Below are 49,201 nucleotides of genomic sequence, written 5' to 3'. Positions count from 1 at the left end.
GGTGAAAGAGCCGGAACCAAATAAAACATTTGGCACTGACATTCATCGACACACTATTGAGTTCTCAAAGAACACACGCACACACATCCAACCCGGCCTGAACCGAACCTTCTGTGAGGCAACTTTCCCAGTCTAAGCAAGCAGCCCACCGAAGTCAAGACTATCGGATGATCCACATTGCACTGAGCTACCAGGCGCTCCTCGTACTACCTCGTTTCCCGGTCCTGCTCGGCGTCTCCGCCTCGCTTCGGCTCCGGGTCGGTGTCCGTGTCGCTCTGACTTGGATAAAGTTACGCGGCGGAAAACGCTACGTCAAATCGCCTGTCCAGCGCGTCTTTTCGCAGGTCAGGGATGCGCCGGTGGGCGTGCGACCGGCGGAATGACACAAATGTGATTCAGGCCACGACAAGATCGTTTCGATGCTCGATCTCGATTGGACCGCACCACGACCATGCCCGCGTCGTTCTGGGTGATGAGGACATCGGTGATGTGGTGTCCGACCGGATTCGCGTCGCCGAGCGCGAGCGCCGCTTCTCGGAGGGCGGTTACGCCGCGTACTGCCACTCATCGCGGGACGGCAGCCGCACGAAGCAATTTCGCGCCGAGGGCGGCGAGGAGATCTCGCATCTCGGCGGGTTCGACGACCTCGAAGTCCAGGTCCAGGTGGGCGATGCGCAGTGCGGTCCACTCCAGGGAATCGGCCGAGGTGCGCAGCAGGCAGGTGTGCGCATCCAGCGGTTCGATCTCCTCCGCGCGCACGCGGAACGCGTCGGCGAGGGTCTCGGCGCCCGCGTGCACGCGCAGGACCACGCGGCGGACCGGCCTGGTGCGGGCCAATTGGCTGGTGACGAAGGTCGCCGCGTCCTCGGCGGGCAGCGCGCGGACCGCGCACCGTATTCCGGTGGGCTGCGGAGACGTCAGCCGATCCACCCGGAAGGTGCGCCAATCCGCGCGATCGACGTCCCATGCGACCAGGTACCAGCGGCGGCCGGCGGAGACCAGACTGTGCGGTTCGGTGAGGCGGCCGGTTTCCGCGTCGGCCTTGTCCCGGTAGCGGAAGCGGATCCGTTCGCTGTCGCGCGCGGCGGCGGCCAAGGCGACGAGCACCTCGGGATCGACCATCGGACCGGCCGGGGGCCCGCCGAGCGAGACGGTGGTGGTGTCTATCGCGTCGACCCGGCGGCGCAATCGCGACGGCAGCACCTGCTGCAGCTTCACCAGGGCGCGGGCAGCCGATTCCTCGATACCCACGATCGCGCCCTGCGCCGCGCCACGCAGCCCGAGGGTGATCGCGACCGCCTCCTCGTCGTCGAGCAGCAGCGGCGGCAGCGCGGCGCCCGCTTCCAGGCGGTATCCGCCTATCGCGCCGAGGCAGGCGACCACGGGATATTCCAGCTCGCGCAGGCGCTCCACATCCCGGCGCACCGTCCGCACGGTGACCCCGAGCCGCGCGGCCAGCTCCGGACCGCTCCATTCGCGGCGGGTTTGCAGCAGCGACAGCAGCTGGAGCAGGCGCGCGGCGGTCTGGGTCACAGGTTCCAGTATGGCCGAGAAGGAGGACAGAACCTGACCTCATCAGCTCCTAGCGTGAGGCTCGTGCATGCTCATCGAGACACCATCAGGATCGTCGGGGCCAGGGAGAACAACCTCCGGGACGTGTCGCTGACGATCCCCAAGGGCAAGATCGTGGTCTTCACCGGCGTCTCCGGTTCGGGTAAGTCGTCGCTCGTCTTCGGGACCGTGGCGGTCGAATCGCAGCGGCAGCTCAACGAGACCTTCACCTGGTTCATTCGCAACCGGCTGCCCAAGTACGAGCGGCCGGAGGCGGACGCGATCGACAATCTCGCGCCCGCCGTCGTCGTCGATCAGAAGCCGATCGGCGGCAATTCCCGTTCCACCGTGGGGACCATGACGGATATCCAGTCGATCATCCGCGTGCTGTTCTCCCGGCACAGCGTGCCGAGCGCGGGCGAGGCGACGCGCTATTCGTTCAACGACCCGCTGGGCATGTGCCCCGCGTGCGGCGGTCTGGGCCATGTGGTGCGCCCCGATCTGGGCAAGCTCATCGATACCGGCAAATCGCTGAACGAGGGAGCCATCACCTTCGGTCCGTTCGCGGTCGGAACCTTCCAATGGCAGCTCTACGCCGAGTCGGGACTGTTCGACCCGGACAAGCCACTGCGGGACTTCTCCACGCAGGAGTGGCAGTTGTTCCTGCACGGCAAGGGGTTCCGGGTGCCGCGCAAGAACCGGAACGGATCTGCGGGGAACAACGCCTACGAGGGTCTGCTGGAGCGGTTCGACCGCCTCTACGTCAAGCGCGATCTCACCGCGTTGTCGGACAGGAATCGCGCGGCCGCCCGCGCCGTGGTCACCGAGGAGATCTGCCCGGACTGCGTGGGCGCCCGGCTCAACGCCGACGCGCTGGCGAGCCGGATCGATGGCCTCGGCATCGCCGACTACGGCAGGCTGGAAATCACCGATCTCATCGAGGTGCTCGCGCGGCTGGACGATCCGGTGGCTCGGCCGATCGCGCGGGCGGCTATCGGGCGGTTGCGCAGGATCGAGGAGGTCGGGCTCGGCTACCTGTCGCTCGATCGGGAAACCGCGACCCTCTCCGGCGGCGAGGCGCAGCGCCTGAAGGTGGTCCGGCATCTGGGCTCCAGCCTCACCGGTATGACCTACATCTTCGACGAGCCCAGCGTCGGCATGCATCCGCGCGACGTGGGGCGGCTGAACACTCTGCTGAGCCGGCTGCGCGACAAGGGGAACACCGTCCTGGTGGTGGAGCACTCCCCCGACGTCATCGACGTCGCCGACCATGTGGTCGACATGGGGCCGGGGGCCGGTTCGCGCGGCGGGCGGGTCGTGTTCCAAGGCACGGTCGATCAGCTCCGGACCGCGCCGACGGCGACCGGCGCGGGATTGCGCCGGGCGCGGCGGGTGAAGGACGACGTCCGCGAGCCGACGGGATGGCTGACCGTCACCGATGCCGACGCCTACAACCTGAAGAGCCTCACCGCGCGGTTTCCGACGGGCGTGCTCACGGCGGTGACCGGCGTGGCGGGTTCCGGGAAGAGCACGCTGGTTTCCGGCGCGTTCGTCGCCGCGCATCCGAAGGTCATCGCGGTGGACCAAGCGGCGATCGCCGCCTCCCGGCGCTCCAGCCCGGCCACCTATCTCGGTATCATGGACCCGCTGCGTCAGCTCTTCGCCAAGCGGCACGGTGTGCGGCCCGGCTTGTTCAGTTTCAACTCCGACGGCGCCTGCGGCGAATGCGACGGCGCGGGAGTGATCTTCACCGACCTGGCGTACATGGATCCGGTCACCACGGTGTGCCGGGCCTGCCACGGACGCAGGTATCGCCCGGAAGCGCTCGCCTACGAGATTCGCGGGGCGTCGATCGCCGACGTCCTGGAGATGCCCGCCGAGGAGGCGCTGGAGTTCTGGTCCGGAGACGGAGACCGGCGCGTGCTCACGCCGTTGCGGGCGCTGCTCGACGTCGGTCTCGGCTATCTCACCCTCGGCCGCGCGCTGACGTCGCTGTCCGGCGGCGAGCGCCAGCGCATCAAGCTGGCCGATCATCTCCAGCGGCGCACCGGATCCGGTATCTATGTGCTCGACGAGCCGACCACCGGACTGCACATGGCCGACGTCGACACGCTGGTCGGGCTGCTGGACCGGCTGGTCGACGCGGGCAACACGGTGATCGTCATCGAACACGATCTCGACGTCGTCGCCCGGGCCGACTGGGTGATCGATCTCGGACCGGACGGCGGAAAGCACGGCGGCGAAATAGTTTTCGCCGGCACCCCAGCGGCCCTGCTGGCGGACGACCGGTCGCTGACCGCGGAATACCTGCGGCGCAGCGTCGGCGTCAGCGCCTGACCGCCCCGCGGGAAAGTCATAGCGTCATCGCACGGATCTCGGCTGCCGAAGCATCGAGCAGCCGAGTTCCATCGGACCGATACCGCACAGGGACGTCTACCGCGGCGGCATCATGAACCTATGACGACACGGGAGGTGGTCCGGGCGGGAGCTTTCGCGCGGATCTACGACCCGGGCGTCGGCGAACCGGAAGCCTGGTACATCAACGATCACACGATCGTCCGCGACGACGCCGGGCGCTGGCACCTCTTCGGCATCACCCACCCGGAGCCCGCCGACCCGTTCGACGAGACCGAGTTCGCCCACGCCACCGCGGACCGGCTGCACGGGCCCTGGACCACGCGCGAGCGTGCGTTGCTGGTGGATCGGAACTACGGCGAAACGCATCTGTGGGCGCCTTACGTGGTCGGCGCCCACGAGCGGTACTACATGTTCTACGCGGCGGGCGGAGCCGACCGCACCGCCGCGGCGATGAACCTGGCGACGTCGCGCGATCTCTTCCGATGGACCCGCTCGCCCGCGGGCCCGCTGTTCCGCGACGGATACGACGCTCGCGACCCGATGGTGGTGCGCGTGGGCGACCAATGGGTGATGTATTACTGCGCGACCAGCGCCCCGACGGGCGGTCATCACGTCGTCGCCTATCGCACCAGTACCGACCTCGTGCACTGGGGTGAGCGCCACATCGCGTACACGGACCCGACCAAAGGCACCGAGGCGGGCAACACCGAATCGCCTTACGTCCTGCGGCACGACGGATGGTGGTACCTGTTCATCGGCCCGCGCCCGCATTACATCGGCACCGACGTCTTCCGCAGCGACAGTCCTTTCCGCTTCCGCATCGGAGACAAGGTCGGCCACATCGCGGCGCACGCCGCGGAAGTGATCGGCGCGGACGGCCGCTGGTGGATCACCAGTGCGGGCTGGGGCCGGGGCGGCGTCCATCTGGCGCCGCTCGACTTTCCGCAGTCGCGCGTGGTCAAAACGGTTCCGCGCTAAGCGGTCCGAAGCACGGGGCCGAGCGCGAATTCGGCGAAAGGCGTCTCCGGGCTCGGTCGCGGCTGGTATCTGTTGATCGAGTCGAACTCTCCGATCACCCCACCTACGGGAGGGACCGGCATGGCCCGTATCGGCGTTATCAGTGTTTCCGATGGCCGCGACTATGTGCATGCGGGCATCGCCGATTTCATCGCCTCCACCGAGGATCGGCTGGTGGCCGCGCTGGCGGCGGCCGGACACGATGTGGTCCGCGGCGCGGCGCCGATCAGCGACAACGCGCTGGCTACGTCGGTGGCGCGCACCGTCGCGGCGGCGGGCGTCGATCTGACCGTCCTGCACTATGCCGTCTGGGCGTTCCCGCATTTCACCATGCTCGCGGCGGGCGCCATCCCCGGGCCGCTGCTGCTGCTGTCGAATATCGACCCGGTGCAGCCCGGGATGGTCGGCATGCTCGCCGCGGGCGGCGCACTGGATCAGATCGGGCGCGGGCACAGCAGGCTGTGGGGTGATCCGTCCGATCCCGAGCTCGTCGAGGCCATCGGCGTGCGGGCGCGGGCCGCGGCCGCCGTATCGGGCTTGCGCGGTTCGACATTCGGGCGCTTCGGCGGGCGGCCGATGGGCATGAACACCGCGGTCGCCAATACCGATCAGTGGCAGCGGCAGTTCGGCATCGACGTCGAGGAAATCGATCAGTGGGAGATCGTGCGGCGCGCCGAACTGGCCGACGCGGGCGAGGCGCGGGCCGCACGTGAGTGGCTGGAGCGGCACACCGCGGGCGTGCACTACGACGGGGCGAAGCTCACCCCGCAATTACTGGAACGCCAGATCCGGTCCTATCTGGCGGTACGCGAATTGATCGCCGAATGGCGGCTGGACTTCTCGGGAATCAAGGGGCAGCCCGAACTCACCCAGTATTTCGCCACCATGGACGTCACCGAGGCGTTCCTCAACGATCCCTACGACTGGAACGGCCCGAAGGAACCGCACGTCTGCGCCACCGAGGCGGACATGGACGGCGCGCTGACCATGCAACTGCTCAAGCGGATCGCGGGCACCCCGGTGCTGTTCGCCGACGTCCGGCACTATCACGCCGATCGCGACATCTGGGACCTCTGCAATTCCGGCCAGCACGCCACCTGGTTCGCCGCGCGCAGCGCCGATCCCGCCGAGAACCTGGCGAAAGTGCACCTGTATCCGGAGGTCTTCTTCTTTCCCGCCGGCGGCGCATCGGTGCACCATCTGGCCGCCCCGGGCCGGATGACCCTCGCGCGGCTGACCCGGCTCGACGGCGACTACCGCATGCAGCTGATGCTCGGCGAGTTCGAGCACTACGACCAGCAGACCAACGAGGCGCTGATGAAGCAGTCGACCCGGGAGTGGCCACACGCGTTCGCCCGGCTGGACGCGCGCGCCGAGGACTTCCTGAACCGCTTCGGGGCCAACCACATCCACGCGGTGCCCGGCGACCACCGGGCGGCCGTCCGCGCGACGTGCGAGTTGCTCGACGTCACGGTGGACGAGTTCACGCGGTGACGATGTTCCTCGGCATCGACATCGGGACCGCGAGTTCCAAAGGCGTGCTCACCGATGCCCGCGGCACGATTCTCGCCAGGGCCGAGCGGGCGCACGAGGTTTCCATGCCGCACCCCGGATGGGTCGAGCACGACGCGGAGACGGTGTGGTGGGCCGACTTCGTCGCACTCGCCCGTGACCTGGTGGCGGCGGCCGACGGCGCCACGCTCGACGGTCTGGCGGTATCCGGCATCGGTCCGTGCCTGCTGCCCGCCGACGCCCAGGGCAGGCCGCTGCGCCCCGCCATCCTCTACGGGGTCGACACCAGGGCCGGGGCCGAGATCGACGAGCTGAACGAGGAATTCGGCGCGCGGGCCGTGCTCGACCGCGCCGGATCGCCACTGACCAGCCAGGCCGTCGGCCCGAAGGCGCGGTGGCTGGCCCGGCACGAGCCGGACGTCGCCGCACGCACCGAGCTGCTGCTGATGGCGAGCTCTTTCCTGGTGTACCGGCTCACCGGCCGGTACGTCTTGGACCACCAATCGGCCAGTCAGTGCGTACCGCTGTACGACCTGCGCGAACGCGCGTGGGCGACGGACTGGGCCGAGCGGATCGTGCCGGGCTGGACCCTGCCGGAGCTGGCCTGGCCCACCGAGATCGTGGGCCGGGTGAGCGCGGACGCGGCGGCCGCGACGGGCCTTCCGGCCGGGCTGCCGGTCACCACCGGGACCATCGACGCCTGGGCCGAGGCGGCCAGCGTCGGCGTCCGCGCCCCGGGCGACGCGATGATCATGTACGGCACCACGATGTTCCTGGTGCAGGTGCTCACCGACCCGCGTCCGCATCCCGGTCTCTGGGGCACCTGCGGCACCTGGCCGGACACATACACCCTCGCCGCGGGTATGGCCACCTCCGGCGCGGTCACCGACTGGCTGCGCAAACTCGTGGGCGGCGAGTTCGCCGACCTGGTCGTCGCGGCCGCGGACGTGCCGGCGGGCAGCAGAGGGCTGCTCGTGCTGCCCTATTTCGCCGGTGAGCGCACTCCCCTGTTCGACCCGGACGCGCGTGGCATCGTCGCGGGACTCACCCTCGGGCACGGCCGGGCCGAGCTCTACCGCGCAGTACTGGAGGGCATCGCCTACGGCGTGCGGCACAATCTCGAGGCCATGACCGAAGCCGGTGGGCGGGCGGCGCGCTTGGTCGCCGTGGGCGGTGGCACCAAAGGCGGGCTGTGGACCCGGATCGTCTCCGATGTCACCGGGCTGCCCCAGCAGCTGCCCGCCGAGACCGTCGGCGCGAGCCTCGGTGACGCTCTGCTCGCCGCCGAGGCCGCCGGAGTCGACACCTCCGCGTGGAATCCGGTCGTCGACACGGTGCTGCCTCGTCCCGAACGCGTCGCGAAATACGAGAAGTACTACCGGCATTACCGGGATCTCTACGATCGCACGACGGATATCGCGCATTTCCTCGCGGCCGAACAGCGCCGTGCGGGTGCGTCTTCCTGAACGCCCGTACGACGATGCCGAGTCGGTTCGCGGAACGATACGAGGATTTCATGCCCACGATCACTCTGACCCAGGACAATTTCGACTCCGTCGTCGCATCACATTCCATCGTGCTCGTGGATTGGTGGGCCGGATGGTGCGGGCCGTGCCGGCATTTCGCTCCGATGTACGAGTCGTCGGCGCGGCGGCATCCGCAGATCGTGCACGGCAAGGTCGACACCGAAGCGGAAGCGGCCTTGACCGCCACCGCGCGGGTGACCCGGTATCCGACGTTGATGGCGTTCCGGGACGGCGTGCTGGTCTACTCCGCGGCGGGCGCTCTGGAACCGGACGCGCTGGAAGATCTGGTGCAGCAGATTCTGTGGCTCGACATGGATCGGGTTCGCCGGGAACTCGCCCAGCGAGCCGACGCCGAGCAACCGGCCGCGGCCGGCGGGCCGGGCTCCGCGCGCAGGGCCGGGCTCGCGCCCACCGCGCCCCGATACGGGTGGCCGGGATTGTGACCGCGCCGGGCGGAGAACTGTGGCGGCTGGACGGCGCGCGAACGCGGTCGGTCAGCGCCGAGAACCCGACGGGAGCGCCCGGCGCGGGCGCGCGGGCGACCGACGGCACCGGAGCACACGCGGCCCGGCTGCTGGGCCCGGGATGGAAGATCTCGCCTTCGATCGCGCTCGCCCACGGGGAGACCGCCACGCTGGCCGACGTTTCCGGCCCCGGCGTGTTCAGGCATTTCTGGCTGACCACCGAACGTTCCGTCCTTCGCGCACTGACACTGCGGATGACCTGGGACGACGCGCCGCGGCCCGCGATCGAGGCACCGCTCGGCGACTTCTTCTGCAACGGATGGGGCGAGACGGCCCTGCTGAGTTCGGAGATGGTGGTGGTCGCGCCCGCGGGCGGCCTGAACAGCTACTGGCCCATGCCGTTCCGGCACCGAGCGCGCATCACGCTGGAGAATCGTTGCGGCCGTGAGGTTCCGGTGTACTACCAGGCGACCTTCACCGAAGAGGACGTGCCGGACGACGCGGGGTATCTGCACACGCGGTGGACGCGGACGACCGGCTTGGGCAGTCCGGCCGTGCACACGATTCTCGACACGGTGCCCGGGCCCGGCCGATACGTCGGCACCTACCTCGCCATCCGCCCGGGCGCGCCGGGATGGTGGGGCGAGGGCGAAGTCAAGTTCTTCCTCGACGGGGACGCCGAGCATCCCACGATTTGCGGAACGGGCACCGAGGACTATTTCGGCGGCGCCTGGAACTTCGACCTCGACGGGATGTATCGGACGTATTCCACGCCGTATCTCGGCCTGCACCAGGTGCTGCCGCCGGAGCAGATCTATCGACCCGATCAGCGGTTCGGCATGTACCGCTGGCACGTGCGGGATCCGATCTGTTTCGAACACGAACTGCGCGTCACCGTGCAGGCCCTCGGATGGCAGGACGCGCAGACCTATCTTCCGTTGGAGGACGCCGAGGTGGCGACCACCGCTTGGTGGTATCAGGCCTGATCGGGGTCGTCCGGATTCGAGGGGAAGTCCAGCGCGAGGAGTTCGTCGGCGCGTGCCAGCGCCGCGTCCATGCCCGCGGTGAGATCGTCCATCACGCTCAGGCCGTCGAGCAATCCGGCGAGTTCGTCCTGCACGGCGCGCAGTTCCGCGATCGCCGGATCGATCGGGAACCATGCGACGGACTCGCGCCACCACGGATCGTCGGACAGCCAAGACCACAGCACATCGCGGACCAGCACCGGGTCGGAGGTGTACATCTGGAAGGACTCCGTCGCCGAACCGGCCCGGTGCTCGAGCTCGTAGAGGCCGTCGGGCAGCAACTCGGCGCGGATCTCGTGCTGGTCGGCGCGGCTGAGCTCGAGGATCGCGTGTTCCGGCCCGGCCGGTTCGCCGAGCAGGTCGCCGAGCGCGTCCTCGGTCAATTCCGGCAGGTGCGTCCCGTCTCCCGTGCGGATGCGCACCTCGGTGGGGTCGATGCTCACCGCGACAGTCTGCCCGATCCCGCGGCCGAATACCCGAAATGCGCCGGTGCGGGACGGATCGGGTGCAAGGTGGTCGGTATGGGAGTGCGCGAGACGATCGAGGCCGGATGACGACGGTCGCGGGAGTCGACAGTTCCACCCAGTCGTGCAAGGTCGTCGTCTGCGACGCGGACAGCGGCGAGATTCTCGGGCGGGGGCAGGCGCCGCACCCGGAAGGGACCGAGGTCGCCCCGGATGCCTGGTGGGACGCGCTGCGCGCGGCGGGCTCGGGATTGCTCGAGCATGTCGACGCGATCGCCGTCGCGGGGCAGCAGCACGGCTTGGTCGCCTTGGACGCCGCAGGCGTTCCGGTGCGGGACGCGTTGCTGTGGAACGACGTTCGTTCCGCCGGCGCGGCGGAGGAATTGATCGCCGACCTCGGCGGGCCGCAAGCTTGGGCCGACGCGGTGGGCAGCGTGCCGGTGGCGGCCCTGACCGTCGCCAAGCTGCGCTGGCTGGCCGACCACGAGCCGGAACTCGCCGACCGCACCGCGCACGTCCTGCTGCCCCACGACTACTTGACCTGGCGGCTGCGCGGCGGCCGACGAGGACGCATCCCCGAGCCGACCACCGACCGGGGCGACGCATCCGGCACCGGCTACTGGTCGCCCGCCTTCGGCAGATATCGGGAAGATCTGCTCACCCTGGCCTCGCGCGGTCGCAGCCCGGCCCTGCCCCGGGTCCTCGGCCCGGACGAGTCCGCCGGACGGACGCCGTCGGGCACACTCGTGGCCGCCGGAACGGGCGACAACGCCGGGGCCGCGCTGGGGTTGGGCATCGCGGAAGGCGACGTGGTGGTCTCGCTCGGCACCAGCGGGACGGTCTTCGCTCGCGCGGGCCGCCCCGCCGCCGACCCCGGCGGCGCTGTCGCCGGGTTCGCGGACGCCACCGGCGCGTTCCTGCCGCTGGTGTGCACGCTCAACGCCGCGCGCGTGCTGACCTCGACCGCCGATCTGCTCGGCGTGGACCTGCCCACACTCGAATCACTCGCCGCGCGGGCGCCCGCGGGCGCGGACGGCGTGGTCCTGCTGCCCTATCTCGCCGGTGAACGCACACCCAACCTTCCGCACGCCGCGGGCAGCCTGCATGGTTTACGGCCGGAGGCCATGCGCCCGGCCACGGTGGCCCGGGCCGCCTTCGAGGGTGTGCTGTGTCATCTCGCCGACGCGCTCGACCATCTCACCGGTATCGGGGTGACGCCGCGGCGCGTGCTGCTCATCGGCGGCGGCGCGCGCTCACGACTGATCGCGCTGATCGCCGCGCAGGTCTTCGGCGTCACGGTGACGATCCCGGAACCAGCCGAGTACGTCGCGCTCGGCGCGGCCCGGCAAGCGGCATGGGCGCTGAGCGGCGCGTCCCGGCCGCCGTCCTGGCCTGCGCGCTCGGTCGCGGAGATTCCGGCACCGGCCGACGCCGCGACCGGGCGGGAGATCCGCGCCGAGTACCGGCGGGCACGCCGGGCCCTCTACGGCTGACCACGGTCTTCGTCGCGAAACCAGTCCGCCGGACTCGTCCGCCCTCGATCCGGGAACCTCGCGTGCCCCGGTTCTCGGGCCGCCGATTTTCGTCGCTGAGTGGCGCCTCGACGGCGTGAGGGGTTTGATCACCCTCGTCGAAGAGAGGTGGACGAATGACCGAGACCCAGGTGCGAAGGGCGGTGACGGCGGAACGGACGGAACTCGCCGAACTCTTGGCCGGGCTGGATGCCGCGAGCTGGGATGCGCCGACCCTGTGCGCGGGCTGGCGGGTACGCGAAGTAGTCGCGCACATCACCATGCCGTATCGCCTGTCGAGCGCGCGATTCACGCTGGGGATGCTCGCGGCGTTCGGCAACTTCAACCGTATGGCCGACCGCACCGCCCGGGAGGACGCCGCCACGCTCAGCACGGCGGATCTGCTGAAATCGCTGTGGGACAACGTCGATCACCCCTGGCGGCCGCCGGGCGGCGGGCTTTCCAACGCGTTGAGCCACGATGTGATCCACGGGCTCGACATCACCGTGGCGCTGGGGCTGGACCGCCGGGTGCCCGAGGACCGGATGCGCATGGTCTTGGACACGATCGAGCCCAGGACCGCCAAGCTGTTCGGCGCCAAACTCGGCGGCGTCGAACTGCGCGCCGACGACCTGGACTTCCGTTACGGCTCCGGCACGGTGCTGTCGGGCCGCGCCCAGGACCTGCTGCTCGTGTTGTGCGGGCGCAAGCTGCCCGCCGGATACCTGCGAGGCGAACCCGCCGAGCGGTTCACCGCGACCGGCTGATCCCAGACGGCGCTCACCTGCCTGGTGCGGCCAGTCCGCGCAGGTAGGAAGCGGTTTGGTCGTCGGCTGGAAAGTACGCCTCGACGGCGACCTCGTCGAGCGTGATGTCGAAGGCCGCGCCGAAGGTCGTGATCGTGCTGAAGAACGACAGTTCCGCGTCACGGTGACGCAACCGGATCGGCAACGTGATTTCCGCCGGGTCGCTGTCCGCACTGCCCGGGGAGCCATAGGACCGCAACTCCTCGTATAGCGCGGCCAGTCCGGGATCCCCGGTCGCCATGACCTGGCGGGCCAGCCGGGGCAGGAGGAAGGCCCGGACCTGGTCGAGGTTGCGCAGCCGGGGCGCGAAGCCGCCGGGGTGCAGACCGAGCCGCATCATGTTGATCGGCGGTTCGAGCAGGTCCGGATCCACGTCGTCGAAGAACACGCCCACGCAGTCGTTGACCTGCACCAGATTCCAGCGCTGGTCCACCGCCAGCGCTGGATACGGTTCGTGTAGATGCAGGACCCGCTGCACGGCGTCGCGGGCGCGCCGCAAGGCGGGGTCGGTCCAGTCGCGGCGCCGGAACTCGGGAGCGTGCCCCGCGGCGATCAGCACGCGATTGCGCTCGCGCAGCGGGATATCCAGCTGTTCGGCCAGGTGCAGCACCATGGATCGGCTGGGTATCGTGCGGCCGGTCTCGACGAAGCTGACGTGCCGGGCGGACACGTCCGCCTGGATGGCCAGATCGAGCTGGCTCAGCTTCCGCCGTTGCCGCCACTCCCGCAGCAGCTCGCCGACCGGTCGATCACCGTTCACCTGCCCAGTATCCCGACGACCGGGTCATACCCGCCATTACCTGCCATGTAATCGACACCCCGGTTCACCCGCTGTCAGTCTCGGCTGCATGACGAACGACCACACGGCACTGCGCAACAAGGAACTGGCCATGCGGGGCTTCGCGGAATTCGCGGCGGGCAACATAGACGCGCTGCGGACGCTGCTGCACGACGACTTCCTCGAGCACAGCCCCGGAAACCCCTCGGGTAAGGACGCTTTCCTCGAGTTCATCGCACAGGCACCCGTGGCCGGATCGACGCTGGAGCTCGCGCGGGTGATCGCCGACGACGAGTACGTGGTCATGCACTATCGCATGATCCTGCCCGGCGAAACGGAGCCCGACCAGGCGGTCGTCGATATCTGGAGAATGGTCGACGGGAAGATCGTCGAGCACTGGGACGTCATGCAACCGGTGCCAGAACCCGTGCAGATACCGCACGGCATGTTCTGACGACAGAAATCCGGGTGCTCGGCCGATCGAAGCGGGGACATGGTCGAGCCTGACGCGGATCGCGCCACCGGACCGGATCGAGGTGCCGGACCGGCCGAGCACCTCGATCGGGTCACCAGCGCGGGACCGACCGCGTCAGACGATCATCTTCGTGCCGAGCGTCCGGCGGCGCGCACAACCGCTGCCAGCGCTGCCGCCACGGCGGATTCGGCTCGGCCGCACGACCATCCGGTGTGTGCACCGCTGCGGTACTCCAGGTAGGCGAGAGCGGATCTGGCGTCGTCGTCTGCGCCGATCGACTGCTCGGTCAGTCCGAGTACCTCGATCGGGCATCCGGCGTCGGACAGCGCCTCGGCCAGCACCGCGAGCGGGTCGCCCGGACGCAGTGTGCGGTGGGTGACCCCGTCAACGCCCAGCGTGATCTCGGTGCTCGTCTCGTCGTCGCTGGTGCGCCAGTCTTTCAAGGCCAGCCACGACGGATCGTCGAAATAGCTCGCCTCGAACAGATCACGCAGTTCGGCGGCGGTGACCTCGGCGCCGGTGTCGTCGGCGAGCGCTTGGACGCGCCGGGCGAAATCGATCTGCAGGCGCCGCGGCAGGTCCATGCCGTACTCGGTGTGCAGCAGGTAGGCGATGCCGCCCTTACCGGACTGCGAATTGACCCGGATCACCGCGTCGTAGCTGCGGCCGAGGTCGGCGGGATCGATGGGCAGATAGGGCACCTGCCAGTCGAGCGCGCGCTCCGCGATGCCCGTCGCGGCGGAGCGGGCGCGATGCTCGGCCATTCCCTTCTTGATCGCGTCCTGATGGGTGCCGGAAAACGCGGTGTGCACCAGGTCGCCGACGTACGGGTGGCGTTCGTGAATCGGTATGCGCGTGCAGTATTCGACGGTGCGCCGGATCTCGTCGATGTCGGAGAAGTCGATCATCGGATCGACGCCTTGCGCGTGCAGGTTCAGCGCCAGCGTGGCGATGTCGACATTGCCGGTGCGCTCGCCGTTGCCGAAGACGCAGCCCTCGACGCGTTGCGCGCCCGCGAGCACCGCCAGCTCGGCGCACGCCACGCCGGTACCGCGATCGTTGTGCGGGTGCACCGAGAGGATGACGCTGTCGCGGCGGGCCAGATTGCGATGCATGTACTCGATCTGGTCGGCGTAGACATTCGGGGTGGCGACCTCGACGGTGGCGGGCAGGTTCAGGATGACCGGCCTGTGCGCGGTGGCGTCCCACAAGGTCGTCATCCGGTCGCAGATGTCGAGCACGTAGTCGGGCTCGGTCAAATTGAACACCTCGGGTGAGAACTCGAACCGGACGTTCGGCAGGTCCCCGGCGCAGTCCAGCACGGCGCGGCCGCCGTCGAGGATCAGCTCGCGCAGCGCGGCACGGTCCTTGCCGAGCACGACGTCACGCCAAGCGGGAGCGGTGGCGGTGTACAGGTGGATCACCACGTCGTTGGTGATGCCGCGGATCGAGGCGACGGTGCGCTCGATGAGATCGCGGCGGGCGGGGGTGAAGACGACGATGGTGACGTCCTCGGGCGCGAGATCGTCTTCGGAGATGAGCCGGACGAAGTCGAAGTCGGTCTGCGACGCAGACGGGTAGCCGACCTCGATCTCCTTGTAGCCCATGGCGATCAGGAGTTCGAAGAAGCGCCGCTTGCGCGCCGGGTCCATCGGCTCGGCGAGTGCCTGGTTGCCGTCGCGCAGGTCGACCGGCACCCACAGCGGGGCTCGGGTGATCCTCGCGTCGGGCCACTGCCGCCGGGTGAGCGGGACCTCGACGCGCTGGTAGATGTCGCGGTAGCGGTGCGAGGGCATTCGGGAGTGCCGCTGGCGATTCCACTCCGGGGCCCGATCCGGTATGTCGCCCGAGGGGGTATCGATGGTGGGGAAAGCGCTGGTCATGGGTCTGCTTCCTGGCCGTTGCGGCCGTCACGACGAGAGGTGACCGGCCACGACGAAGCCCCACGGCGGGGGGCCGGTCGTTCAGGCCCCGCCGTGGCGGCTAAGCAGAAGCATGGTGCGCATGATGGCTAGACTGTACACGACTCCTCAGACAAGTAGAGAGGTACCGATGATCTCGCAGGTACGGCGTCATCCGCTGGCCGCGCAGGCGGCCGAGGTGCTCCTGGCCCGCATCCAGGCGGGCGAATGGTCGTTGGGTCACCGTCTGCCCGGTGAGACCACGCTGGCCGCACAGCTCGGCGTCGGCCGCTCGACGCTGCGGGAAGCCATTCGCGAACTGGCCGGGAAAGGCGTGCTGGACAGCCGCCAGGGCGCGGGCGTCTTCGTGACCGCGCTGCAGGCGACCGAGGAGTGGGACACGGTGCTGCGCCGCGCCACCATCGCCTCGGTGATCGAAGCGCGCATCGCCATCGAGGCCGAGGCCGCCGCCCTAGCCGCCCAGCGGCGGACCCCCGCCGACCTGCGGGCCATTCGCCGTACGCTGGCCGCGCGCGAGGCGCACGGCGAGCCGGTGGCCGAACACGTCGACGCCGATATGGCGTTCCACCGGGCGGTGCTCGTGGCCGCCCACAACGACGTGCTGACCCAGTTGTTCGACAGCTTCCTGCCGCGATTGCGCCTGGCGATGATCGACATGCTGAAGATCCGCCCGGTGCCCTCGGAACCGGCCGATCACGCCGCGCACCAACACCTGGCCGACGCGATAGCCGCCCGCGATCCCGCCGCCGCCGCTGAGTACAGCCGTGCCCACCTGACCACCTTGAAAGAGGCTTTCACGTGACCGAACCGGTGCTCGAACTGACCGACGTGACCTTCCGCCGCGACGGCAAGAAGATCATCAACGGGATCTCGCTGACCGTGCGCGCGGGCGAACGCTGGGCCCTGCTCGGCCCCAACGGCGCGGGCAAGAGCACGCTGCTCGGCTTCTGCGGCGCGGTCACCTTCCCGACCTCGGGGTCGGTCCGTGTGCTCGGCGCGGAACTCGGGCGCGTCGAGTTGCAGCGGCTGCGCCGGGGTATCGGTCAGGTGAACCCGCGCCACCCGCTGCGCTCCGCGCTGACCATCCGCGAGGTCGTGCTGACCGGCTTGACCGCGACCATCGACACCCCCATGCGCTGGACGCCGACAGCCGACCAGCGCGACCGGGCCGACACGATGATCGACACGGTCGGACTGACCGGAAAGGCGGACGAGCTCTGGCCCACGCTGAGCCAGGGTGAGCGCGGCCGCACGCTCATCGCCCGAGCGCTGATCGCGCAGCCGCGGCTGCTGCTGTTCGACGAACCGTCCACCGGATTGGATGTCGCCGCCCGCGAACAACTCCTGGACACCCTCGACACCCTGGACCGAACGCACCCCGACGTCGCCTCCATCCTGGTCACCCACCACCTGGAGGAACTTCCCAGCACGACGACCCACGCACTGCTCATCGCCGACGGTCACGCCGTCGCGTCGGGTCCGGCCCTGCGAACGATCACCACCGAGAACGTCACCGCGGCGTTCGCGCACCCGGTGGAAGTCCGCCACGACGACGGCCGCTGGACCGCGCGGGCGGCACGCAAACCCACCGCATGGCCGGCGCGCTAACCCCATAGACACTCGCCCGTCCAGAGGAGCCCGTCGGGCCGCACCACGGTGGTAACGCCGCTGTAATCGCCACACCGCAATCGCGTGTGAGCATGCAACGAAATCGTCTACCACCGAAGGGAATACGGCTACGTGTGGCAGCTGTATCGAGCGGTACTCCGCACCGACGACCACCGGGTGCTCGGCTATGTGGACGTGGGCGCCAGGCTCATGGAACACGCGAGGATCGGCCACCACCTGGTCCAAGGAATCGAGCGACTGCTCGCCGAACCGGCCAGGGTCACCTGGGCGGGACGGAGTGCGCCACGGTCGCCGAAGACCGAAAACCTGTTTCACACAGTCGATTCGGTCGCCGCCCTGCTACCCCCGGAACACGGGGCGGTGGGCCGGTACCTGCTCAATCACGACTTGCGGATCTTCGTGGACAAAGCGACCGTGCTGGAGAACGAGGTCCGCCACCGCATCCACCCGTTGCCTTTGCTCACCGCCGACCCCACACCGGACCCCGGCCGCACGGTGGGCGACCACACTCTTCTCGGCTCCTGGGCGCACGCCCTGATCTCGGTGCGCGACACCGTGCCGAAGGGCTTCGAACAACGAAAGTTCGACCTGGTCGAACGCCTCCCCTGAGCGCCATCGCCGCTCGGCGCCCGCGTGGACGAGCTCCGGCCCGGCGACCACGGTCGTTGCCGGGCAGCGGCGTAGGTAGAAGGCGCCGATGACTGCGGTGGTGCGAATCGCGGTGAGGGCGTTGCGATGACCAGCGTCGTCACGGCGCCCACCGTCAGGGCGGAGATCAGCGGGTCGATCGGCCTGCGCCACCGCTGAGCGCGGCGGGCGCGGGCAACGAGAACTAGGCCGTCGAGGCGGTGCGGTGTTCGGCTTCGGCGAGTTCCTTCAGCGTCAGCAGTTGCTTGCGCATCATGAGCAGGTCGCCGAGGGCGAGCGCTACGGCGACGAATTTCGGTGCGCTACAGCGGATCCGGACCAGGAGCCGGGTTCCCGTGCCTTCAGGGCGCACCGCGTAGGTGACGCACACCTTGCCCGCGACCAGAGTGATGTGCTCGCCGGGGACGAAGGAGACGAGTTCGAACTGGGACATGAACCGCTGCCCTACCGCCAGTTCGGTGAGCGCCGGGTCGCGCAGGCGCGGGCTGCGTGTGCCGAAATTGTCCAGCAAATCGTAGCTGTAGGGAGCGATCCGCAGCTGGCACAGCCAGGCGTAGACGAGCGCGGGCGGCGCGTCGACGCTGATCGCCCGGTCGGCCTGGAAGCCGCGGGGTAGCCGGTCGTCGCACGGCAGGGGCGCTTCGCGCTCGGCGCCGGTGGCGCCCCACACCGTCCCGGGGATCATGCCGTCGCCGCGATCCGGCGCAACATCTGACGCACCACCAGGCGGTGACCGCCCGTCCCTATCACCAGCGCACGGTAGATCCGGCCGTGCAGACCGGGAAAGTCACCGTAACTGCGGGCGCGGACGCGGGTCCGGCTCGGTCCCTCCTCGTCCAATTCGAAGATCAGCGCGTACTTCGAGAACCAGTGCTGTCCGCGCAGCGCCAAACGGCGCGGTTCCGCGAGGGAATCGACAACGAACCCGGTCGGCGGCGACGGCTCGTGCGGGTCGTGGCACACGACTTTCAGCACCGCTTTCCACGCCCGGTCGCGATTCACGTCGACCGATCTGGCATGCTCATCTATATAGGACAAACGCTCCATATAGAAGGACCGTACTAGTACATGGCGCCACCCCGCAAGCACGACACCGACGTGATCCTCGACGCAGCCCGCACCCTGGTGCTCGCCGAGGGACCTCGCGCGGCCAGCGTGTCGGCCATCGCCGAGGCAAGCGGAGCCCCGGTCGGGACCTTGTATCACCGCTTCGGCAACCGCAACGGCGTGCTCGCCGCCGCGTGGCTGCGGGCGCTGCGCCGCTTCCAGGACGGCACTCTCGCCGCCGCCGACCGGCCGGACCCGGTGGAGGCGGGGGTGGAGATGGTGCGAGCCGCCCTGCGGTTCGGGCGCGAACTACCCGAGGACGCCAAGCTCCTGCTCGAGCTGCGCCCCAGCGATCTTCTCGACGGGGGGCCGGACGCCGAGTTCCGCACCACCCTGGCCGGCATGAACGCGCCGTTGATCGAGCACCTGCGCCGCATCGCCGACGGCGTGTTCGGCCGGGACGGCGAACGCGAGATCGACGCGGTCTCGCGAGCGGTCGTGGATCTCCCCTACGCGGCGCTGCGCCGCCACGCCCACGCCGCGGCCCTGCCCGCATGGCTCGAGGACGACCTGACCGCCGCCGCCCGCACCCTGCTGACCTCCTACCGCCCCTGACCAGCCTGCCTCAGCCGGTGATCAGCGCCGGAGTGAGTTCGTCGAGGCCGGAGATCACCTTGGCGGCCAGGGCCAGCGCATCGGAGGCGGGCGGGTATTCCGGACGTGGCGCCGCGATCACCCGCATCCCCGCCGCATGGGCCGAGCGCAGGCCGTTGCTCGAATCCTCCACGGCCACACAGTCGGCAGGCCGCTGACGCAGGAACGTCGCGACCGTCACGTACACGTCCGGCGCGGGTTTGCCGCGGTCGACCTCCTCGGTGGAGAAGGTCACGGAGAAGTACTCGATCAGACCGGTCCGGCCGAGCACCGCATCGATGAGCGCGCGTGGCGAGGAGCTGGCCAGCCCCAGCGGCCAGTGCTCGCTGATCCGCTGCACGGCCTCGACCGCGCCCGGCAGCACCGGCACGCCCTCGTCGTAGCGCTCGGCCATCCGCTCGATGACCTCCCGCGCGACGGTCTCCGGCGGCTCGCCCACACCCAGTTCACCGCTCAGGTAGGCCGACCACTCACCGGTGCTCATCCCCATCAGCCGCTGCTGGGTGTCGGGCAGCCACCGCCCGCCCTTCTCCGCGACATAGCCGCGCCGCACCAGCTCCCAGACCGGCTCGGAGTCGATCAGGACGCCGTCCATGTCGAACACGACCGCGGTGATACCCATGCGCACAATGCCTTTCGCCAGCCGAAGCGGTCACAGATCGAGCGCGGCCGGATCGCCTCTCCGGCCGCGGGGGAACCGTGCCGGTATCGCCGGGGTAGCGGCGATTTCCGGTCGCGCACCAGCCTAGGCGGTGACGGCTCCCTGCGACGGACACCGCACCCGCCCGGCGAGCATTCCCCGGGCAACCGATAACTTGTTCTTATGAACGAACCGCAGGCCGGCGACTCGCTGCCGAGCAAGGAGCACCACGAGGGCGGGTTCCGGCCGATGACCGAGCTGATCGCCGCCCACGAGGCCGCCAAGGACGACATATCCCGCGGCGGGCCGCACTACGGACAGTTCATCGAGCAGGTGCGCGGCCTGATGGACCGTGTCCGGCTGGCCTCGCCCTCCGACGAGCTGGCGGTGGAGGCGATCGGCATCCTCAAGGAGCTGAACGACAAGCTCGACGACGCCGCGGTGGACGAGTGGTCGACGCCCAACTGGACCCGCTTCGACCTGCCCGCCCGCGGCAACATCACCCTGCCGCCGTTCTTCATCGACCACGTCCACCCCCAGCAGGGCGTCGACGCGCGGATCACCTTCCGCACCTTCCATCTCGGCGGCAACAGCGCGGCCCATGGTGGCCAGATCGCGATCGCCTTCGACGACCTGCTCGGCATGGCGGCGGCCGTGCATGCGGGCGCGGTGACCAGGACGGCGTCGCTCACCGTCGACTACCGCTCCATCACTCCGCTGAACACCGAACTGAAGGTGCGCGCCTGGGCCGAACGGCAGGAGGGCCGCAAGGTCTACGTGCGGGCCACCCTGCACGACGGTGACCTGTTGTGCGCGGAGGCGAACGGGCTTTTCATCGTGCTCGAGCCCGGCCAGCCCTGAGGCTCGCGCTCCGCCGCCCGGTCAGTTGCCCGAGCGCTCCGCGAGGCGGGTCGGCGGCATACCGAAAGCGGCGAACAGCGTCGGTTCGAGAAAGACGGTGATCGCGGCGACCCCGTCGGCGCCGGTGGTGATGACGTGGATCGAATGGGCTTCCAGGAGGCCGCCCGCGCCGCGACGGTATTCCGCCACAGCGGGTTGCCCGTTCGCGGCCGTCGGGATCAGCACGAGATCGCCGGGCCCGGCGAAGGCACGCTCGGCCAGGAACCGGGTCACCGCCTCGCGCCCGGTGAACCACAATGGCACCGGCGGCATTTCGAGCCGGACGTCGGCCGCCAGTAGCTCGGTGAGCGCGGCGAGGTCGGCGTTCTCGAAGGCCGCGCAGTAACGGTCGAGCAGTTCGCGGCGTTCGGCGTCCTCCGGTTCGGTCGCGTCGTCACCGGTGGGGGCGACCTCGGCGAGACGTGCCCTGGCCCGCTGCAGGGCGCTGTTCACCGCGGCCTGCGTCGTTTCGAGCAGCTCCGCTACTTCGGCGGCACTGAACTGTGCGACGTCGCGCAGGATCAGCACGGCCCGCTGACGCGCGGGCAACTCCTGCATGGCCGTCACCACGGCCAGCCGGATGCTTTCCCTGGTGACGAATGCCGTTTCCGGTGTCGACGCGTCCGGCAGTGGTTGCATCCATTCATATGTCCCGGCGTCGTGGTCGAGAGCCGCGTCGGGGTCGGCCGAGCCGGCGCCGAGACCGGCAGGCAGCACCCGCCGCGCACGGTTCTCCAGTGCGCGCAGGCACGCGGTCGTCGCGATGCGGTACAACCACGTGCGCAGCGCCGCCCGCTCCTCGAACGCGGCATAGCCGCGCCAGCCGCGTAGGTACGTCTCCTGGACGAGATCCTCGGCGTCGTGCACCGAACCGAGCATGCGATAGCAGTGCGCGATCAGTTCGGCGCGCAACGGCGCCGCCTGCTCGATGAAATCCTCCTGGACCGGCACGGTCGTACTCCTAGGTCTCGACGTGGCGGGGATGGCACCCCTACCAGTACTGATACGTCCGGCGGGCGAAATTCATCGGTCGGCTCGTCACCGATCGCTCGGGAGCGCGGGACCTCGTGGGCAAGGAGACCGATCGGTCGGCGCCGCACCGATGAATCGTGGCGGCTCCACGTATCCGAATTGGTGAGGACCTCGAGCATCACCGACAGAAGTGGAGACGACCGTGAACGAAACAACCAAACCCGGCGACCTACGGGGCACCACGTCGATCGTGACCGGAGCAGGCCGTGGATTCGGCCGAGGTGTCGCCAGGGCGCTGGCCGCTGCCGGCGCGCATGTCGTCGGCGTGGCCCGCACCGGCGTGCAGCTCGATGCGGTGCGCGACGAGATCGGCGGCCGCTTCACCGCCGTGGCCGCGGACGCCGCCGATCCCGCGACCGCAAGCCGGCTCCTCCACGAGTATCGCCCGCGCACGGTGGTCCTGTGCGCGGGCGCCGCTCCGCGCATGAGTCCCGTGCAGGATCAGACGTGGGAGACCTTCAGCGAGAACTGGAATGTCGACGTGGCCCAAGCGTTCCACTGGATTCGCGAAGCGCTGCGACGGCCGCTGACGCCGGGCAGCTCGGTGATCGCGATCTCCAGCGGAGCCGCGATCAACGGGTCGCCGCTGAGCGGCGGCTATGCGGGGGCGAAAGCCACCGTCCGGCTCATCACGAGCTATGCCGCCGTCGAGTCGGAACGGGCAGAGCTGGGGATCAGGTTCGTGTCCGTTCTCCCGCAGTTGACACCGGCCACCGATCTGGGGGCCGCGGCGGTGGCGGCCTACGCCGAACGGCAAGGCGTCGACGCCGACACGTTCGTGCGGTCCATGGGACCCGCCCTCACCCCGGAGCAGGTGGGCAAGTCGGTTCTCGAGATCGCGACCGCCGCGCACCCGGTCCACCACGCGAACACGCTCACCGCCGCGGGCATATCACCGCTGGCTTGAACGACGCAATCGAAAGGAAGCCCATCACGATGAACAAACCGTCGATCGTCTCGGCACAGGAGTGGGAGGCAGCGTGGCAGCGGCTGCTGGTGAAAGAGAAGGAGTCGACCCGCGCCCGTGACGCACTGGCCGCCTCGCGGCGGCGGATGCCATGGCAGGCCGTGGACAAGGAGTACGCGTTCGAAGGACCCGACGGCAAGGCGAGCCTGCTCGACCTGTTCCAGGGCAGGCGTCAACTGATCGTCTACCGCGCCTTCTTCGAGCCCGGCGTGAGCGGCTGGCCCGATCATGCCTGCCGTGGCTGCTCGATGATGGCCGATCATCTCCCCCACCTGGCCCACCTGAACGCCCGCGACACCACCCTCGTGTTCGCCTCCCGCGCGCCACAGGCCGACATCGAGCGCGTCCGGGCCCGGATGGGCTGGCAGATGCCGTGGTACACCATCACCGACGACTTCGACGCCGACTTCGGCGTGGACGAATGGCACGGCACGAACGCGTTCATCCACGACGGCGACAGCGTGTTCCGCACCTACTTCATCAACAACCGCGGCGACGAGGCGCTGGGCACCACGTGGAGCTACCTGGACATGACCGCGCTGGGACGCCAGGAGCACTGGGAGGACTCACCGGAGGGCTACCCGCAGACCCCGCCCTACGAATGGTGGGACTGGCACGACACCTACGGTAGGCACACGCCGTCGCGGTGGTTCGGCGACCCCGATCCGGACAACCCCAACGACCAACGGCCGCCGCGCGCCGACTCGCCGGGCTGCGCCTGCACATGATCGACGGCGCCGTGCGCCGGTAGGCACTTCGCCGTCACGACCGCGCACTCCCTCGTGCGGGTCGTGACGGCGACGCCGGTGGTCGAGCGGGTCACCGCCCCGGGAAATGCGCCTCCCGATACGCGCCGAACCGGGCGTCCACCTGCTCGGAAGTGAGCCCGAAATCATCGAGGGTGTAGCGGTGCGCCGGACGAGCGGCGCCCGACGTGCTCTCCGAATGCAACGCGGCCATCGCCGCGCGCGCCTCGTCGGTCAGCGGCAGCCCGAAATGCCGGTAGATCGACTCGACGGTGCCGATCGGGTCGGCGACGAACGCGTCGTAGTCGACGTCGCAGAACTGCGCCGCGTCGTGGCGCTTGCGGTCGACGAGGAACCGCTCAGCGCCGCGCGCCCACAGATCCAGCTGCGTCGCGCCGACCACCGGACCCCGGAACTTCTCCGACCAGCCCGCCGTCGCCTGCTCGTTCAAGCTGCACACCGACGCGATGATGGTGCGCGGATCGCGATGCATCTGGATGACCAGTGCGTCCGGATAGACCTCGAAGATGGCGTCCAGCGCGAACAGGTGGCTCGGGTTCTTCAACACCCATCGTTTTCCGGCATCCGGCAGCCCGATCAGCTGGAGATTGCGCCGGTGCCTGCGGTAGGCGGGCGTCCAATCGCGGTCGCGCAACCACTCGGAATAGGTGGGCAGGTAGGCCAGGCATTCGTAGGACACCGACATGGCCGACTGCCGTAGCAGCTGCCAGCACTCCTCCACCTGGTCGGCCGAGATGTGGTGCACGCCCATGAATTCCGGATGCTCCACGTGGTGCTTGTCGTAGGCGGCCGCGAGACGCTGGTACACGGGATTGCTCGCCCAGGTCTCCCGCGGCGGGCGCGGCTGCGGCATCTCGGTCAGCCACATCTCCAGGCCTTGGTGGCCCGGGTCGGCGTTGAGCAGGCGGTGCACCGCCGTCGTTCCGGAACGCGGCAGGCCGGTCACGAAGATCGGCCGTTCGATCGCCACGTCGGCGTGCTGCGGGTGCTGCTTCCAGGCGGCCTCGCTGAGCAGCCGGGCGATCAAGGCGCCGCGCAGGAAGGCGCGGTTGACCTTGTTGCCGAAGGGGGTGAGTTCGGCGTCTCGGGCATAGGACTCGAGCAGCACCCCGAGTCCCTCGCGATAGTCGTCGGTGCCGAAATCCTCCAGCCCGACCACCTTCGTCGCCGAGGCGTGCAGATCATCGATGGTTCCGACGTCGTCCCTACCGATCACGGTCATCTCCTAGTGGTGGTATTCGCCGGCGTTGACGTCCAGGCACGCGCCGGTGATCGCGCGCGCCATGGCGGAGGCGAAGAACACGACCGCGTCGGCGATCTCGTCGGGTTCGGGCAGCTTGCGCAGGTCGGTGGTCTTCGCGGTCTCGGCGTAGACCTCCTCGGAAGTGATCCCGCGCTGCTGCGCGAGATAGTTGAAATACCACTTCAGGTTGTCGGCCCAGATGTAGCCCGGCGCGACGGAATTCACCCGGATGCCCTTCGGCCCGAGTTCGGTGGCCAGGCTCTGGGCCAGCGCGAGCAGGCTGGCCTTGGCCATCTTGTAGGGCCCGAAGGTCCGGCGCGAGTGGCGCAGCACCGCCGAGTTGATCATCACGACCGAACCCTTGGTCTCCGCGAGAGCGGGCACGAACAGCCTGGTCAGGCGCAGCGCGGCGAGCACGTTCGTCTCGAAGCCCGCGCGCACCTGATCCAGGTCGACGTCGGCGAGGTCGACGATGGGGGGGATCGCGAAGGCATTGTTCACCAGCGTGTCGACCTTGCCGAACGCGCTGTGCGCGGCCTCCACCAGGTGGGCCGCCGCCGCCTCGTCGTTGATATCGGTCGGCACCACCACCGCGCGCCTGCCCAGTTCGGTGATCTCCTCGGCCACCTCGGTCAGCCGTGACTCGGTCCGGGACGCGAGCACGACGTCCGCGCCCGCTTTCGCGCTCTGCACGGCGATCGCGCGCCCCAGTCCCGGCCCCACGCCGGAGACGACGACCACTTTGTCCTGCAACAACATCAGCCGAGCATCCTCTCCGCGACGGCGACCTGACGCGCCGCGATCCGGGCCCGCCACTGCTCCGGCGTGACGCGCGCCTGCTCGTAGAACGGCAAGCGGGCGGGCAGGTCGGCGACCGGCACCAGCTCCACGGTCGGCCCGTCGTCGGGTTTCATCTCCCGCGACAACCGCTGCCAGCGGAACTGTAGGTATCCCCTGGCGTGCCCGGTGCGCTCGATCCAGTTCGCCACGCCCGGGTCGCGCTCGCTCACCACCAGCCGGATCATCCCGTCCGGGTCCACGTGCGCCTGGTCGGCGGTGAGGCTGGTCTGGTGGTTGATGTAGTCCAGCGACAGGTACCACATGCTGCCCAGCTGGAAGCCCTGGTAGGGCGCGTCGGACTTCGGCACCGTGATGATCATGGCCCGGTCGTCGTCCAGGTCGTAGTGACCCACCGAGGAGAACTGCGTGCTCAGTCCGCCCGGAGTCTGCCTGGGCTCGGTCAGCGTGTTGACCGGCAGGTTCAGATAGAACCACTCCGGGAAGGCGAGGAAGGTCTTCAACCGCGACACCAGCATCTTGCCCGCCACGCCGTACCGCTTGGTCATCACGTCCTTGGTCAGCGGCGGCGGCGCGTCACCGATCCGGTCCACCCGCTGGATGCGGATCGTGCCCGCCTTCTCGGTCGCCCAATCGCTGTGCACCTCCCGGACCACGAGCATCGCCGCGTCGGCGCCCAGGTGCACGTAGCCGGGTCCGGCTTCACCGGGTCCGAACCGGATCTCGTAGGACCCGTCGGGGCGGATGTCGAGTTCACGGTCGTCGAAGGCCGTGAGGCTGTCGGGTACGTCCACCGGCGAGTAGTTGCCGTTGAGCACCTGGAAGCTCAGGTCGCGGGTGGTGCCGCGGGTGCCGGTCACCACGTATTCCGCGTCCGGCCGCAGATAGGAGTGGTAGTAGAGGGTGTCGGGGTTGTCCAGGCCCATCTTGGTGTAGGGGCCGGTGGACATCACGAAGAACGGGAAGTCCAGCTCGTAGGCCCAGGCCATCTGCAACGACGCGCGGATGCTGCCCGCCAGATAGTCGTAGCCCTCGACGAGGTCCTGTTCGGTGCGGATGTGCGCGGCTCCGGTGATGATCTGCTCGGCGGCGGCGATGGCGTCCGCGAACGGCTGTGTCAGCAAGAGGCTTCTCCGGTGTTCCAAATATGTACCACTCTGGTACATTTCGATAGAGGCAAGATTAGAACGTGTTCTAGGAGTGGTCAATGGTCGGCCGACGGTCCGCACCCACCGCACGCGTGGTTCAGGTCCTGGATTTCTTCGTCGAACAGCGCGGGAAACGCTTCGGGCTCTCCGAACTCGCCCGCGAGCTCGACCTGGCCAAGCCGACCTGCCTGGGCATCCTCACCGAGCTGACCTCGGGCGGCTACCTGGTGCGCGATGCGGGCACGGTCACCTACGGGCTCGGACCGGCGCTGATCGCCGCGGGCCGGGTGGCGCAGGACAGTTTCGCGATCTCCGCGCTCGCCCGCGTCGAGCTGGAGAAACTCTCCGCGCGCTACCACACCACCTGCACCGCATCGGCGGTGGTCGGCGAGCAGATCATGGTGCTGGAGAGCACCGGCCCCGGCCTGGTGAAGGTGGGCGCGGCCTACCATTTCGCGCCGCCGGTCGGCCTGATGTACGTGCTCTGGGACACCGACGCGGCGTTCGACGCCTGGCTGGCCAAGCCCCCGGCGGTGCCGCTGCGACAGGACGAGGAGCGACTGCGCCAGGTCGTCGCCGAATGCCGCGAGCGCGGATTCCTGGTGGAGAGCACGACCACGGCAGGGCGGCGGCTGTACTCGCTGCTGGCCGGTGTCGCCGACCGCGATCTGCCGCCCGAGCTGCGCGAACTGGTCGGCGAGCTGGTGACCAGCCTGGGCGAGCGGGTGTATCTCGGCTCGGACCTGCGGCCGCGCAAAGAACACGCGGTGAGCCTGCTCGCCGCGCCGACCTACGACGGTGACGGCAGGCAGAACATGGTGCTCACGATGTACGTCGGCCGCTCCATAACCGGGGCCGAGATCGCTCGCCGTGGCGCGGCCCTGGTGACGGCCGCCGACGCGGTGACGGCGAATTCGGGCGGGCGCAAACCATTGACCGATAACCGAAACGTGTTCTAGTTTTGCGGTGTGAGCCAGTACGCGAAGTCGACGGCGAGCACCTACGAGCTGCCCCATCTGGACGCGCTCGAGGCCGAGTCGGCGCACATATTCCGTGAAGTGGCAGCGACATTCGAGCGCCCGGTGTTGCTGTTCTCCGGCGGCAAGGACTCGGTGGTGATGCTGCACCTGGCGGCGAAGGCCTTCTGGCCGTCGCCGCTGCCGTTTCCGGTGCTGCACATCGACACCGGGCACAATTTCGACGAGGTGATCGCCTACCGCGACCAGACGGTGGCGCGGCTGGGCCTGCGCTTGGTGGTCGGGCGGGTGCAGGACGACATCGACGCGGGGCGCGTGGTCGAGGAGACCGGGCCGCGCGCCTCCCGCAACCGGTTGCAGACGACGACGCTGCTGCGCTCGATCCAGGAAGGAGCGTTCGACGCGGTCTTCGGCGGCGCGCGCCGCGACGAGGAGAAGGCCCGCGCCAAGGAGCGGGTGTTCAGCTTCCGCGACGAGTACGGCCAGTGGGATCCGCGCAGGCAGCGCCCCGAGCTGTGGAACCTCTACAACGGCAGGCACCGCGCAGGCGAGCACATCCGGGTGTTCCCGCTGTCGAACTGGACCGAGCTGGACATCTGGACCTACATAGCCGCCGAAGGCATCGAGCTGCCCCCGCTCTATTACGCGCACCGCAGGCCGGTGGTGCAGCGCGACGGAATGCTGTTGGCGCACACCCGCTTTCTCGAACTGCTCGACGGAGAGGAGCCCTACGAGTCCACCGTGCGGTTCCGCACCGTCGGCGACGCGACCTGCACCGGCTGCGTCGAATCCACCGCGGCCACACCCGCGGAGGTGGTCGCCGAGGTCGCCGCGGCGCGGGTCACCGAGCGCGGCGCCACCCGCGCCGACGACCGCATCTCCGAGGCAGGTATGGAAGACCGCAAACGCGAAGGCTACTTCTGATGACGACCACATTGTTGCGCCTGGCCACCGCGGGCAGCGTCGACGACGGCAAGTCCACGCTGATCGGCAGGCTGCTGTTCGACTCCAAGACGCTGTTCACCGATCAGCTCGCCGCGGTGGAGCGCACCAGCCGCGACCGCGGCGACGACTATCCCAACCTCGCTCTGCTCACCGACGGCCTGCGCGCCGAACGCGAACAGGGCATCACGATCGACGTGGCGCATCGCTATTTCGCCACGCCGAGAAGAAAATTCATCATCGCCGACACCCCGGGGCACGTGCAGTACACCCGCAATATGGTGACCGGCGCTTCCACCGCCGACCTGGCGCTGATCCTGGTCGACGCCCGCAAGGGCGTGGTGGAGCAGACGCGGCGGCACGCGTTCCTGGCCAGTCTGCTCGGCATCCCGCACCTGGTGCTGTGCGTGAACAAGATGGACCTGGTGGACTGGTCGCAGGAACGGTTCGAGGAGATCCGCGAGGAGTTCGCGCGATTCGCGTCCAAACTGGACGTCTCCGACCTGACCTTCGTGCCGGTGTCGGCGCTGCACGGCGACAACATCGTGCACCGTGGCGCGAGCATGCCGTGGTACGAGGGCACTCCCCTGCTGCACCACTTGGAAGAGGTACACATAGCCTCGGACCGCAACCTGATCGATGCGCGCTTCCCGGTGCAGTACGTCACCCGCAGCCACGCGCAGGATTTTCGCGGATACGCGGGCACCGTGGCGGGCGGAGTCTTCAAGCCCGGTGACGAAGTGGCGGTGCTGCCGTCAGGTTTCACCACCACGGTCGAGGCGATCTGGGGGCCGGGCGGCGCGCCGGTCGCGGAAGCCTTTCCACCGCAGGCGGTCACCATCCAGCTCGCCGACGAGCTGGATATCTCCCGCGGTGATCTGATCTGCCGTCCGAACAACCGCCCGGCCGCGGGTCGCGATCTCGACGCGATGGTGTGCTGGTTCGCCGAGGACGCCCAGCTGACACCCGGCGCCACCTACACCATCCGGCACAGCACCCGCGCCGCGACCGCCGAGGTGCGCTCGCTGGACTACCGGCTGGACGTCAACACGCTGCATCGCGACGAGCACGCGGAGTCGTTGTCGCTCAACGAGATCGGCCGTGTCCAGCTGCGCACCCGGCAACCGTTGCTGTTCGACCCGTACCGCCGCAACCGTGCCACCGGCAGCTTCATCCTCGTCGACGACACCACCAACAACACCGTCGCCGCGGGCATGATCACCGGTCCGAGCCTGCCCTCCACCCGAGTGGTCTGGCACTCCACGGCCGTCGAACGCGACGAGCGCGCCACCCGCGGCTTGACGGTGTGGCTGACCGGCTTGTCCGGGTCCGGAAAGTCCACCGTCGCCGTGGAACTGGAGCGCAGACTGGTCGCCGCGGGCCGCCCGGCGTTCCTCCTGGACGGCGACAACCTGCGCCACGGCCTCAACTCGGATCTCGGCTTCAGCACGGCCGACCGGGAGGAAAACGTCCGCCGCGTCGGCGAAGTGGCGAAACTGTTCTCCGAAGCCGGTGTGGTCGCGGTCGTTTCGCTGATCAGCCCCTACCGCGCCGACCGCGACCGCGTCCGCGCCGCCCACGAAGCGGCGGGCATTCCGTTCCTGGAAGTGTTCGTCGATACGCCTTTGGCGGTCTGCGAGGCGCGCGACCCCAAGGGCATGTACGCCAAAGCCCGCGCGGGCGAGATCCGCGGCTTCACCGGCATCGACGACCCCTACGAAGCACCCACCGAAGCCGAGATCGTCCTGCGGCCCGACCACGGTGACCCGGCCTCGATGGCCGCGACGATCATCGCTCGGCTGAGCCGATTGGATTGATCAGGCAGCGGTGACGTGTAGCGAGACTGTGCGCGGGACGCATCCGGAATCGGTAGTCGACCGAGGTGATGCGTCCCGCTCCGGACGGCGGCGCGGCAACTGACGATGCCCCGCGTCATCCGCGCGGCCGCCGGGCGGTACGGCCGCACAGCCGGGTGGTCGCGATGGACGCCTCCGGATCGGCCGTCGAATCCGGTCAGTGGTGGACCGATTCCGCGAACCAGGTGTATTCGAACTCGGGAAGTTCGAAACCTTGCTCGAAACGCGCCGTTCGCGCATCCGTACGCCGGCCGCCGCGCCGCTCGTAGAAAGCGATTGCGGCCGTGTTGGCCTGCAACACCTCGAGATAGACGGCTCGTCCCGGAAACTCGATGGCGGCCCACTCCAGTGCGTGACGCAGTAGCCGCGTGCCGATACCCGAGCGCGTGCGGCCCGGCGCGGCGTGCAGATTGTCCAACAGCACACGACCGTCGGGCGTCGGTGTCGAGTAGACGAATCCGAGCAGTTCCCCGTTCTCTTCGGCTACGAAGAGGCCGGAGGCGGAGGGGTCGGCGTCGAGCCGTCCGCGCCACACCGCCAACCGATCCGCGAGCAACGCACCGTTCAGGAAGCTCTCCGGCATGATGCCCGCGTACGCTGTGCGCCAACTGGCGGCATGCAACTCCGCGATCGATTCCGCGTCCCCGGGTCGGCCGTTTCTTATTCGCATGAGGCCAAGTCTCGTGCCGATAGGGTCACACCGCGAACGAGCCGGCCGGCTCAGCGTGGCCCTACTTCGTGCGCGGCACTGTCACCAGGTGGCAGTCGGCGGCGGCAGGGGCGGCACGTCACACGTTGTCCGCTGGTTCAGTGAACTACGTCCACGCTGGGAACGACATAGCGAACGCGGTCGGTGTTGTGTGCCTCCGTTCCGAGGTCGACGACCGTCACGTCACCGACCTGTTCGACGAGATTCACGCCGATCTCCACCGGCACCGGATAAGCCGAATCCGGTGCCAGGTCGTCGGGTGCGCCGAAAATCCACACCTTGTCGATCAAGCTGTGCGTGACGCCGTCGGCATCCGTGAACTCGACTTCGATGACGCCCGGCTGCGTGTCCGACACCCATCGGACGGCTTTTCCCCGGATAACGGCCATTTCGAAAGTATGCCCTCGGCACCGTCGCAGCGATCGTCACCGCAGGTCGCAGCCACTGCCCGCAAGCGAAATGTCAATGCCGGCCTCGCGGATCGGCTATCCCCTCCCTGGTCGATACACGAAGCCGGCTTCCGGTGACATCTCCGTAATCGGTTCGGATACGAGCGTAGTGCGATAGGATCCGATTGTAAAGCGCTAGGCGCCTAGCCACCGCGCTCTGATCTTTACTGCCGGATACCATGTTTGCACGGTGACGGGCCGAATCGGGAGGTTGGTGACACAGGTCGTGTCTGGCGAGGGAGATGACATCAGCTATGCGCCGGAGGAGGACGCCGGCCCCATCGCGCGGCACCTGAATCGGGTGATCGCCGCTGCCCAGCAGCGGGATTCACGCAGCTACTCCAACAAAGACATCGCCGAACGCTCGACCGCGCTCGGCTATCCGCTGAGCCCGGCCCAGGTCTCGCACATCCGGCTCGGACGAGTCCGCAACCCCAGCTTCCGCACGGTCGAGGGGATTTCCGTGGCACTGGGCGTCGACGTTCGGGAATTTCTCGACGGCGCGGCCGCGCAGCAAGCCGACGTCGAATCGCGGCTGGCCGCGGAGCTCTCCGAGGCGGGTGTGGAGGCGATCGGCTTCCGCCTGTCCGAACTCGGCACCTTGAACGAACTCGGCAGATCGACGTTCGGCGCCATAGTCGGCAACATCCTGCGCGATCTCCAGCAGCACGAACTCTATCGCCGACCGACCGCTGCGGAGGACGACGAGAAAACCGAGGGCTGAGTGATCGGCCGTCGCTCGGGTCAGAGCCGCAGTTCCGCCGCCGTGACTTTCGGAGCGGGGCCCGGCCGATAGGTCGCCTGCGCGATCGGGCGGCGAGCTTCCGTATAGGACTCCAGCGCCGCGGCAATGGAGTCCGCGCTGCGCAGGGTCTTCGCCAAGACGATCGCATCCTCGATGGCGGAGGTCGCGCCACGCCCCGCCGCGGGCGAAACGGCATGCGCCGCATCGCCGATCAGGACCGTGTCGGCGTTGTGCCAGCTCCCCTCGGGTTCGAGTTCGTACAGTGCGATCGGAGCGCTCACCTCGGAACGCTCCAGCACCCGCACCACCGGGGTGGCCCGCAGCGCGTCGAGGAACACCTCCGGGTCGACCGCCGTGCCGGACGCGACGCTCCGCCTGCTGAACCAGAACGATCCATCGCGGTCGTCCCCCACATAGCCCGCTACACCTTCGGGGTGCGACCAGAAGTGCAGGACGTGCGTCGGGAGCCCGGGCACCACGACCGGGCAATGACCGTAGCGGATCGATTGGCCGGTGTAGGTGGGCTCTCTGGCATCGCCGAGCATGCGCCGCGTGGCCGAACGAGCACCATCCGCGCCGACCAGCAGATCCCCCGTGCGCGAGCCGGGATCGACCCGCGTTCCGTATTCGCACGGGATGTCCGCTTCTTCCAGACCTTCTCGCAACAAGGCCAGGAGATCCTTGCGCCAGATGTGAGTGCTGGACCAGCGATGACCGGGCTCGGTCCGGGCGAAGGAATTCGTTCGACCGGTGAGCGTGTCGACGGTGCTGACGCCGACGACCGGGAACCCGGCCGCTCTGATCTTTTCACCCAAGCCGATCTGATCGAGCGCGGTCGACGCCGCGGGGCCGAGGGTCACCCACCCGCCCACCTCGGCAGTGCGCGCCGCGGTCTCATAGACCTGTACCCGCGCACCGACTTTCACCATCGCCAGGGCCGCGCACGCCCCTCCGACACCGCAACCGATGATCTCCGCTCGAAACATCCGGTCACACCTTCGCCGTGGGCCGAGCCCATTGCCGACGCACCCGAACCATGTTCCCCCCCAGGTCGGCCGCCAAAGCCACCAGCAGTTTGCGGTCGGCATCGAACGTATCAGCCTGGTCCACGGCCGCGCGGTGCGGTTCGCCGTACAGCACCGGCCGCTCACGATTGGCCGCGGCGACGCGCTGGAGTTCGCGCACGTACCCGGAGACGGTGGCGGTCGATGTCGGATCGATCTGGGGGCTGAGCAGCATCAGCGCATCACGAATATCGACCATCATCGCCTGCCGCCATTCCATGACGGCCGCCAAGGGCTGCCGGACGCGGAAAGGGGGCATCCGCCGTTCCGGGAGAAACCGGGTGATCACGCCGACCGCGAAACGCCACAGCCGCCATAGCAACAGAACGTCACGCAATGCTGCGAGGCCGACGACCACAGCTCGTATCCGCATCACCAAGCCATACCAGGACACACCCAGCAGGAATACGAGCTGCCCCAGATAGACCTCCCACCGCCCCAGCGCGACGAGCGCTCGCGGTGGCCGTACCGATGCCGCGTAGTACCCGAGCTGGACGGTGAAAGTCACCGTGGCGGCGAGCATCGACACCGCGCCTATCGCGGCGAGCACGATTCCGTGGGCCGGCGTCCCCGAGAGCAAACGCAAATAGGCGAAGCAGTAGAAAACGATCAGCATCCCGATCGGCAACGTGCTCACCTTCTCGCCGAGATTGAAGCCGACCACGGCGGGGTCGGCGAATCCGTAGGGTTTGGCGCCGGGGCCCGCGACGACCGCGCACACGGCCATGACGATGATCGACGCCGCAAGCGGGATACCGAGCGCGACCAGTATTTTCTTCGTCTGGGCGGTGTGCCGGGAGGCCAGCACGAAGAACGCGACGATGCAGGCCTTGGCTCCCACCAGCAGGACGGTCCCGACGAATTCGTAACCCATAGCGCTCAGCAACCACGGGTCCTGGCGGTTCTGGACGTACTCGCCGAAGGCATACCCCGACGCCAGGAAGAAGAAGGCCCCCACGACCGCGAGAAGAGCGACGTCCTTGTTGCGGCGGTATTGACTCGACTTCCAGATCATGGCGGCGGCGAACGCCGCGATGAGCCACCCGTGCGGTATGTAGATCACAGCCAGCCCATTCTCTCCTGCAACGGCAGTGACAGGTCTTCGGTCCGCTGTAAGGGCCGCAACGCGCGTTGCCGATCGAGCACCCTGCCCACCTCGTACCCCCACCGCGCGAGCAGGTTCGCCGTGTACTCCGCCTCCCATTCTCGCTCCGGAGACATCGCCGAATGGCGGTGCACGTTCTCGGTCTCGTAGTGCCCGGCGATGATGTGCCCGAACTCGTGCCCGATCCCGTGGTCCTGATGCCAGGCGGGTGTCGCCTTCTGATACGCGATGACGTAGGTGTCGGGCGGCGCCGAAAGCTTCAGCGTGATCGCGAAGAAGCAGTCGACCGGCAGCAACTTCTCCTGCAGAAGCACCGTCGCGCCGGTGAATTCGCAATAGCGCTCGATCAGCTGGCGCATGGTCAGCAATTCACGCACCTTCATGCGCTGGAGCAGCAGGCGGGTGCGATGCTCGACCTCGCGAACCCGCGCGGGACTCGGGACGAAGCGAGAGTTTCCGTCCCGCGCGCTGTCGGCGGACCCCGCCGTGTCACCCGCCGAGCGTCTCATGCGCCCGCGCCATACGGAACTCAACAGACCTCACACCCCGCAACCCGCCCCACCGCCCGACTCTCGGTAACCGGTCCGTCGAACGGTACGAAAACGATGCCGAGCGCCGCGCCTGATCGACCATCGTGGTCACAAACCCCCGTGCCCGGCCGGTTCGGCGTTCAAAGTACCACCGCCGCGACCGGACGGCATTGATTCGAATCCCCCTGGCACGCCCTGCATTCGCGTCGATTCGGCTGTCGTGCATCGGCCGCAACTGCTCGGAGGCGACACGGTGTCACTCGGGCGCGCGAACGGCCTCCGCCGATTTCGCGCCGCCGGGCTCGCACAACGCCTCGCGAATGGTGTCGCGCAGCCAGCGCTGGGCCGGATCGGCGTCGAGCCGGGCGTGCCAGAGCAAACGCACTTCGACTTCCGGCAGGTCCGCGGCGAGGGGAAACCAGCGAATGCCGAGGGTCCGGCCGTACTGTTCGGCGAGGCGCTGCGGGACGAGTCCGACGTAACGACTCGAGGAGACCAGGAGCGCGGCGACAGCGAAAGTCGGGACGACGGCGGCGACGTGGCGTTGCAGACCCGCCGCGTCGAGCGCATCGTCGAGCGGTCCGCGAGCGCGTCCACGGCGGGAGGCCGAGACGTGGGGATGCCCGCACAGTTGCCGTAACGTCGGGCGACGGCGCTTGCCCAGCGGACTGTCGGCGCGGACGATGCCGACCATTCGTTCCCGGTACAGCACGGCGGTGCGGATGTCGGGAGCCGCGGCGTCACCGACGCCGATGTCGAGATCGACCGAACCATCGCGCAGGGCCTCGGCGCTCTCGCTGCCCTCCGTGACGAAGCGAAGGACCACGCCGGGGGCGAGCGCGGCCGTGGCTTCGACCGCCGTCGTCGCCAGGGTCGCGGCGACGCCGTCATTGATGCGAATGGTGAAAGTGCGCTCGAGCTCACCGATCGCGATCTCGCGATCGGCGCTGATCAACGCGGACGCTTCGTCGAGCAGTGACCGCACCCGCGGCGCGGTGCGCAGCGCGAACGGAGTCGGAGCCATCCCACGCCCGGCGCGCACCAGGATCGGGTCGTTCATCGCCCGTCGTAACCGGCCCAGCGCCCGGCTGGTCGCGGGGATGGACAGATGCAAGCGCTCGGAAGCCGCCGTGACGCCGCCTTCCCGGAGCAGGGCGTCGAACACCCGCAGGAGGTTCAGATCCAGCTGCTCGGGCATAGTTGCATCCTACGCAAGTATCTATTGTCAAAGTTGCGTGGCACGAAGTTCATCGAGATCCCTACCGTCGGGGACATGCCGTTCAATGTCCTGCTCCGGGATCGCGCCGCGTCGTCGCGAGACCCGTTTCGTCCCACCGCACAGCGCGGACTGCTCGCGATCATGTGCGCCTGCGTGGTCCTCGTCGTCGGGATGGTCGCCGCGATCAACCTCGCTGTCCCGATGCTCTCCTCGAGCACGCTGCATCCGTCCGCGTCGGCGCTGGTGTGGATCGTCGACACCTATGTGATCGTGTTCGCCTGCCTCGTCATCCCGGGGGGAGCCGCCGGGGACCGCTTCGGGCGCAAGGGAGTGCTGCTCACGGGTCTGGCGCTGTTCGCGGTGGGCGCACTGATCTCGGCGGCGGCACCCGGTGTGGCCCTGCTTCTGGCGGGCCGTGCGATCACGGGTGTCGGCGCCGCCGCCGTGCTGCCCAACACGCTGTCGGTCCTGCTGCACGCCGTACCCGCCGAACGCAAGGGCGCGACGATCGCCACCTGGGCGTCGATGACGGGCTTCGGCGGAGTCGTCGGCAACGTCGGCGGCGGGGCGATCCTGTCGGGCGGCTCGTGGCGGTGGTTGTTCGCCGCCGCCGTGCCGATCTCGCTGGTTCTCGCCGCGCTCGTGGGACGTATCGCGCCGGTGTCGGCGCGCCATGATCGCCGCCTCGATCCGCTCGGCGCGGTGCTGCTCGTCGGTGCGTCGGTCGCGCTGCTGCTCGGCATCGTCCAAGGGCCGGAGGCGGGCTGGGACAGCGTGGTCGTCATCGCCGGGTTCGCTTGCGCCGCGGTGCTGTTCACCGTGTGGACGATGGTCGAACTGAAGGTGGAGCACCCCCTGCTCGATCCACGGTTGTTCCGCGTGCCCGGCCTACGCAGCGCCTGTCTCGGCATGACGATGGTCTTCTTCGGCATGTTCGCGCTGTTCTATGTCAACGCGTCGTTCCTCCAGTACGGCAAAGGATTCGGCGTTCTGCGAACCGGGTTGGGGATCGTCCCGCTGACGGTGCCGATCATCCTCGGCGCACGACACGTCGGACGCCTCTCGCAGCGTATCGGCCTCGACGCCACCACCGCGCTCGCGTTCGGGTTCGTCGGCTGCGGATTGCTCGGGCTGTCCACCGGTGACGCGCGGACGCCCTACCTCGTCTACGCCGCGTGGCTGGTCGTGACCGGAGTGGGCGTGACGCTGGCGCTTCCGACGCTGTCCGGCGCCATCGCCGGTTCGCTACCGCCGGAGCAGGCCGGAGTCGGAGCCGGATTGCAGGCCACCACACGCGAATTCGGCAGCGCCTTGGGTGTCGCGGTCATCGGCACGATGCTCACCGCACGGTTCGTCGCCGCGCTGCCACCGGACATCCGCGCCGACCACGATCCGCACACCATGGCCCAGGCGCTCGCCGCGATCACACCCGACCGCGCCCACGAGGTCGTCGCCGCGTTCGTCTCGGGCGCGCAGACGGGGCTGCGGGCGATCGGTGTGACCGTGCTCGTCCTCGGCGGGCTGGTGGTCCTGCCGTCGCTGCTGTCTCGGCGGAGGGCCCCGGTCATCGTCGGCCCGCCTCGCTGATCGCACGAGGATCACGCGCGCGGTCACTTGCGCCACAGAAATCACCGGCGGTCCGCTCGGGTCGCCGGATCCAGTCCGCGCAGTCGATCGCGGACATACCCGAAGGAGTATGGACATGCGTGTATTCGTCACCGGAGCGACCGGCTGGATCGGTTCGGCCGTGGTCGACCAGTTGCTGGAGGCCGGTCACGAGGTCACCGGACTCGCCCGCTCGGGCGACTCGGCCGCCGCGCTGGAGCGGAAAGGAGCCCGTGCGCGGCGCGGCGACCTCGACGATCTCGACAGCATCCGCACCGGCGCTACGGAGGCCGACGCCGTCGTTCATCTCGCCAACAAGCACGACTTCGCGAATCCTGCCGTGACCAACCAGACCGAGCGGAACGCCGTGCGGGCCATCGGCGACGTCCTCGCGGGTTCGCACCGGCCGTTCGTGCTCGCCTCCGCTCTGGCCCTGCTCGCTCCCGGCCGTGTGGCCACCGAGCAGGACCGCTCACCGGCCCACGGCCCCGATTCCTTGCGTGGAGGCAGCGAGAACCTCGCGCTGGGATTCGTGGAGCGTGGCGTCGGCACGGTCGTCGTGCGTTTCGCTCCTACCGTGCACGGCGAGGGTGACCACGGTTTCGTGGCCGGGCTGGTGGCGACCGCTCGCGCCAAGGGGGTTTCGGCCTACCTCGGCGACGGGATCAATCGCTGGGCCGCGATCCATCGCAGCGATGCCGGGCGCATCGTGCGGCTGGCGCTCGATAAGCGCGTTCCCGGCGGCACCGTCTTGCACGCCACCGCAGAGACCGGCATTCCGGCCCGCGACATCGCCGGCGTGATCGGACGGGGACTCCGTCTGCCCGGCGTCTCGATCCCGGCCGAGCAGGGCGGCGAGCACTTCGGCTGGCTCGGCAGGTTCTTCGGAGCGGACATGGCCGCGAGCAGTGACGCCACCAGCTCACTGCTCGGCTGGACGCCCAGCGGTCCCGGTCTCGTCGAGGACCTCGACAGCGGCTGCTACTACCGCTGAACCTGCAGGTCTCTGGGGCCCAGGGCAATTGGAGTGCGGTCCCGAGGGATTGCCACCAGGCCGATCGGCATGCCGACGCGGAGTGCCACGGAGCTGCTCGACTATCTGGCCACCGGTGAGCGGGTGAAGTACTTGCCGTTCCGGGGGCACCGACCACTCGGTAGCCGGATCAGCTTGTAGCCGAATCAGCTTGTGGCCGAGTTGATGACGTGAGCGAGGTTGTCCAGCAGCTGATTCCAGCCGAAGCGGATGCCGGCCATGGCCGGTTCCGAGCCCGGGGTCGGGTCGGACACGTTGATCCACAGGTCGACGCGGGTGCCGCCGGTGACGCTGGTCAACTCGAGGAGATGTTCGGCGCGGAACAACGGGGTCCCGTTGCCGTCCAGCGGTGACAACTCGAACCGGAGCCGTTCGGGCGGAACGACTTCGAGGTAGTGCCCGGCGCTGGAGTACAGCGCACCGTCGCCCTCTCGGAGCACGATCGACAGGGCGCCCCCGCTGACCGGCCGCAGGACGCAGTCGGCGACCTCGAAATGCGCCGGGTGCCACCACCGGCGCGCCAGATCGGGCGAGGTCCACCACTCCCACACAGTCGCCGGCGGCGCCGACAGCGTCCGATGGAATTCGTGGGCCGACAACGGCTCGGCGGCGATTGCCACCCGGTATTCCGCGAGCACCGACTCCGAGGGATGGTCGGCCTCGAATCCCGCCAGCCACTGTCGCAGCTCGCGCAGCGGACCCCGGCGCAGGGCGTAGATGCGGCGCTGCCCGAGCGGTTCCATTACCACCAGGCCCGCGCGCACGAGCGCCTGGAGATGTTTGGTCGTCTGCGGTTGTCTCAGGTCGAGTGCGGTAGCGATCTCGCCGACCGGACGCGGCGCGGCGTTCAGCAACTCCACGATCCGCATGCGGTTCGGTTCGGCCAGAGCGGCGAAGAGTGCGGGGTCCATTGACCAAGCATGCCTCCTCAGATATATTCCTTTCAAGGAATACTTCTGAACCAGGAGCACGACATGTCCGAGCAGATCCGCATCGAACGCGACTACCCCGCCACCGCCCAGGCGATCTGGGAACTGTGGACCACCCCGGCGGGCATCGAGAAGTGGTGGGCGCCCGACGGTTTCACCGTCCGCGTCGACCAGCTCGACCTGCGCCCGGGCGGCGAACTGGTCTACACGATGACCGCGACCGCCCCCGAGCAGATCGAATTCATGCGATCCGCGGGCATGCCACTGTCGACCGAGTCCCGCAAGACGTTCACCGAGATCGACGGCCCCGACCGGCTCGCCTACACCTCCCTGGCCGACTTCATCCCCGGCGTCGAGCCGTACGAATTCCTCACCACCGTCGAGCTCGAGCCGACCGACGCGGGCGTCCGCGTGGTCATGACCGCCGACGCCATGCACGACGACGTCTGGACTCAACGCCTCACCCAGGGACGGGAGAACGAACTCGCCAACCTCGCCGCCATCGTCTCCGGCGGTTAGTTTCGGACCGGACAACCGAACCGGGACCAGCAGCGCGGGCAGCTTCGACGCGGCCTTCAACGCACGAAACTGTCAGCTGCATCGCGCGACAGCACACCGCCGCGCTGGGCGACGTCCAGGAAGTCGTCGCGGGTCCCCTTTCCATCGGTGCGTCGGCATTGCAGTGATCCGGGCACTGGACGAATCGGTCGTTGCCGTAGATCACCGGGGCGGCGTCATCGTACGGGTACAACCGCAGCGGGCCGGTCTGGCCGGTGAGACACGCCCTACGGCAGCGCTTCGCTGCTGTGCGGGCGGGAGGGATGCGGGCGGCGCGGGTACTTGCTCGCCCGCATGCGACCGGTGGTCCGTAAGGTCTTCACCGCCGCGCATTTCCATGAGCATTCGTCCGCGTCGCACTCGAGATGAACCTGCATCAGGGCGTGCGCATCGCCGGGGCTGAATTCCGGGCCGTCTATCGGATCGACAGCAGGCCAGCCCAACGGCGGCCAGCCCAGCAGGCACAGTTGTTCATGGCCGACACGTTCGGCGATGTGATAGACGCTCGGACCCCGCAACGGCCTCCGCCACCATCTGCTCGCGGCGAAGAAGACCATCAGCAGCACCACGACCACCGCCGTTCCCACCGCCAGCGCTGTGCCGACCTCGGACCAGCCGGACATCAAAACCCCACCCCGCTCCCCGATGAGCCGAACGGCGCCCACCGATGTCCCCGCTCCCACACCTGCTCGGGCGCGACGACGATGAGCGTCACTTCTTCCGTGAGGCCGCGCCTGGCGGTCCAGATGTGCTCCCGAGTCGGGGCGATGACGACCGAAGCGCCCACCCGGCGGATCGTCTGCACGAGCAGCAGCGTCGGCATCAGCGCATCCCGATCCACCACCAGCACTTCCGGCTCGCGATAACCTCTCCGCTCGGCTAGCGCCCGAATCGCGCGCTCCTCACCCACGTGATCACTGCCGGACTGATCCAGCCGGATGTAGCCGAGCGCGATTTCCGCCATGTCCGCCCCTCTTCCGTCGATGTGGTGTGGCACCCGGCGCCGGGGATCCCGGACGATGGCAACGCGATCGGCGCTGTCGACGAGGGATGTGCTCGCCCGGCGCCGGGGCCAACTCGAGCGTGGCTGACCTGGTTGTTCGTTCCCAGACACAGAACCGCACGGACCCGATACGCTTCCGGCACACCAGGATGCAGACGTGGGATGGGGGACCACGATGATTGTCACCAATTGGACCGGCGTCGAGGTCAGGGCTTTGCGCTACGCCGCCCTCCGACTGACCCAGGAAGAGTTCGCTGAGCAGGTCGGCTACCAGCCTGTCACGGTCAGAAAATGGCAACGTGCGCCGGATTCCCGACCGATTCGAGGAAAATCTGCCCATGACCTCGATACCCAGCTGGCACGGCTCGATGAGAAACAGTCCGCACGCTTTTGGTCGGCCGTCGCCCAAGCACGGAATCCGAGGCATCCTGGCAGTCATGCATTCCAGATTTCGACGGAACCGTCTGACGGTGTGGTCGACGCCGCTGTATGGGAAGCCGACAGTGACGTGAAGCGGCGTGAATTCGGGCGCCTGGCTGCGGCGGCTGGGGCAGTTGCAGTTCTGGAGTCGTGGGACGTCGACGGCGTCCGAATCGGCATGACCGACGTAAGAGGACTGCTGGAAGTAGTCGATGCCTTGGAGTTCGAGGACCAGAGGGCAGGTGGCGCTTCCCTGGTCGCGACAGCCGTAGCGCAGTTGGCTCGCGCGAAAAGCCTCTTGGAGACCGGCACTTTCGATAGTGCGAGTGGTAGCGCGTTCACCAGTGCGACCGGTGAATTGGCCGTCCTGGCCGGATGGCTGGCTTTCGACGCCGACATGCATTCGCTCGCGCGCCACTGCTACTCGGATGCCATGGCGTTGGCAAGCCAGGCAGATGACGCCGATCTCACAGCTCATAGCTGCCTGTACGCCGCGAACCAATCCATTGCGCTCAGCCGGACCGGCCAGGCGAATCCACAACACGCGCTGCGTCTCGTCGACCGCGCACGTCACCTGATGCGCGGCCGACCACCTGGCCGTATCCACGCCCTGATCGCAATCCGCCAAGCGCAGGCTTTCGGCTTGCTCGGTGATCGCCGGGAGTTCGGGCGCGCGATCGCGACAGCGTGGCGTGAAGTGGACCACGCAATCGAACACGAACCCCTCGCCGACTGCCCGACGTGGCTTCTCACTGTGGACCACAACGAGGTTCGTGGTCATGAGGCTCGCGGCTGTGGACGTGTCGGCGACCTCGTAAGGGCTGTCAGCCTCTTCGAGACCGTCGCCGACGAGCAGTCGACACACCGAAACGCCGTCAATACACGGGCGTGGCTGGCGTCAGCACGAACAGCAGTAGGAGACCTCGAAGGGGCACTGGCTGACGCGATGTCGGTGTTGGTGCACATCGACAACGGCGTATCGTCGCCCCGCACCCTGAAGGTTCTCGAACCCATTCGGCGCGCGACCGCCGATTTGCCTGCCGCGGACGAGTTCCGGCACCGCCTCGACAAACTCACACAGACAGGGAATATCGCGTGAATCTTCCGGATGTCGAATTCCGGCATCTCGACGCTGTAGAGGCGCGCGCACTCAGGCCCACGGTCGAAGACATCTACCGCCGGTCTTACGTCGACGCGATCGCCTCCGGTGATCCGTTCGATGAGCCTGATCAGTTCATGCACCGATTCGACAACTACACCGACCCCGCAGGCGGCGGTGTGTTCGCGATGGTCATGGCGTATTTCGGCGGGACGCCCGCCGGGCAGACGTGGGGGTGGACGCTGCGTCCGAATGCCGCGTGGTGGAGAAATTTTCAGCCGGACGATGGGTTCGGCGATCGCGCTACATTTACCGCCGAGGATGGCGCCCGGACATTCGCGCTGTCGGAGATCATGGTGTGCGCCGAATACACCGGTCGCGGCTTGGCGCGAAAGCTGCACGATACGCTGTTGAGCAGCCGGGCGGAACGGCGTGCGACGCTACTGGTCGAGCCGGAGAATCACCGCGCTTATGGGGCGTACCTGCGGTGGGGATGGTCCCGAGTCGGTGTGACGAAACCGAGTTGGCCGGACGCACCGACATTCGATGTCTTGATTCGTGAGCTGAGATAGCCCGAGCTAGCGACGCTGGACAAATGAGGCTCGTACGGCAGCGCGTCGTCGCCGTTCCAGAATGCTCGTGCAATCAGATCGCGGACTAGTCGTCTCGCCCCGTCGTGGGGCAGGCAGTCGCCACTACCTGCCCGCTACGACTCCCCCGAATCAGCCCAGCGACCGGAAGAACTCGCGCACGTCGCCGGTCAGCAGCTCCGGCACCTCGAGTGCGGGAAAATGCCCGCCGGAGTAGTACTCCGACCAATGGGTGATGTTGTGGGTGTGCTCGGCGAAGCGGCGGATGGCGTAGTCGCCGTCCTTGAATACCGCGACGCCGGTGGGCACGGTGCCCTTCGGTTTCGGGGCGAACATGGTGGCGTCGTGGAAGCGCTCGTAGTAGAGGTTCGCGACGCTGCGGGCGGTGTCGGTGAACCAGTAGATGCTCACCGTGGTCAGCAGGCGATCGAGGTCGACGGCCTGTTCGGGCAGGGCGTGGGATCGATCGGTCCACTCGCGGTATTTCTCCACGATCCAGCCGAGCTGGCCGGTCGGGGAATCGGCGAGCAACTGTGCGATGGTGTTCGGGCGGGAGCCCTTCAGGTTCATGTAGGCGGAACCGTCGTCCTGGAACTTCTTCATCGCGCCCAGTCGCGCCTTCTCCGCGTCGGTGAGCGCGGCCATGTCGGCGGGGTCGCCGGTCGGGAAGGTCACCAACGCGTTGACGTGCACGCCGAGGACATGCTCGGCATCGATCCGCCCCAGTGCCGGGGCGATGAAGGCGCCGTGGTCCCCGCCCTGCACGCCGTAGCGGTCGTAGCCGAGGCGGGCCATCAGTTCGGCGAGCGCCGCCGCGATCCGGCCGTCGTTCCAGCCCGGCTCGGTGATCGGGCCGGAGAAACCGTGGCCGGGCAGTGACGGGATGACCAGGTGGAAGGCGGGCGCGTCCGGGGCGCCGTACGCGGCGGGGTCGGTGAGCGGGCCGATCATGTCGCGGAAGTCGGCCACCGAACTCGGCCACCCGTGCAGCAACAGCAGCGGCGTGGCCTCCGCTCGGGCCGAGCGCACATGCAGGAAGTGCACATTCTGTCCGGAGACGATGGTGGTGAACTGCGGGTAGGCGTTCAACTCCGCCTCGGCGGCACGCCAGTCGAACTTCTCGGCCCAGTACCCGGCCAGTTCCCTCAGGTAGGCGGTCGGCACACCGCGCTCCCAGCCGACGCCGGGCAGGTCGTCGATCCAGCGGGTGCGGGCCACGCGCGAGCGAAGGTCGTCCAGGTCGGCCTGCGGGATGTCGATGCGGAAGGGGCGGATCTCGGTGTTCGTCATGCCATTGATACTTCGGGTAACGAGGGGCCCGCCGAATCACGAGAATTCATTATTTCCCGTACTCCCCCAGCCCACCGGCAAGTAACGAACGCCGCCGAATCCGGCCGCACCACCCTCGGCCGCCATCACCGACGAGCGCGCCCCAACCGGCCCGGCCGATACCTCGCCACCGACCCCACCGCTCTTATCCGCGAGTGGCACACCATTGCGGCATCGGCCGAGAGGACCCCTCCATGGTGTGTCGCTCGTGAACTCCAGGCAGCCCCCGCGCCCGGTCGACGCCGCGCCTGGCGTTCGACGCGGCTCGGGTGAGGGCGGGGAGCGGCTTTCCTGGTGCTCTTGCTGGAAGTGCCGTCCGCCGCACTCCGCCTCGGCTCCCGCGATTGGCGCCGACCTCGCGGTAGGGGCATGATCGCGCCGTGGTCAGCCTTCCGGTATGCGGCGCCTTGGTGGGGCGGGCCGCTGAGCTTGCGGCATTGCAGGATGCCTATGGGGACCCGACGGTGCATACCGTGCTGGTCGGGGGCGAAGCGGGGATCGGCAAGTCGCGGCTGGTCGCGGAGTTCGGGACGCGGCTCGGGGCCCGCACGGCGGTGCTGTCCGGGCGGTGTCCGGAGTTCGGCGCGAAGGGGGTGCCGTTCACTCCGTTCGTCGCGGTCATGCGCGCACTGCTGCGTGACCAGGGCGTGGATGCGCTCGCGGCGCTGCTCCCGGCGAAACCCGCGCTGGCGCGCTGGCTTCCGGAACTGGCGGCGCGGTCCGGCGCGGCGGAGATCGACACCGATCGGATCCGGTTGTTCGGCGAGATCCTGACCGTGCTGGAACAGTGCTCGATGAACAGACCGCTGGTGGTGGTGCTGGAGGATCTGCACTGGGCCGACGAGGCCGGCTTGGAATTGCTCGCCTTCCTGGTGGCCAACATCGCCGAAGGCGATCTGTTCTTGGTCGGCACCTACCGGCCCGCCGATTCCGCACCGCTGCGCAAGCTGGTCGCGGGCCTGCGCCGCGACCCGGGCGTCCGCCTGCTTTCTCCGGCGCCTCTGACCAGGCACGAGGTGGGCAGACAACTGGCGGCGCTGCGCGGCCGGGAGCCGGAACCAGGGACGATCGGGCGAATCTTCGAGCGCAGCAAGGGAATCCCTTTGTTCGTCGAGGCGCTCGGTCCCGCACCCGAGGATACGCCCGCCGAGCTGTCGGAGCTGTTGCTCGGCCACTTGTCCGACCTGCCCGATCACACCGCGTCGGTACTGCGGCTCGCGGCGGCGGCCGGGTCACCGGTCCGGCACAGCCTGCTGGCGGCCGCCTCCGATCTCGCCGAGGACGCGCTCAACGCGGGTTTGCATCAGCTGATCGACCAGCAGCTCATGGCACCCACCGACACCGGCTATCAGTTCCGGCACGTGCTCATCCGCGACGCCGTCTACGACGATCTCCTTCCGGCAGAGCGAAAAAGGCTGCACAGCAATCTTTCTCGCGTGCTGGCCGCGCTCCGCAAGGAGGATCCGGACGAGTGCCCCTCCGGCGAGCTGGCCTACCACGCGCATGCCGCCGGAGAGTGGCCGCTGGCACTCGAGGCCGCCTGGGAAGCCGCGGCCGAAGCGGAAAACGTTGGAGCGCATCGTGTCCGCGTGCGCTACCTGGACCAGGTGCTCGAATCGTGGGAGCGGGTGCCGGAGGCGGCGAGCCGGGTGGACGCCGACCGGATCGATGTGGTGGAAGCGGTGGTGGCCGCGTGCTATCAGGGCGGTGTCGTCGAGCGCGGGATCGCGGCGGCCGACGAGGCGCTGGCCGTCATCGATGCGGGGACCTACCCGGAGCGCGCGGCCCGGCTGCACTACTACCGCGCGGGACTGCGCAATCAGAGCGGCGGCGGCGGCGAAGACGACCTGCTCGCGGCGCTGGCCTATCTTCCTTCGGACCGGCCGACCCTGCTGCGCGGCGAAGTGCTCGCCGAACTCGCCGCGGCGCGGGTATTCAGCGGTGCTGCGGCCGCAGCCGGGAACGACGCGCGTGCCGCCGTCGAGGTGGCCGAACGGTTACGCAGTGCGCCGAACGCCGACGACACTTCGCCGGTCATGGCTACGCCGCGTGCGCCCGAGGAGGCTGCCGGTGCGGATGCCACGTCCGCATGGCCGCGCTCGAGCGTCTTACGCGACGATCGGCGTGCCGTGGCGCTGGCCGCGCGCGCCTACGCCTATCTCGGGCTGGCAACCGCGGACCGTCCGGAGGCCGCCGTGGCCCACTTCGAACAGGCGCATGCGATCGCGAAGGCCACGCAAGACCCGGGCACATTGCTCACGGTGGTGCTGTGGGAGTCGGCGCTGCTGGTGTCGGCGGGCGCCGACGAGGCTGCCATCGCCGCGATCCAGCAGGGGCTGCGCGCCGCGCACGAAACCTACCGATTCGCGGAGGCGGCGCCGATCCTGCTGGTCAAATGGGCACAGGCGCTCACCGCGCTGGGCCGCTGGAACGAAGCGCTCGAGCTGATCGACGAATCGCTCACCGAGCAGCTGACCCCGTTGAGCACCGCCGCGCTGCTGCTGTGTCACGCGCGGATCATGCTGGCGCGTGGGGACGACGAGGCCGCGGCGACGAGCGCGGCGACCGCGCGGCCCTTGCTCGGGGATCGCCGCTGGGCCAGGCAGTATCAGATCCAGCTGCACACGGTGCAGACCGAGATCGCGCTCGCGGCGGGCAATCCGCAGCGCGCCGCCGAGATCGGCGCGGCGACGCTGACCGCGGACGATCTGACCGCGCACCATCACGAGGCGTGGGCGCTGGCCGACGCGGTGGCGCGAACTCGCTGCGCCCCTCTGGTTCTCAACTCCGTAACGGAGACGCTGCCGGTGACCACCGCGGTCGACGCCGCATACCGGAATTCTTGCCACGCCGTGCGCAGCGGCCGTCCCGCCGACTGGACCGCGACAGCTTCCTCCTGGCGAACCCTGAGTCGGCCATTCGAGCTGGCGCGCAGCCTGGTCGAATCCGGCGAAGCGGAATTGGCCGCAGGTGATCGCGCGGCAGCGCGCAGCGCCCTGCGGTCCGCGCTCCAGCTCGCGGACGAGTTGGCCACGACGCCACTCGCCGAGCGAGCCAGGCAGCTGGCCGACCGCGCCGGGATCGACCTCGCCGAATCCGGGAACCGGCCTTCCCCGGCCCGATCGGCGAGCACCGCGGGCCTGACCCCGCGCGAACTCGATGTGCTGCGCCTGGTGGCCACGGGTGCGAGCAACCGTCAGATCGCGGCCGAGCTGTTCATCAGCGCCAACACCGCCGGTGTGCACGTCTCACGGATCCTCACCAAGCTCGGTGCGTCCAGCCGCACCGAGGCGGCGGCGATCGCACGCGAACGCGGACTGCTCGTGTCCGGGTGAATGACTACCTACCGGCCCCCTGCCCGGCCATCGCACCGTAAGATACAGTAAGTCGAACATGTCTCGAAAGGACGGGCTGATGCGGTCGACCTTGTTGTCCCGGCGCGATCTCGATTTCCTGCTCTACGAGTGGCTGGACGTGGAGCGGCTCACCAAACGCGAGCGGTACGCCGAGCACTCGCGCGAGACCTTCGACGCCGTGCTCGACCTCAGCGAGCAGCTCGCGACCAAATACTTCGCGCCGCACAACAAGCTCAACGACGCCAACGAACCCACCTTCGACGGCGAGCGCGTGACCATCATCCCGGAGGTCGGGCAGGCGCTGGAAGCCTTCGCCAAGGCCGGATTGCCTTCGGCGGCAATGGATTACGACCTCGGTGGCGCACAGCTGCCCGCGACCGTCGCGCAGGCGAGCTACGCCTGGTTCCAGGCGGCCAACCCGGGCACCGCGGGCTACCCGTTCCTCACCGTGGCCAACGCGAATCTGCTCCTCGCCCACGGCCCGGAGCACGTCGAGAAGTTCGTCAAGCCCATGCTCGCGGGCCGTTTCTTCGGCACCATGTGCCTGTCGGAGCCGCAGGCGGGCTCGTCGCTGGCCGACATCGTCACCCGCGCCGAACCGCAGGACGACGGCAGCTATCGCCTGTTCGGCACGAAGATGTGGATCTCGGGCGGCGACCACGAGCTCGGCGAGAACATCGTGCACCTGGTGCTGGCCAAGATCCCCGGTGGGCCCGCGGGCACCAAGGGCATCTCGCTGTTCGTGGTGCCCCGCTTCCTGGTCGGCGACGACGGCGCGATCGGCGAACGCAACGACGTCGC

The 49,201-nt window shown here is 68.7% G+C and carries 48 protein-coding genes (1 of these 48 running past the window's edge); 27 read left to right on the top strand and 21 right to left on the bottom strand.

Annotated elements, in window-relative coordinates; translation table 11 throughout:
- Positions 1-564: 564 nt before the first annotated feature.
- Positions 565-1,533, bottom strand: coding sequence for a WYL domain-containing protein (locus tag ABZ420_RS07055; RefSeq protein WP_357118069.1), 969 nt, complete (start codon positions 1,531-1,533; stop codon positions 565-567).
- A 63-nt stretch (positions 1,534-1,596) separates the two neighbouring features.
- Here ABZ420_RS07055 and ABZ420_RS07050 point away from each other — a divergent pair, with 63 nt between their 5' ends.
- The 6 genes from ABZ420_RS07050 (at position 1,597) to ABZ420_RS07025 (ending at position 9,414) form a co-directional block, all read left to right on the top strand.
- Positions 1,597-3,888: an excinuclease ABC subunit UvrA gene (locus ABZ420_RS07050; RefSeq protein WP_357118066.1), complete on the top strand. Its 2,292-nt coding sequence runs from the start codon at positions 1,597-1,599 to the stop codon at positions 3,886-3,888.
- A 120-nt stretch (positions 3,889-4,008) separates the two neighbouring features.
- Positions 4,009-4,887 carry a glycosyl hydrolase family 32 gene (locus tag ABZ420_RS07045; RefSeq protein WP_357118063.1) on the top strand — a complete coding sequence of 293 codons (879 nt, stop codon included), beginning with the start codon at positions 4,009-4,011 and terminating at the stop codon, positions 4,885-4,887.
- 120 nt (positions 4,888-5,007) lie between these two features.
- The gene (locus tag ABZ420_RS07040) at positions 5,008-6,420 is read left to right on the top strand and encodes an L-fucose/L-arabinose isomerase family protein (RefSeq protein WP_357118060.1); all 1,413 of its coding nucleotides are present in this window, start codon (positions 5,008-5,010) and stop codon (positions 6,418-6,420) included.
- A 2-nt stretch (positions 6,421-6,422) separates the two neighbouring features.
- Positions 6,423-7,904: an FGGY-family carbohydrate kinase gene (locus ABZ420_RS07035; RefSeq protein ID WP_357118106.1), complete on the top strand. Its 1,482-nt coding sequence runs from the start codon at positions 6,423-6,425 to the stop codon at positions 7,902-7,904.
- A gap of 50 nt (positions 7,905-7,954) precedes the next feature.
- Complete coding sequence (locus tag ABZ420_RS07030; RefSeq protein WP_357118057.1) at positions 7,955-8,407, top strand: thioredoxin domain-containing protein; 453 nt, start codon at positions 7,955-7,957, stop codon at positions 8,405-8,407.
- Positions 8,404-9,414, top strand: coding sequence for a glycoside hydrolase family 172 protein (locus tag ABZ420_RS07025; RefSeq protein WP_357118054.1), 1,011 nt, complete (start codon positions 8,404-8,406; stop codon positions 9,412-9,414). Before ABZ420_RS07030 ends, ABZ420_RS07025 begins: the two co-directional genes overlap by 4 nt.
- Here ABZ420_RS07025 and ABZ420_RS07020 read toward each other — a convergent pair.
- The gene (locus tag ABZ420_RS07020; RefSeq protein ID WP_357118051.1) at positions 9,405-9,896 is read right to left on the bottom strand and encodes a hypothetical protein; all 492 of its coding nucleotides are present in this window, start codon (positions 9,894-9,896) and stop codon (positions 9,405-9,407) included. The genes ABZ420_RS07025 and ABZ420_RS07020 overlap by 10 nt on opposite strands.
- Before the next feature lie 107 nt (positions 9,897-10,003).
- On the opposite strand from ABZ420_RS07020, the gene xylB reads away from it, so the two are divergent.
- A complete protein-coding gene (gene xylB / locus ABZ420_RS07015; RefSeq protein WP_357118048.1) occupies positions 10,004-11,410 on the top strand; it encodes a xylulokinase in 1,407 nt (468 codons plus the stop codon).
- Positions 11,411-11,565: 155 nt separating this feature from the next.
- The gene (locus tag ABZ420_RS07010; protein WP_357118045.1) at positions 11,566-12,195 is read left to right on the top strand and encodes a maleylpyruvate isomerase family mycothiol-dependent enzyme; all 630 of its coding nucleotides are present in this window, start codon (positions 11,566-11,568) and stop codon (positions 12,193-12,195) included.
- 13 nt (positions 12,196-12,208) lie between these two features.
- Here the strand turns inward: ABZ420_RS07010 and ABZ420_RS07005 are convergent, their stop codons facing one another.
- On the bottom strand, positions 12,209-12,994 hold the full coding sequence (locus tag ABZ420_RS07005) for a helix-turn-helix transcriptional regulator (RefSeq protein ID WP_357118042.1): 786 nt from the start codon (positions 12,992-12,994) through the stop codon (positions 12,209-12,211).
- A gap of 88 nt (positions 12,995-13,082) precedes the next feature.
- On the opposite strand from ABZ420_RS07005, the gene ABZ420_RS07000 reads away from it, so the two are divergent.
- The gene (locus ABZ420_RS07000; RefSeq protein ID WP_357118039.1) at positions 13,083-13,466 is read left to right on the top strand and encodes a nuclear transport factor 2 family protein; all 384 of its coding nucleotides are present in this window, start codon (positions 13,083-13,085) and stop codon (positions 13,464-13,466) included.
- A gap of 143 nt (positions 13,467-13,609) precedes the next feature.
- Here the strand turns inward: ABZ420_RS07000 and ABZ420_RS06995 are convergent, their stop codons facing one another.
- Positions 13,610-15,283, bottom strand: a complete 1,674-nt coding sequence (locus ABZ420_RS06995; protein ID WP_357118103.1) for a 2-isopropylmalate synthase — start codon at positions 15,281-15,283, stop codon at positions 13,610-13,612.
- 256 nt (positions 15,284-15,539) lie between these two features.
- Between ABZ420_RS06995 and ABZ420_RS06990 the strand changes: the two genes are divergently transcribed.
- The 3 genes from ABZ420_RS06990 (at position 15,540) to ABZ420_RS06980 (ending at position 17,647) form a co-directional block, all read left to right on the top strand.
- Positions 15,540-16,211 carry an FCD domain-containing protein gene (locus tag ABZ420_RS06990; RefSeq protein WP_357118036.1) on the top strand — a complete coding sequence of 224 codons (672 nt, stop codon included), beginning with the start codon at positions 15,540-15,542 and terminating at the stop codon, positions 16,209-16,211.
- A complete protein-coding gene (locus ABZ420_RS06985; protein ID WP_357118034.1) occupies positions 16,208-17,017 on the top strand; it encodes an ATP-binding cassette domain-containing protein in 810 nt (269 codons plus the stop codon). The genes ABZ420_RS06990 and ABZ420_RS06985 overlap by 4 nt, the downstream gene beginning before the upstream one ends.
- Positions 17,018-17,149: 132 nt before the next feature.
- Entirely contained in the window at positions 17,150-17,647 is a 498-nt protein-coding gene (locus tag ABZ420_RS06980) for a hypothetical protein (protein WP_357118031.1), read from the top strand.
- Between the two features lie 223 nt (positions 17,648-17,870).
- On the opposite strand, the gene ABZ420_RS06975 is transcribed toward ABZ420_RS06980, so the two are convergent.
- Positions 17,871-18,371, bottom strand: a complete 501-nt coding sequence (locus ABZ420_RS06975) for a hypothetical protein (RefSeq protein WP_357118028.1) — start codon at positions 18,369-18,371, stop codon at positions 17,871-17,873.
- Positions 18,368-18,733 (bottom strand): hypothetical protein, encoded by a 366-nt coding sequence (locus tag ABZ420_RS06970; RefSeq protein ID WP_357118024.1) that lies wholly within the window; start codon positions 18,731-18,733, stop codon positions 18,368-18,370. The genes ABZ420_RS06975 and ABZ420_RS06970 overlap by 4 nt, the downstream gene beginning before the upstream one ends.
- A gap of 21 nt (positions 18,734-18,754) precedes the next feature.
- On the opposite strand from ABZ420_RS06970, the gene ABZ420_RS06965 reads away from it, so the two are divergent.
- Positions 18,755-19,348, top strand: coding sequence for a TetR/AcrR family transcriptional regulator (locus tag ABZ420_RS06965; RefSeq protein WP_040866453.1), 594 nt, complete (start codon positions 18,755-18,757; stop codon positions 19,346-19,348).
- 10 nt (positions 19,349-19,358) lie between these two features.
- Here ABZ420_RS06965 and ABZ420_RS06960 read toward each other — a convergent pair whose 3' ends face one another.
- Complete coding sequence (locus ABZ420_RS06960) at positions 19,359-20,009, bottom strand: HAD family phosphatase (protein WP_357118021.1); 651 nt, start codon at positions 20,007-20,009, stop codon at positions 19,359-19,361.
- A gap of 201 nt (positions 20,010-20,210) precedes the next feature.
- Between ABZ420_RS06960 and ABZ420_RS06955 the strand changes: the two genes are divergently transcribed.
- On the top strand, positions 20,211-20,888 hold the full coding sequence (locus tag ABZ420_RS06955; RefSeq protein WP_357118018.1) for a PaaI family thioesterase: 678 nt from the start codon (positions 20,211-20,213) through the stop codon (positions 20,886-20,888).
- A gap of 21 nt (positions 20,889-20,909) precedes the next feature.
- Here the strand turns inward: ABZ420_RS06955 and ABZ420_RS06950 are convergent, their stop codons facing one another.
- Complete coding sequence (locus tag ABZ420_RS06950) at positions 20,910-21,878, bottom strand: RNA polymerase subunit sigma-70 (RefSeq protein WP_357118015.1); 969 nt, start codon at positions 21,876-21,878, stop codon at positions 20,910-20,912.
- A gap of 223 nt (positions 21,879-22,101) precedes the next feature.
- Here ABZ420_RS06950 and ABZ420_RS06945 point away from each other — a divergent pair, with 223 nt between their 5' ends.
- Positions 22,102-22,866, top strand: coding sequence for an SDR family oxidoreductase (locus tag ABZ420_RS06945; RefSeq protein WP_357118012.1), 765 nt, complete (start codon positions 22,102-22,104; stop codon positions 22,864-22,866).
- A gap of 29 nt (positions 22,867-22,895) precedes the next feature.
- On the top strand, positions 22,896-23,654 hold the full coding sequence (locus ABZ420_RS06940) for a DUF899 domain-containing protein (RefSeq protein ID WP_357118009.1): 759 nt from the start codon (positions 22,896-22,898) through the stop codon (positions 23,652-23,654).
- A 91-nt stretch (positions 23,655-23,745) separates the two neighbouring features.
- Here the strand turns inward: ABZ420_RS06940 and ABZ420_RS06935 are convergent, their stop codons facing one another.
- The 3 genes from ABZ420_RS06935 to ABZ420_RS06925 are packed head-to-tail and all read right to left on the bottom strand — an operon-like array spanning position 23,746 to position 26,858.
- Complete coding sequence (locus tag ABZ420_RS06935) at positions 23,746-24,915, bottom strand: sulfotransferase (protein WP_357118006.1); 1,170 nt, start codon at positions 24,913-24,915, stop codon at positions 23,746-23,748.
- Positions 24,916-24,918: 3 nt separating this feature from the next.
- Positions 24,919-25,695: an SDR family oxidoreductase gene (locus ABZ420_RS06930; RefSeq protein WP_357118004.1), complete on the bottom strand. Its 777-nt coding sequence runs from the start codon at positions 25,693-25,695 to the stop codon at positions 24,919-24,921.
- Entirely contained in the window at positions 25,695-26,858 is a 1,164-nt protein-coding gene (locus ABZ420_RS06925; protein ID WP_357118001.1) for a hypothetical protein, read from the bottom strand. Before ABZ420_RS06925 ends, ABZ420_RS06930 begins: the two co-directional genes overlap by 1 nt.
- Before the next feature lie 83 nt (positions 26,859-26,941).
- Here ABZ420_RS06925 and ABZ420_RS06920 point away from each other — a divergent pair, with 83 nt between their 5' ends.
- From ABZ420_RS06920 to cysC, 3 genes are read left to right on the top strand one after another with little or no spacing between them, the layout of a single operon-like run.
- Positions 26,942-27,841: a helix-turn-helix domain-containing protein gene (locus ABZ420_RS06920; RefSeq protein WP_357117998.1), complete on the top strand. Its 900-nt coding sequence runs from the start codon at positions 26,942-26,944 to the stop codon at positions 27,839-27,841.
- 9 nt (positions 27,842-27,850) lie between these two features.
- On the top strand, positions 27,851-28,783 hold the full coding sequence (gene cysD / locus ABZ420_RS06915; RefSeq protein WP_357117995.1) for a sulfate adenylyltransferase subunit CysD: 933 nt from the start codon (positions 27,851-27,853) through the stop codon (positions 28,781-28,783).
- Complete coding sequence (gene cysC / locus ABZ420_RS06910; protein WP_357117992.1) at positions 28,783-30,618, top strand: adenylyl-sulfate kinase; 1,836 nt, start codon at positions 28,783-28,785, stop codon at positions 30,616-30,618. Before cysD ends, cysC begins: the two co-directional genes overlap by 1 nt.
- Before the next feature lie 196 nt (positions 30,619-30,814).
- Here cysC and ABZ420_RS06905 read toward each other — a convergent pair whose 3' ends face one another.
- Both ABZ420_RS06905 and ABZ420_RS06900 read right to left on the bottom strand, forming a co-directional pair.
- Positions 30,815-31,327 carry a GNAT family N-acetyltransferase gene (locus tag ABZ420_RS06905; RefSeq protein WP_357117989.1) on the bottom strand — a complete coding sequence of 171 codons (513 nt, stop codon included), beginning with the start codon at positions 31,325-31,327 and terminating at the stop codon, positions 30,815-30,817.
- A gap of 137 nt (positions 31,328-31,464) precedes the next feature.
- Positions 31,465-31,755 (bottom strand): hypothetical protein, encoded by a 291-nt coding sequence (locus tag ABZ420_RS06900; protein WP_357117987.1) that lies wholly within the window; start codon positions 31,753-31,755, stop codon positions 31,465-31,467.
- Between the two features lie 286 nt (positions 31,756-32,041).
- Between ABZ420_RS06900 and ABZ420_RS06895 the strand changes: the two genes are divergently transcribed.
- A complete protein-coding gene (locus tag ABZ420_RS06895; RefSeq protein ID WP_357117984.1) occupies positions 32,042-32,539 on the top strand; it encodes a helix-turn-helix transcriptional regulator in 498 nt (165 codons plus the stop codon).
- 20 nt (positions 32,540-32,559) lie between these two features.
- Here the strand turns inward: ABZ420_RS06895 and ABZ420_RS06890 are convergent, their stop codons facing one another.
- The 4 genes from ABZ420_RS06890 to ABZ420_RS06875 form a co-directional block, all read right to left on the bottom strand.
- A complete protein-coding gene (locus tag ABZ420_RS06890) occupies positions 32,560-33,546 on the bottom strand; it encodes an FAD-dependent monooxygenase (RefSeq protein WP_357117981.1) in 987 nt (328 codons plus the stop codon).
- A gap of 4 nt (positions 33,547-33,550) precedes the next feature.
- A complete protein-coding gene (locus ABZ420_RS06885; RefSeq protein ID WP_357117978.1) occupies positions 33,551-34,687 on the bottom strand; it encodes a hypothetical protein in 1,137 nt (378 codons plus the stop codon).
- Positions 34,684-35,238, bottom strand: coding sequence for a hypothetical protein (locus ABZ420_RS06880; protein ID WP_357117975.1), 555 nt, complete (start codon positions 35,236-35,238; stop codon positions 34,684-34,686). Before ABZ420_RS06880 ends, ABZ420_RS06885 begins: the two co-directional genes overlap by 4 nt.
- Before the next feature lie 277 nt (positions 35,239-35,515).
- On the bottom strand, positions 35,516-36,457 hold the full coding sequence (locus tag ABZ420_RS06875) for a LysR family transcriptional regulator (RefSeq protein WP_357117972.1): 942 nt from the start codon (positions 36,455-36,457) through the stop codon (positions 35,516-35,518).
- A gap of 75 nt (positions 36,458-36,532) precedes the next feature.
- On the opposite strand from ABZ420_RS06875, the gene ABZ420_RS06870 reads away from it, so the two are divergent.
- Together ABZ420_RS06870 and ABZ420_RS06865 are read left to right on the top strand one after the other, a co-directional pair.
- Positions 36,533-38,065: an MFS transporter gene (locus ABZ420_RS06870; protein ID WP_357117969.1), complete on the top strand. Its 1,533-nt coding sequence runs from the start codon at positions 36,533-36,535 to the stop codon at positions 38,063-38,065.
- A 115-nt stretch (positions 38,066-38,180) separates the two neighbouring features.
- A complete protein-coding gene (locus ABZ420_RS06865; RefSeq protein WP_357117966.1) occupies positions 38,181-39,077 on the top strand; it encodes an SDR family oxidoreductase in 897 nt (298 codons plus the stop codon).
- 185 nt (positions 39,078-39,262) lie between these two features.
- Here ABZ420_RS06865 and ABZ420_RS06860 read toward each other — a convergent pair whose 3' ends face one another.
- The gene (locus ABZ420_RS06860) at positions 39,263-40,027 is read right to left on the bottom strand and encodes a metalloregulator ArsR/SmtB family transcription factor (RefSeq protein WP_357117963.1); all 765 of its coding nucleotides are present in this window, start codon (positions 40,025-40,027) and stop codon (positions 39,263-39,265) included.
- A 63-nt stretch (positions 40,028-40,090) separates the two neighbouring features.
- Between ABZ420_RS06860 and ABZ420_RS06855 the strand changes: the two genes are divergently transcribed.
- Positions 40,091-40,564: an SRPBCC domain-containing protein gene (locus ABZ420_RS06855; RefSeq protein ID WP_357117960.1), complete on the top strand. Its 474-nt coding sequence runs from the start codon at positions 40,091-40,093 to the stop codon at positions 40,562-40,564.
- Positions 40,565-40,830: 266 nt separating this feature from the next.
- Here ABZ420_RS06855 and ABZ420_RS06850 read toward each other — a convergent pair whose 3' ends face one another.
- Complete coding sequence (locus ABZ420_RS06850; protein ID WP_357117957.1) at positions 40,831-41,226, bottom strand: hypothetical protein; 396 nt, start codon at positions 41,224-41,226, stop codon at positions 40,831-40,833.
- Complete coding sequence (locus tag ABZ420_RS06845; RefSeq protein WP_357117954.1) at positions 41,226-41,567, bottom strand: hypothetical protein; 342 nt, start codon at positions 41,565-41,567, stop codon at positions 41,226-41,228. Before ABZ420_RS06845 ends, ABZ420_RS06850 begins: the two co-directional genes overlap by 1 nt.
- 214 nt (positions 41,568-41,781) lie before the next feature.
- Here ABZ420_RS06845 and ABZ420_RS06840 point away from each other — a divergent pair, with 214 nt between their 5' ends.
- Complete coding sequence (locus ABZ420_RS06840) at positions 41,782-43,125, top strand: hypothetical protein (RefSeq protein ID WP_357117951.1); 1,344 nt, start codon at positions 41,782-41,784, stop codon at positions 43,123-43,125.
- Positions 43,122-43,697 carry a GNAT family N-acetyltransferase gene (locus tag ABZ420_RS06835; protein WP_357117948.1) on the top strand — a complete coding sequence of 192 codons (576 nt, stop codon included), beginning with the start codon at positions 43,122-43,124 and terminating at the stop codon, positions 43,695-43,697. Before ABZ420_RS06840 ends, ABZ420_RS06835 begins: the two co-directional genes overlap by 4 nt.
- Positions 43,698-43,847: 150 nt before the next feature.
- On the opposite strand, the gene ABZ420_RS06830 is transcribed toward ABZ420_RS06835, so the two are convergent.
- Positions 43,848-45,005, bottom strand: a complete 1,158-nt coding sequence (locus tag ABZ420_RS06830; RefSeq protein WP_357117945.1) for an epoxide hydrolase family protein — start codon at positions 45,003-45,005, stop codon at positions 43,848-43,850.
- Positions 45,006-45,424: 419 nt separating this feature from the next.
- Here ABZ420_RS06830 and ABZ420_RS06825 point away from each other — a divergent pair, with 419 nt between their 5' ends.
- Together ABZ420_RS06825 and ABZ420_RS06820 are read left to right on the top strand one after the other, a co-directional pair.
- Positions 45,425-48,379 carry an AAA family ATPase gene (locus ABZ420_RS06825; RefSeq protein ID WP_357117942.1) on the top strand — a complete coding sequence of 985 codons (2,955 nt, stop codon included), beginning with the start codon at positions 45,425-45,427 and terminating at the stop codon, positions 48,377-48,379.
- A 79-nt stretch (positions 48,380-48,458) separates the two neighbouring features.
- Positions 48,459-49,201 carry the 5' portion of an acyl-CoA dehydrogenase gene (locus ABZ420_RS06820; protein WP_357117939.1) on the top strand. 1,051 nt of this gene lie beyond the right edge of the window, so the window shows 743 of its 1,794 coding nt (coding positions 1-743); the start codon lies at positions 48,459-48,461; its stop codon lies off the right edge, out of view.

The organism is Nocardia sp. NPDC005745, from assembly GCF_040630775.1.
Taxonomy (GTDB): Bacteria; Actinomycetota; Actinomycetes; order Mycobacteriales; family Mycobacteriaceae; genus Nocardia.
Note: the sequence above shows the minus strand (reverse complement) of the source record. Positions and strands in the feature narration are given on the sequence as shown.

Coding starts and splice junctions, on each gene's coding strand:
- xylB (WP_357118048.1), top strand. CDS start 10,004: ATGACGACGGTCGCGGGAGTCGACAGTTCCACCCAGTCGTGCAAGGTC.
- ABZ420_RS07045 (WP_357118063.1), top strand. CDS start 4,009: ATGACGACACGGGAGGTGGTCCGGGCGGGAGCTTTCGCGCGGATCTAC.
- ABZ420_RS06875 (WP_357117972.1), bottom strand. CDS start 36,457: ATGCCCGAGCAGCTGGATCTGAACCTCCTGCGGGTGTTCGACGCCCTG.
- ABZ420_RS06900 (WP_357117987.1), bottom strand. CDS start 31,755: ATGGCCGTTATCCGGGGAAAAGCCGTCCGATGGGTGTCGGACACGCAG.
- ABZ420_RS06920 (WP_357117998.1), top strand. CDS start 26,942: ATGGTCGGCCGACGGTCCGCACCCACCGCACGCGTGGTTCAGGTCCTG.
- ABZ420_RS06870 (WP_357117969.1), top strand. CDS start 36,533: ATGCCGTTCAATGTCCTGCTCCGGGATCGCGCCGCGTCGTCGCGAGAC.
- ABZ420_RS06955 (WP_357118018.1), top strand. CDS start 20,211: ATGAACGAACCGCAGGCCGGCGACTCGCTGCCGAGCAAGGAGCACCAC.
- ABZ420_RS06830 (WP_357117945.1), bottom strand. CDS start 45,005: ATGACGAACACCGAGATCCGCCCCTTCCGCATCGACATCCCGCAGGCC.
- ABZ420_RS06970 (WP_357118024.1), bottom strand. CDS start 18,733: ATGGAGCGTTTGTCCTATATAGATGAGCATGCCAGATCGGTCGACGTG.
- ABZ420_RS06995 (WP_357118103.1), bottom strand. CDS start 15,283: ATGCCCTCGCACCGCTACCGCGACATCTACCAGCGCGTCGAGGTCCCG.
- ABZ420_RS06855 (WP_357117960.1), top strand. CDS start 40,091: ATGTCCGAGCAGATCCGCATCGAACGCGACTACCCCGCCACCGCCCAG.
- ABZ420_RS07000 (WP_357118039.1), top strand. CDS start 13,083: ATGACGAACGACCACACGGCACTGCGCAACAAGGAACTGGCCATGCGG.
- ABZ420_RS07040 (WP_357118060.1), top strand. CDS start 5,008: ATGGCCCGTATCGGCGTTATCAGTGTTTCCGATGGCCGCGACTATGTG.
- ABZ420_RS07035 (WP_357118106.1), top strand. CDS start 6,423: ATGTTCCTCGGCATCGACATCGGGACCGCGAGTTCCAAAGGCGTGCTC.
- ABZ420_RS06880 (WP_357117975.1), bottom strand. CDS start 35,238: ATGAGACGCTCGGCGGGTGACACGGCGGGGTCCGCCGACAGCGCGCGG.
- ABZ420_RS07030 (WP_357118057.1), top strand. CDS start 7,955: ATGCCCACGATCACTCTGACCCAGGACAATTTCGACTCCGTCGTCGCA.
- ABZ420_RS06940 (WP_357118009.1), top strand. CDS start 22,896: ATGAACAAACCGTCGATCGTCTCGGCACAGGAGTGGGAGGCAGCGTGG.
- ABZ420_RS06990 (WP_357118036.1), top strand. CDS start 15,540: ATGATCTCGCAGGTACGGCGTCATCCGCTGGCCGCGCAGGCGGCCGAG.
- ABZ420_RS06975 (WP_357118028.1), bottom strand. CDS start 18,371: ATGATCCCCGGGACGGTGTGGGGCGCCACCGGCGCCGAGCGCGAAGCG.
- ABZ420_RS06960 (WP_357118021.1), bottom strand. CDS start 20,009: ATGGGTATCACCGCGGTCGTGTTCGACATGGACGGCGTCCTGATCGAC.
- ABZ420_RS06850 (WP_357117957.1), bottom strand. CDS start 41,226: ATGTCCGGCTGGTCCGAGGTCGGCACAGCGCTGGCGGTGGGAACGGCG.
- ABZ420_RS06845 (WP_357117954.1), bottom strand. CDS start 41,567: ATGGCGGAAATCGCGCTCGGCTACATCCGGCTGGATCAGTCCGGCAGT.
- ABZ420_RS06905 (WP_357117989.1), bottom strand. CDS start 31,327: ATGCGAATAAGAAACGGCCGACCCGGGGACGCGGAATCGATCGCGGAG.
- cysC (WP_357117992.1), top strand. CDS start 28,783: ATGACGACCACATTGTTGCGCCTGGCCACCGCGGGCAGCGTCGACGAC.
- ABZ420_RS06860 (WP_357117963.1), bottom strand. CDS start 40,027: ATGGACCCCGCACTCTTCGCCGCTCTGGCCGAACCGAACCGCATGCGG.
- ABZ420_RS06935 (WP_357118006.1), bottom strand. CDS start 24,915: ATGACCGTGATCGGTAGGGACGACGTCGGAACCATCGATGATCTGCAC.
- ABZ420_RS06840 (WP_357117951.1), top strand. CDS start 41,782: ATGATTGTCACCAATTGGACCGGCGTCGAGGTCAGGGCTTTGCGCTAC.
- ABZ420_RS06930 (WP_357118004.1), bottom strand. CDS start 25,695: ATGTTGTTGCAGGACAAAGTGGTCGTCGTCTCCGGCGTGGGGCCGGGA.
- ABZ420_RS06965 (WP_040866453.1), top strand. CDS start 18,755: ATGGCGCCACCCCGCAAGCACGACACCGACGTGATCCTCGACGCAGCC.
- ABZ420_RS06890 (WP_357117981.1), bottom strand. CDS start 33,546: ATGTTTCGAGCGGAGATCATCGGTTGCGGTGTCGGAGGGGCGTGCGCG.
- ABZ420_RS06865 (WP_357117966.1), top strand. CDS start 38,181: ATGCGTGTATTCGTCACCGGAGCGACCGGCTGGATCGGTTCGGCCGTG.
- ABZ420_RS07010 (WP_357118045.1), top strand. CDS start 11,566: ATGACCGAGACCCAGGTGCGAAGGGCGGTGACGGCGGAACGGACGGAA.